Genomic DNA, 57,318 nt, shown 5'->3' with positions numbered 1-57,318 from the left:
TCGGCCCGGACACCGACCCCTCGGCCCGCAAGGTCGTCGAGGCCGCCCTGCGGGACGCCGGCGCCGACCGGATCGTGACGGTCGACAAGCCCCCCGCGTCGGCCGCCTTCACGGTCTATCTCGACGGCCCCGGCACCACCGAGACCCTGAGACGCCTGGGCGCCCGGTCCCCGGCCGGGCTCCCCTCCGGCGGCTACGCCCTGGCCTCCGGCCGCCGGGACGGCCGTACCCTCGTCGCCCTGTCCGGATCCGACGCGACCGGCACCTTCTACGCCGCCCAGACCCTGCGCCAACTCCTCGGCACCTCCGGCGAGTTGCCCGAGGCCAGGATCCGTGACTGGCCCACCGCCGCCCTGCGCGGAGTCATCGAGGGCTTCTACGGCACCCCCTGGACCCACGCCGAACGCCTCAGCCAGCTCGACTTCTACGGGCGCACCAAGCAGAACGTGTACGTCTACTCCCCCAAGGACGACCCCTATCTGCGCGCCCAGTGGCGGGACGAGTACCCGCCCGCGGAACTCGGGCAGTTGAAGCAACTGGTCGACCGCGCCGCCGCCAACCACGTCCGCTTCACCTACGCCCTCTCCCCCGGACTGTCGGTCTGCTACTCGTCCGACTCCGACATCGCGGCCCTCACCCGCAAGTTCGACTCGCTGTACGCCATCGGCGTGCGGTCGTTCGCGATCCCGCTGGACGACATCAGCTACACCAAGTGGAACTGCGCCGCCGACGAGGAGAAGTTCGGGACGGGCGGCGGGGCGGCGGGCACGGCTCAGGCCCATCTCCTCAACAGGGTCTGGGAGGACTTCTCGGCCACGCACTCGGGTCTCCGGCCGCTGGAGATGGTCCCCACCGAGTACTCCGACCTCGCCGACTCCCCCTACAAGACGGCCCTGCGCGAGAAGCTCGACCCGGCCGTGGTCGTCGAGTGGACCGGCGTCGGTGTGATCGCGCCGACCATCACCACCGCCCAAGTGACCCAGGCCCGCGAGGTGTTCGGCCACCCGATCCTGATCTGGGACAACTACCCGGTCAACGACTACGTCACCAGCCGCCTCCTCCTCGGCCCCTACACCGGCCGTGAACCCGGCGTGGCGAGCGCCGCGACCGGAGTGACCGCCAACCCGATGGTCCAGGGCGAGGCCAGCAAGCCGGCGCTGTTCACGTCGGCCGCGTATCTCTGGAACCCGAAGTCCTACGACCCCCGGGCGGCGTTCCTCGCCTCCGTCCGCGACCTGGCCGGCCCGTCCGCCGCCAAGTGGCTGCGGATCTTCGCCGAGAACAACTACTCCTCCCAGCTCGACGCGACCGAGTCCCCCACGCTGACCAACCTCATCGCCGCCTTCCGCACGGCGTACGAGCAGGACAGCGGGCTCGACCGGGCCGCCGCCGCACTCCGCTCGTACTTCTCCGACATGGCCGCCACGCCCGCCGAGTTGCGGACCCGGCTCGACAACCCCGGGTTCCTCGACGAGACCTCCGCCTGGCTGGACAAGCTCGGGCAGTACGGAAGCGCGGGGCGGACGGCCGTGGATCTGCTGCTCGCCGACAAGCGGGGCGACACGGACGCCGTGTCGGAGTACTGGACCCGACTAAGGGGTGAGCGCAAGGAGTTGGACGCCGTACCCGAGCAGGTGTCGCCGGGAGTGATGGACCAGTTCCTCTACACGACGATGCTGGAGACCGCACCCGACCCCGGCGTCGACGCCGCGTTCTCCCCCACCTCCGTCAGCCTGAAACCGGGCGCCTCGCAGACGGTGACTCTCAAGTTCTCGGACAGGGAAGCCCGTACGGTCTCCTGGAAGCTCGAGGTGCCGGACGGTGTCACCGCCTCGCCGACCGAGGGCACCGCGACGGTCCCGGCCGGAGGCAGTGCCTCGGCCACGGTCACGTTGACCGGGGTCGAGGAGGGCGTGCACTCGGTCGTGGTCTCGGGTACCGGGCTGCTCGACCGGGCGATCCCGGTCCAGGTCACCGACAGAACCGGTGCGTTGAGGGCGCTGACGGCCAACTTCAGTGGTGCGTCGGTGAGTTCGATCGACCTGGGTTCAGGAAAGACCACGGACATCGCCGTCGGGAACAACCCCGGCGAGGTCGTCGTGAGCGCCGACGGCCGTACCGCCTACGCCGCCAACCAGGGCTCCGACACCGTCAGTGTCATCGACGTGCCGAGCGACAAGGTCACCGCCACGGTCGGTGTGGGGCGTGTTCCGGCCGGGCTCGCGCTGACGCCCGACGGTGGGACGTTGTGGGTGGCCAACTACACGGACGGGACCGTACAGCCGGTGGACACCGGCACGTTTAAGGCGGGTACGGCCATCGCCGTGGGGTCCGGACCGGAGAACATGGCGATCACTCCGGACGGCGGGACGCTGTACGTGCCGAACATCCACGACAACACCGTCACTCCGGTCGACCTCACCACGAGGACGGCCGGCACCGCGATCCAGGTCGGCCCTCGCCCCTTCAACATCGTCGCCGCACCCGACGGCAGGACGGTGTACGTCTCCAACTCCGGCGGCTCGACGGTCACTCCGATCGACACGACCACGAACGACACCGAGCCGACCCTCCTGGTCACCGGCCAGGCATACGGCCTCGCCCTGTCCCCGGACGGCCGAACCCTGTGGGTCAGCCCCAGCACCGGGGACTACGTCACCCCGATCGACACGGTGACGGGCGCACCGGGCACGAAGGTCACGGTGGGAAGATCCGCCTTCGACGTGGGCCTGGACTGGAACGGCGACACGGCCTACGTCACGACGGCCGACGGCAACAAACTGGTCCCGGTCGACACAGCGACCGGGACCTCGGGGACACCGCTGACAACGGGCGCCTATCCATTGGCCGTAGCCCTGACGCCGGTACCTGTCGAGTAAAGGGCACACGCATAAGGGGCGCGGGGAACTGCGCGACCAGCCCCCACCGGCCAGCAGCTCCCCGCGATACCCCAGAACCCCCAACCCGCCCCTAACTGGCCGTACGCCGAATCCGCCCCGCGTACCGCTTCTCCAACTCCAGATTCCCCTCGAAGCCCCCGGGCACGTTCGCGGAGACATAAACCGGCGGCCGCTCCCCGGAGGCAAGCAGCACGGCCGACGCCTCGGCGACAGCCATCTGCACCAACATCACCCCGGTCAAAGTGGACAGCGCACACACCGCACCCCCACCCGGCAGCTCCAGCAACGCGTCCCCCCGAGGGGCCGCGTTGTCGAGCACCACATCGGCGAGGTCGACGAGCTTCTTGCCGCTGGAGTGACCGGCCGGGACCGCGTGGGTGTGGGTGAGGGACGTGATGGCCAGGAGCTTGTGCCCCTCTTCCTTCACGCGCAGCGCCATCTCCACGATGACGTTGTTCACCCCCGAGTTGGAGATGATCACGAAGAGGTCCTGGGGGCGCGGCGCCGCGAGGTCGTACAGGCGCGCGGCCACGCCAGGTTGCCGTTCGAGGAGCGGGTCGTCGAGGACGGACGGGGCGTCACCGCCGTAGAGGACGAGGTCGGCGATGCTCAGTCGATTCGTGGGCACCAACCCGCCCGCCCGGCCCGCGACTTCGAGGACCATGGCCTGCGAGTGGCCGGTGCCGAACGCCTGGATGACGCCGTCGGCGCGCACACAGTCGGCGATCAGTCCCGCGGCGCCCGCCACGTCGGCGCGGGCGGACTCGGTGACCTGCTGAAGGACGGCCAGGCTCTGCTGCGCGAAGCCCTGGGCGCTGACGGACTCGACGGACACGCGGCACTCACTCCCCACTGATGGATTGAATCACCCTATACATCTCCATCGGTGAATCAATAAACCACAGGATGCCCGATGCGTTCAATCGACCAGCACGGCACCCCTTCTGTCGGTCCTGGTCGGTCCTGGTATTCAAGGAGTCACCCGAGCGGTGGCTGATACCTTCTCCTCATGCCTCCGACGGACGTCACGACACTGATCCGCACCGAGCTGCCCCGGCTGGCCGGCTCCCTGCGCAAGGTCGGCGAGCTGATCCTGGAGGATCCGGCCGCCGTCACCCACTGCTCGGCCGCCGAACTGGGCCGCCGCACCGGCACCTCCCAGGCGACGGTGACCCGCTTCTGCCGGGCCATCGGCCTGGACTCCTACCAGCATCTGCTGATCGAGCTGGCCAAGGAGCACGGCCGCGGCGAGGTCTCCGACTGGGGCACCGCCGAGATCGGCCCGGACATCTCCCCGGACGACAGTCTGGAGCGGGTCGTGCAGGTCGTCGGCAGTGCCGATCTGCGCGCGGTCCAGCAGACCATCGACCGGATCGACCTCGACGCGATCGAGCGCGCGGCCCACGCCATGGCCCGGGCCCGCCGGATCGACCTCTACGGCGTCGGCGGCAGCGGGGCGGTCGCGCTGGAGACCGAGACCCGGCTGTTCCGCATCGGCTGCTCGGTGCGCGGCTGGACCGAGGTGCACGGCGGGGCGACCTCCGCCGCCCTGCTCACCCCGGCGGACGTGGCCGTGGGCATCTCGCACTCGGGGGCGACCCGGGAGACCATCGAGCCGTTCGAGCTGGCCAAGGAGCGCGGCGCCACCACCGTGGCGGTCACCTCCGACCCGCGTTCACCGCTCGCCAAGGCCGCCGACATCCGGCTTGTCTCGTCGGCCTCGGAGACCAACTTCCTCACCGGTATCGGCGGCCGGCACTCCGTCCTGGTGCTGCTCGACTGCCTCTACGTCCGGGTCGCGCAGCTCTCCTACCAGCGCGCGAGCGCCTCCCTCGCGCTGACCGACCACATCGTGCCGCAGCACTCGGCGAAGGGCCGCCGTACCCGCTGAGCAGCGCGATCAACGCTGCCGAGCGCAGTGATATTGCATAGATGATTCACCGAGTACACGCGTAGATGGTTGTTTGAACCATCCCTTCGGTGCAGGATGGGGCTCCGCCGAGCATCCTCGTAGGAGACCCATGCGCGTCACCTCTGTCGAGTCGACCGAGCTCTTCGCCGGAACCGTCGAGCAGCCGTACCAGCTGGTGGTCGCCGAGATCAGCCATGTTCCGGGCCGCACGGTCCGTCTGACGGCCGAGGGCCCGGGCTCTCTGCGCGGGGTCGGGGAGACCCTGGTGACGACGGCCGACGACGGCACCGCGCGCGCCGAGATACCCGTGACCGGCGAGGGCGACGAGATCACGGTCGTCGCCGTCGACGGGGAGCTGACCGCCCGGCACACTGCCCCGTTCACGGCCGCCGAGCCCGGCTGGACCATGTTCATGGTCAGCCACTTCCACTACGACCCCGTCTGGTGGAACACCCAGGCCGCCTACACCGAGACCTGGGACGTCGCCGACGACCCGGCCGGCACCGGACTGCCCGCCCGCACCTTCGACTCGCGCGGCCAGTCCGGGATGAGCCTGGTCCGCGCCCACTGCGACCTGGCCCGACGCGATCCGGCGTACACCTTCGTGCTCGCCGAGGTCGACTACCTCAAGCCGTACTGGGACTCCTTCCCGGAGGAGCGCGCCTTCCTGCGCCAGCTGATCCGCACCGGGCGCGTCGAGATCATGGGCGGCACCTACAACGAGCCGAACACCAACCTCACCGGCGCCGAGGCCACCGTACGCAATGCGCTCTACGGGGACGGATACCAGCGCGGGATCATGGGGGCCTCGCCCGAAACCGCGTGGCAGCTCGACGCGTTCGGGCACGATCCGCAGTTCCCCGGGCTGATGGCGGACGCCGGGGTCACCTCCAGCTCCTGGGCACGGGGGCCGTTCCACCAGTGGGGGCCGACGCTGTCGGTGTTCGGCGAGGAGCCGCGCGATCCCCAACGGATGCAGTTTCCGGCCGAGTTCGACTGGATCGCGCCCTCGGGGCGCGGCATCCTCACCGCGTACATGGTCAACCACTACGGCGCGGGCTGGGCGATCGACAACGCGCCGACCCTGCCGGCGGCCGAACAGGCCGCGTTCAAGCTGTTCAGGGGGCTGAAGAAGGTCGCGCTCACGCGCAACGTGATGCTCCCCGTCGGCGGGGACTACGCGCCGCCGTGCCGCTGGGTGATGGACATCCACCGCAGCTGGAACGCCCGTTACGTCTGGCCGCGCTTCGTCAGCGCGATCCCACGGGACTTCTTCGCCGCCGTGCGCGCGGAGCTCGACGCCGAGGGCCGCAAGGCCTCGCCGCAGACCCGGGACATGAACCCGGTCTACACCGGCAAGGACGTCTCCTACATCGACACCAAGCAGGCCCAGCGGTACGGCGAGACGCTGCTGGCCGACGCGGAGGCCTGGGCGACGCTCGCCTCCCTCACCGCCGGGCACCCCTATCCGGACGCGGCACTCGACAAGGCCTGGCGGCAGTTGGTGTACGGCGCCCACCACGACGCCATCACCGGCTCGGAGTCGGACCAGGTCTACATCGATCTCCTCACCGGCTGGCGGGAGTTGTACGACCTCGCCGAGACCGTGCACACCGACGCCACCCAGGCGCTCGCGGACCGGGTCGTCCCGCTGCCGGGCGGGGGCGCCGATCTGGTCGTCTTCAACTCCGCGACCTGGGCGCGCAAGGACGTACTGACCGTCGAGGACAAGGGCCTGCTCCCGGTCGACGAGAGCACCGGCCTCCCCCTCCCCGCGGTGCGCGAGGACGACGGCCGGCTGCGGGTCGTCGTACCGGATGTCCCGGGCCTGGGCCTGAAGGCCGTCCCGCTCACTGAGGGCGGCGCCGCCAAGTGGGCGCCCGCCGAAGGGACTTCGATCCGTAACGAGTTCTACGAGCTGACCGTCGACCCCGCGCGCGGCGGCGGGGTCAGCAGTCTGCGGGCGATTGGCGAGAACGCTCGCGAACTGCTGCGCCCCGGCGACATCGGCAACGAACTCGTCGTACAGGAGGAGTACCCGAGGCATCCGCGCTTCGGTGAAGGCCCCTGGCACCTCACCCCGACCGGTACGACCGCCGCCCGCAGCGGGGACGTCGACGCCGAGGTCACGGTCGAGCACTCCCCGGCCGGACAGCGCGTCACCGTCCGCGCCGACCTCGGGCTCTTCACCTACACACAGCGGCTGACGCTCTGGAAGGGCGTCGACCGTCTCGACGTCTCCACCACCGTCGACGGGTACGACGGCGCCGACCGGCTCATCCGGGTGCGCTGGCCGTCCGACGTGCGCGGCGGGCTGCCGGTGCACGAGGTGGCGGACGCGGTGATCGGGCGTGGGTTCGGGTTCGTGGAGGTGGACAGCGAACGGTTCCCGTGGACGCTGGACAACCCGGCCAACACCTGGTTCGGGCTCGGCTCCACCGCACGGGTCGCCGTCCGGGACGGCTCCGGGACGCTCCTCGGACACCGCTCGATCGGCGTCGCCGAGCTGATCTACGCCGACTGGAAGGTGGCCGGCGAGCTGGGCGCCGAGCTCGCCGCCGCCCTGGTCCGCGCCGGGGTCACCGCGACCTCGACCATCGCGGGCGGCCCCCGCTACGGCGACCTGGAGGTCGACTCCAACCTCCCCGACATCCGGATCGCCGTCGGCGGCCCCGACCGCAACTCCGTGGTCGCCGAGGCCCTCGGCTGGGACCCGGCCGCCGGGCGCGAACTGCGCCGGCAGCTCGCCGAGGGCGGTGTGGCGGCCGTGTGGGTCGCGCCGCGCGCCTCGCTGCGCGAGGAGTGGGTGCCGGGCGCCGATCTGCGGGACCTGGAGCGGCTGCCGCTGCTGGTGGTGGCGGGCGCCGATGCCGCGGGGGACGCCAAGGCTGTCGACGCGCTCATATCCGACCTGGACGACTTCACCGTGACGGCCACCGCGGCGGGCGGCGGCGAGGCGCTGCCGCCGGGCGACGCCTGGGACGGCCGGAGCTTCGCCGTCCTGAACCGGGGCACGCCGGGCTGCGTGGTCACCTCGTCCGGCGACCTCTACATGTCCCTCATGCGCTCCTGCACCGGCTGGCCCTCCGGCATCTGGGTCGACCCGCCCCGCCGCACGGCCCCCGACGGCTCCGCATTCCAGCTCCAACGCTGGTCCCACACCTTCGACTACGCGGTCGTCGCGAGCGAGGGCGACTGGCGGGACAGCCAACTCCCGAGGCGGGGCCACGACTTCAACCGCCCGCTCACCGCACGGCTGCGCACCGATTCCAAGGACCCGCTCCTGCCCCGCAACAGCACTCTGCTCCAACTGGAGCCCCCGGGCGAGGTGTTGCTCGACGCACTCAAGCCCACCGGCTCCCCGCTGGCCCGCGGCGGCACCGCGCAACCCGACCCGGCGAGCGGAGTCGTCGTCCGCGTGCACGAGGTCAACGGCCGTCCGGTACAGGCACGGATACACCGACCGCACGGCTGGACCCAGGGCGCCCGCGCGGACGTACTGGAGCGGCCCGGGGAGCCGTTGGCGCCGGGCCCGGACGGGGTGCTGGAGGTCGCTCTGGCGGGCTTCGAGGTGGCGACGGTACTGGCAGGACCCGCCGACGGCGCCGATCCCACGCCCGGCCCCGGAGTGGCCGCCGCCGAACCCGCCCAGCCCGTCCACACCCGTTACTGGCTCCACAACTCCGGCCCCGCCCCGCGCGGCAACATGCCGGTCGCCCTGTACGTCTCCCCCACCGCCCTCACGGTCTCCGGCCCGGTCACGGCCACCGTCCGGATCGGCTCGGAGCTCACCGACGCACCCGTGTCGGGAACCGTCACCTTCGAGGTGCCCCCCGGCTGGTCCACCGAGCCCACGGAACTGCCGTACGCCCTCGGCCCCGGCGGCTTCAGCCTCACCGAGGTCACGGTGACCCCACCGCCCGACCCCGAGCCCGGCCGCCACTGGCTCGCGGCCCGGCTGACGTACGGCGGACAGACGTACGAGGACGTGGTGGCACTGGACGTGCCACCGGACGGCCACCACGGACCAACGCTGCTGTGCGCTCTGGGAGTCGACCGAGTCACCGTACGACGCGGCGACCACGCCCGCGTCCCCGTGACCCTGCGCAACACCACCCGAGGCCCCGTCAACGGCACCCTCTGGGCCGTCTCCTCCTGGGGCACCTGGCCCGGCGTCGAGCCGGGCGTGCAGGGCTTCACCGTGGCGGGCGGGGAAGAGACCGAGGCCGTGATCGAGGTGGACGGTTCGAGGGTGCCGCCAGGTTCGTACTGGTTGATGGCGAAGGTGGGCTGGCACGGGTGCGTGGCGTACACGGAGGCAGTGGAACTGGAGGTGACGCCGTGAGGGAGGAAGACGCGGCGAAGGTACAAGGCAGGCCGGTCCCGAAGGGCCGCGTGGACGCCTTGCTGGAAGCCGTCCCGGCCCGAGACCGCGAGAGCCAACCAGAGGCCTTCGCACGGGCGGAACGCCAGCGACGCCGCTGGGCAACCCAGGTGGTGGTGATCGACGAGCTGGCCCGACAGGCCTGCGAGATACGTGAGCTGCTCAACTCCGCCCCGCCATCGGCTTTTAGGGGCGCGGGGAACTGCGCGACCAGCCCCCACGCCGCCGCACCCGACGAACAACCCACACCCCAAGCCGTCGCAGACCTCGGCAGCATCGTCGCCGTAGCCCTGGCCCACTCCCCAGCCGCCCGCACCCTCCTCGAACAACTGGAACAAGAGCAGCTGATCCCCGAGGAGGCGGTCTACGACTACTACGACCGCAACCGGGACCGCTTCCTCACCCCCGCCGCTCTGACCCGCGGAGCAGACCCCTTCCACGAGACGTCGGATCTCCTGCCGTACGAACAGGTCCGCGAGGCCATCATCGCCGAACTGCGTCGCGCGGCGGGCCGACGCGCATTCTTCGGTTGGTTGGACCAGGCACGGGCCGGCGTCGTGTACGCGCACGGGTACGAGCACCCCGGCGACCCCTCGCACCCGGACCACGAGCACCGGCACTGAATCTCCCACGGAACCTAAAAGCAACACGGCAAACCATTGACCTCCGATGAATTCTGGTCCACCTTTTCATCAATCGGAGTCGAAGTTGGTTGATTGAACCAGCCACATCCCTGACCCGCCCGGTCGCAGGAGGGCCCATCACATGCGTGCAAAGAGACTGACCCGCACCCTGACCTGTATCGCCGCTCTGTCGCTCGCCGCCACCGGCTGCGGCCTGTCGGGAGGTTCCGACAGCGGCGACTCCACGGCCGGCGGCTGCAAGGTCGACAAGGGCAACGTCGGGTCGGGGAAGCTCACCGGCGACGTCAAGGGCGACATCACCTTCCAGACGACCAACCTGAAGAAAGACTTCGGGAACTTCTTCAACGGGGTGATCGCCGCCTTCGAGAAGGCACACCCCGGCACCAAGGTCAAGTGGATCGACGATCCCGGCGACAACACCTTCACCAGCCGCACGGTCGCCGACGCCCAGGCCTGCACGCTGGCGGACGTCATCAACGTCAACGCGCCGACGGCGACGGCCCTCACCAAGGCCGGCTACCTGCTCGACGTCGGCACCAAGGACCCCGACGCGTCCAAGCCCTTCGTCCCGTCGTTCTGGAAGTCCGGCACCTTCAAGGACGCCTCGGGCAAGTCGATCCACACGGTGCTGCCCTGGTACACCGGTGGCGTCGTCCTGACGTACAACAAGGACCTGCTGGAGAAGGCCGGGGTCGACCCGGCGAAGCCGCCGACAACGTTGTTCGGGCTGTTCGCCGACTACGAGAAGGTCGCCAAGGCGGGCGACGGCAAGTTCTACGCGACGATGGCCAACCCGATCTGGCGCATCCCCGCCGACTTCGACCAGATGGGCATCAAGGTCCTCTCCTCCGACGGCAAGTCCGCCGTCTTCGCCGACGACCCGCGCACCACCCAGTGGGTGGCGTGGATGGCGAAGCTCTACAAGGCCGGCGCGATGCCGAAGGACTCGCTGTCCTCCAGCAACGACCCGTCCACGCTCTACAGCCAGGGCAAGGTGGCCTACGGTTCGACGAACCCGAGCTTCGTGCGGTTCGTGAAGCAGAACAGCCCGTCGATCTACGACAAGACGGCCGTCGGCCAGCAGCCCTACGACGCGCTCGGCCGCGCCTCCGCCGGTGCGCCGCAGTACATCTCGGTCGCCGCGACCAGCAAGAACGCCCCCACCGCACTGTCGTTCGCGGAGTTCCTCACCAACGCCGAGAACCAGACGGCCTGGTGCAAGGACCCGGCCGTGGTGATCTTCCCGACCACCACCGAGTCGCTGAGCGACCCGTTCTTCCAGAACGTCACCGGCAGCGACCCGTTCTCCCAGGCCCGCAAGCTCGTCGCCGACCAGCTGAAGACGGCCAGCACCAACCAGACGAACCTCTCCCCGGCCGTGCAGAACGCGATCGTCTCCCAGGTCCAGTTGGCCATGCAGGGCAAGAAGAGCGCGGCGGACGCCGTGAAGGACGCCCAGGAGAAGGCGAACGAGCTGCTGAAGCAGGCGGGCTGACGGTGACGGCTCAGATCACCAAGCCGGTGTCCGTGTCCGGCGCGGAGCGCACCGCCGCCGCGCCGGCCGGCAAGCCCTCCCGGCTCCGGGCCCTGCTTCCGGGCCCGGCGGCCGGGGCCAACGGGGCGGCCATGTATCGCCGTTGGTGGCTGCCCTGGCTCTGGACCGCTCCCGCGATCGTCTGCGCGGTGGTGTTCGGGGTGTTCCCGTTCCTCAACACGCTGCTGCTGTCGTTCACGAACGCCAAGCCGCTGGGCGGTGCCGCGAGCTATGTCGGGCTCGACAACTACACGCGGATGCTGGACGACTCGGACTTCTGGCTGGCGACCCGCAACAGCATCCTGTACGCCCTGATCGTCGTACCGCTGATGGTGCTGCTGCCGTTGCTGCTGGCGGTCCTGGTGGAGAAGAACCTCCCCGGCATCGGGTTCTTCCGCTCGGCCTTCTACACGCCGGTGCTGGCCTCCAGCGTCGTCGTCGGCCTGAGCTGGCAGTGGCTGCTCGCGGACGACGGGCTGGTCAACACCTGGCTGGAGAAAGGCCACTTGATCAAGTCGGCCATGCCCTTCCTGTCCGACCCGTGGCTGATCCTGCTGTCCGCGATGGGCCTGACGCTGTGGAAGGGCCTCGGCTGGTACATGGTCTTCTACCTGGCCGCGCTCGGGAACGTGCCGAAGGAACTCCACGAGGCCGCCGCCATGGACGGCGCCGGCGCGGTCCGCCGCTTCTGGCACATCACCGTGCCCGGTGTCCGCCAGGCCATGATGCTCGTCGGCACGCTCACCGGTATCGGCTCGCTGCGGGTGTTCACCGAGATCTACATGCTCGGAAGTTCCACCGGCGGCCCCGGCGGCGCCGACCGCACCCTGCCCTTCTACATCCGGGACGTCGGCCTGGACCCCATCACCGGCAACGCCGGCTACGGCTCGGCCGTCAGTGTTGCCCTGTTCGCGCTGACGCTGGGGCTGACCCTGCTGGCGCAGCGCCTGACGAAGGAGGACGAGTCGTGAGCACGGCTCTGGACAGGCGCCGGCGCCTGATGCCCCGCTGGCGGGACTACGGCCGCCCGCGTGAACTCCTCGTCCGCTACCTGCTGTTGTTCCTCGTGCTCGGTCTCACGGTTGGCCCCCTGCTCTGGCAGCTGCTGGCCTCCCTGAAGGGCACCGGCGAGGACGTCTTCGGCGCCGACGCCACGCTGCTGCCGCACGACCCGACCCTGCGCGCCTACCGGACCGTCTTCGACCAGGTCCCGGTGGCCACATACATCAAGAACAGCCTGATCGTGGTCGCCCTGTCGGTCACCAGCCAGCTGGTGTTCTCCACCACGGCCGGCTACATGCTCTCCAAGCCCGGCTGGAAGGGCCGCAAGGCGGTCTGGGTGGTGCTGGTCGCCTCGATGATGTTCCCCTTCGAGTCGATCATGGTGTCGCTGTTCCTGAGCATCCGCGACCTGGGCCTGGTCGACAGCCTGGCCGGGGTGTGGCTGCCGGGGTTCGTGGGCGCCATCAACGTCCTGCTGATGCGGGGCGCGTTCCTCGCCGTACCGCGCGAGATCGAGGACTCGGCGATGCTCGACGGCGCGAACGAGTGGCAGCGGTTCCGGTACCTGTACCTGCCGTCCGCGTGGGGCGCGATCCTGGTGGTGGTGATCAACACCTTCATCAGCGCCTGGGACGACTTCCTCTGGCCGCTGATCGTGCTGCGCTCGGAGAGCAACATGACGCTGACGCTGGGTCTTTCGCGGCTTCAGAGCTCGTCGTTCGGCTACGACCAGCGGATGGTCATGGCCGGTTCGGTCATCTCCGTGATCCCGGTGCTGGTGCTGTTCGTGATCACCCAGCGGTGGTTCTACAAGGGCGTCTCGGCCGGGGCCGTCAAGCTCTGAGGTCGATCACCAGCGGCACGGCGCGCAGAGCCGCCCGGGCCGACTCCGCGACACGGATCTCGGCGGAGTCGGTCCGGGCTTCCACGAACGCTTCCCCGAGCGGCAGGGCGACCGTACGGCACTCGCCCGGTTCCAGGCTGACGCCCTCGAACGCGCACAGTTCGAGGGTGCGCGGCCAGGAGTCCGTGACCAGGCGCCGCAGATAGACCTGAACGACCGTACGCCCGTACCGGGCACCAGTGTTGGTGACCTCGACGATGACGGTCCGGCCGGTGAGCCGGGGCGTGCCGTACGCGAAACTCGTGTACGACAGTCCGTGGCCGAACGAGTGGAGCGGCTCGGCGCTCTCGTCGACGTAGCCGCCGTACTCGGTGTCTTTGTGGTTGTAGTAGACGGGGAGTTGGGCGGCCGAGCGGGGGACGGAGACGGGAAGCCGGCCCGCGGGTTCCGTGAGTCCGAGCAGCACCTCTGCGATCGCCTCGCCGCCCCACGGGCCCGGGTACCAGGCGGTGAGCAGCGCGCCGCCCGTCTCGGGCACGATGTGCGGGCGCCCCTGGACCAGGACGACCGCGGTGGGCGTCCCCGTCGCGACGACCGCGTCCAGGAGCCGGTACTGGGCGGGGCCAAGGCGCAGGTCGGCCAGGTCGACGCCCTCGCCGCAGGTCATCTCCGAAACGGCCCTGAGCGCGGCCCCGTTGGCGTCGAATTCGGTGTCGGGGGTGCGGGCGCTGCTGCCGCCCAGCACCAGCACGGCCAGGTCGGACGCGGCGGCCGCGGCGACGGCCTCGGGGATGCCGGAGACGTCGTCGCCGGTGAGCGCGCAGCCACGGGCGTGGCGGAGGTCGACGCCGGGCGGGGCGAGGCGGCGGAGCGCGTCCAGGACGCTGCTGCCGGTGCCGGGGAGCTGGGGGGCGGTGTAGTCGCCCAACTGGTGGGCGGTGGTGGCGGATTGGGGGCCGAGGACGGCGATCCGGGAGGCGGTCGCGGCGACCGGCAGCACGCCTTCGTCGTTGTGCAGGAGGGTGACCGAGGCGCGGGCGAGGGCGGTGCTCATCTCCCTGCCGCCGCTCGGGAATTCGGGGGTGGTGGCCTGCCGGTCGAACAGGCCGGGATCGAACAGGCCGAGCCGGAACTTGAGCCGCAGGACGCGGGCGACGGCCGCGTCGAGGACCTTCTCGTCCACCAGCCCCCGTTCGACGGCCTCCTCCAGGTGTGTGAAGCCCTCGTCCCAAAGGCTCAGGTCGACACCGGAGTTGAGGGCGCGGGCGCCGGCGGAGACCTTGTCGCCGGTGATCCGGGCCAGTCGGTCCACGGCCAGCCCGTCCGCCATGACGAGCCCGTCGAACTCCCACTGCTCCCGGAGGAGTTCGGTGAGCAGGGCCCGGTTGCCGGAGCAGGGCATCCCGTCGACCTCGTTGTACGCGGCCATGACGGCGGCGGCGCCCGCGCGGACTCCGGCGCGGGCGGCGGGGAGGTGGATCTCGTGCAGTTCCCGCCGACCGAGTTCGGACTCGGCGGAGTTGCGGCCGCCGACGGTGGCGCCCTGTCCGGCGAAGTGCTTGAGGACGACGGGGGCCTTGTCGGGGGCGAACCGGGCGCCCGTGCCCTGCATGCCCCACACCAGGGCCTCGGTGAGCCGTGCCGCGAGGTAGGGGTCCTCGCCGAAGCACTCCTCGGTACGGCCCCAGCGGGGGTCGCGGGCGATGTCGAGGGCCGAGACCAGGGCGACATGCCCACCGCGGGCCCGCAGTTCGGCGGCGGCGTGGGCGGCGGCCCGCTCGTACAGCTCCGGGTCCCAGGTGGCACCGACAGCCAGGTTGACGGGGAGGACGGTGCCGTCGAGGGCCATGTGCCCGTGCGGCACCTCCTCCACGAACAAGGCCGGGATGCCGAGCCGGCTCCGCTCGACGACATGCCGCTGCACCAGCTCGGCCAGGGCCGCCCCGTCCTCGGCGCCGGGCCCGTCGCCGTGGTCGACGCCGGACCAGGCGTCGGCTCGCTGAAGGCCGTAGAGGGCGCCCAGTCCGGCGAACCGCTCGGTCTCCGCGTACAGGGCGTCGGTGAGTTCGTAGCCGCCGTCGGGGGTGCGGCGGTAGGCGTCCCAGCCGTACATCCGCTGGTTGAGCTGACCGACCTTCTCGCGCAGGGTCATCCGGGTGAGCAGGTCGTGGACGCGGGCGTCGAGGGGGGCGGCGGGATCGCGGTAGAGGGGCTCGTTCATCGTCCGGTACCTCCGTGGGCGAGCCGGGCCAGGGCGACGGCACCTCGGCAGCCGTCGGCGACCCAGTCGAGGGTCAGGCCGAGGGGGTGCAACCGGGTGGTCAGGGGTGCGGTGAGGGGGCCGCCGGGGCCGAGCAGACCGCCGGTGGCGACGAGCGGTTCGCCCGGGCGGGGCTTCAACGCCCGTACGGCATCGACGAGTTGGTCGGCGGCATCGTCCAGGACGGCCATCGCCACGGCGTCCTTCTCCCCGGCCGCCTCGACGACGAGCGGCGCCAGCCGGGCCAGCCGGATCGGAGGGTCGGCCATCACGGCGGGGAGCAGGTGCCTGCGGTAGTCCTCACGGTGGGCGGGGGACCAGCCCGGCCCGGCCTGGATGCCGTACGACGACACGCCGTCATCGGGCGCCTCCGGGTCGCCGGTGCCGTACGAGAGCAAGCCGGTCCGCGGCAGGACCGCCTCCGGCACCCCGAAGGCCCTCCCGACGGATTCCGCGAGCCGGGTCGCCGGTCCTCGCCCGTCCGCCATCCGCAACGCGGCCCGTACCGCGCTGCGGCCGATCCAGAAGCCGCTGCCGTCGTCGCCGAGCAGCCACCCGTCGCCGTCCACCGTGGTGGTGGCACGGCGTCCGGTGATGCGCATCGCGACCGCGCCGGTGCCGGCGACCAGGGCGAGGCCGTCGGCCGGGGCGCCGGGGGCGGCGGCGAAGGCGGCCTCGATGTCGCTGCACACGGCGACCGGCCCGGCCGGGATGCCGAGGCGCTCGAGGGCCGCGGTGAGTCCGGCGCGGGCACGGACGTACCCGGGGTCGTCCGGTGAGGCCCCCGTGGCGCCCGCGAACCCGCCGGCCACGGCGACGACCCGCCCCCGCGCCTCCGCGGGCACCGCCGCGCCGATCGCCTCGGTCAGATGCTCGACGAGCCGCGCCGCCGGGACGGTCAGCGCGTTGCCGGGGCCTCCCGCGCCCTCGCCCAGCGCCGGCCGGCCGTCCGCGGCGGACGCGCACAGCGCACGGGTGCGGGTGCCGCCCGCGTCGAGGCCGACGACCAGGTCGTCTCGCGAATTCTGGTTCAAATCATTGCCCATCACTGACTATGGTGGTTGATACATTCGCGCAGGACAAGAGCCGACGAGTTTTGAACCCGAGGAGGATCCCATCCGTACGCTCCGTTTCGGCGTCAACTACACGCCCCGCCGCGGCTGGTTCCACTCCTGGCAGGACTTCGACGCGGCGCACGCCCGCGAGGATCTGGAGCAGATAGCCGGCCTCGGGCTCGACCACGTCCGCGTCTTCCACCTGTGGCCGCTGCTCCAGCCCAACCGGAACCTGATCCGCCCCGCCGCCGTCGACCAGCTGGCGCACCTCGTCGACCTGGCCGGCGAGGCCGGGCTCGACGTCCTCGTGGACGGAGTGCAGGGCCATCTGTCGAGCTTCGACTTCTACCCGGAGTGGACCCGCAGCTGGCACCACCGCAACGTCTTCACCGACCCGGACGCCGTCGCGGCCCAGGCCGACCTGCTCCGCACCCTCGGCCGCGCGCTGGCGGGCCGCCCCCACCTCATCGGCCTCCAGCTGGGCAACGAGCTCAACAACCTGGTCGAGCACAACCCGGTGACCCCGGCCGAGGTGGACCACTACCTCGACACCCTGCTGGCCGCCGCCCGGGACGGACTCGGCGAGCGCGGCCTGGTCACGCACTCCGCCTACGACGCCGCCTGGTACGGCGACGACCACCCCTTCACCCCCGAGGCCTCGGCCCGCAAGGGCGACCTGACCACCGTCCACCCCTGGGTCTTCTCCGGCGGCTGCGCCCAGCGCTACGGCCCGCGCTCCCCGCAGGTGCGCCATCTCGCCGAGTACGGCACCGAGTTGGCGAAGGCGTACGCCGAGGACCCGGCGCGCGCGGTGTGGGTGCAGGAGACGGGCGCGCCGGAACCGCACATCCCGGCCGCCGACGCCCCGGAGTTCGCCCGCGCGACGGTCCGCAACGCCGCGGACTGCGAGGGACTGTGGGGCGTGACCTGGTGGTGCTCCCACGACGTGGACCGCTCGCTCGCCGACTTCCCCGAACTCGAGTACACCCTGGGCCTGTTCGACGCGGCGGGGCGTCCCAAGCCGATCGCCGAGGCGTTGTCGGAGGCGATCGCGGAGCCGCACTCCCCCCAACCCCGGGACACCGCCCTGGTGTTGGAGTGCACGCCGGGCACCCGGTCCGTGTCGGGCCCGGGCGGGGCGTACTTCGAGGAGTGGATGCGGCTGCGGACGGAAGGCGTGCGCCCGGCGGTGGTACTCGCCGAACGGGCCGAGGACGAGGGGTACTTGGCGGCACGCCGGATCAAGGACGTCGTACGACTGCCCTCCTGATCACACGCCGACGAGCACCTCGGCGACGGCCCGCAGGTTCACCCGCCCGCGCCCGTATGAGCACAGCGCACCGCCCTCCGGCAGCCCGGTGTCGACGCGTACCGCGCCGGGCCGCCGGGCCAGGAGGGCGTCGCGCAGCCGTATCTGCCAGGGGTGGAGTCCGGCGTCGCAGGTGGCGAGGACGAGGGGCCGGTCCCGCGCCAGGATCCCGTCCGCGAGGGCGACCGCGTCCTCGGGTTCACCGGCGACCGCCGTGCCCACGGCCGTGGGGTCGAGGGCGCGGACCTCGGTGAGCAGGTCCTCGCCGCCCCAGTTGAGGGCGGGGTGCGGGTGCGGGAACAGGTCGACGACATGGGCCCCGCGGACCGCGGCCGGTGCCCCCTGGCCGCGTACGGCCCGGCGCGCGGCCTCCAGACCCGCGTCCGCGTCCCACGCGGCGACCGCGCCGGCCGGGGTCGCGTACCGCTCGGCGAGCCGCCGTACCCGCTCCGCCGCCTCCCGTACCCGCTCCTCCGGCAGTACGCCGGACCGCAGCGCGTCGAGCACGGCGTCCCGGCAGCCGAGGGTGACCTCCAGGTCGGGTACGGCGACGATGACCTGGTCGGCGCCGGCCGCGAGGGCGATACGGGCGCCGGCCGCCTCCCCGTACTCGTCGGCGATCGCCTTCATCTCCAGGGCGTCGCTGACCAGCACCCCGTCGAAGCCGAGGTCGTGCCGGAGGAGGTCGCCGAGGATACGGCGGCTGAGCGTGGCGGGGCGGTTGGCGTCCAGGGCCGGGTAGACGACGTGCGCGCTCATCAGCATCGGCACCCCCGCGGCGACGGCGGCGCGGAACGGTTCCAGGTCGGCGCGGAGCGCGTCGGAGGACCGGGGGTCGACGGCGATGCCGTGGTGGCTGTCGGTGACGGTGCCGCCGTGGCCGGGGAAGTGCTTGGCGCAGGAGGCGATGCCCCGGGCCTCGGTGGCGGTGATCCAGGCCCGCAGATGCCTGGCGGCGGCCTGCGGATCGGCGCCGAAGGAGCGGGTGCGCACGATCGGGTTGCTCGGCAGGTGCTGGAGGTCGGCGACGGGGGCGTACGAGACGCTGATGCCGAGCGTCGCCAGGTGCCCGGCGAGCGCGTCGGCGCAGCGTGCGGTGAGGTTGGGGTCGTCGGCGACGCCGAGGGCGTAGGAGCCGGGACTCTCCGGCGCCCCCGCCGCCACCAGGTGCCCGATACCGCCGCCCTCGTTGTCGATGGCCACCAGCAGATCCGGCCGGATCGCCCGCAGCGCGTCTCCGAGCTCCCGTACCTGCTCCGCGTCCCGCACGTTCCGGGTGAAGAGGATGACCCCGCCGAGCCCCCGGTCGACCAGCCGTTTCAGCGTGTCGGGAAAGGTCGTGGTGCCATCGAACCCGGCGACGAGACAGCGGTGCGCCGCCTCGTCCAGGTCGGACGGGAGGACGGGGCGGGCGGTCGGGTGCACTGAAGGGGTCACGTCGGGATTCTTCTGGCTGATTCAGCCAGAAGTCAACATTGCGCCGGATAGTTTGATTCACCACACGTCGCTGTCTCGCCCTGTACCCGCAGGTCGGACCCGTCGCCAGGCCCCCTGCCCGTGTCGCCGGTCCGGTCAGCCCGGGATCCGTTCCTTCCGGGCGGGTGTCGCCGCCGGTGCCTGGTCGCGGCCCGCCTCGCGCATCCGGCCGTAGGCGTAGACGCAGCCGGCCAGGGCGAGGTCGGACAGGAGCATGAAGCCGATCGAGTAGGAGTCCTTGGCGCTGTAGACCGCGCCCATGACCAGCGGCGGGACGAAGCCGCCGAGGCCGCCCACCGCGCCGACGATGCCCGTCACACTGCCGACCTGCGGCTGCGGGGTGACCCGGGCGACCAGGGCGAAGACGGCGCCGCTGGTGGCGCCGAGGGCGGCCGCCATCACCAGGAGGCAGACCGTGGCACCCGGCACCAGGGACGGGTCGAAGGCCTGGACGACACCGAGGACCGCCACCGCGCCGAGCGCCCACGCGGTGACCACGGCCGGGTGGATCCGGTCCGACAGCCACCCGCCGATCGGCCGGAACACCACCGCGACCAGGGCGAACCCGGCGGCCCTGGTACCCGCGTCGGTGGCGTCGAGCTCGTACCAGGTCTTCAGATACGTGGGCAGGTAGACGCCGAACGCGACGATGCCGCCGAACCCGATCGCGTACAGCGCGGACAGCTCCCAGGTCACCCGCAGCCGCCCGGCCTGGCCGAGCCGGGTGGTGAGGGGGGTGGACGGGACGGGGCGGTCCGGGCGGTCGTTGATCAGGAAGTACGCCAGCACCGCGTAGGCGGCGAGTGCGACGGCCAGGACGACGAAGGGGAGGTTCTCGCTGTGCCGGTACATGCGGGGCGTGAAGTAGCCGGACAGGGCGACGCCGCCCATGCCCATGCCGAAGACGCCGAGCGCCGCGCCCCGGTGCCTGGGCGGGAACCACGAATTGACGAGCGGGACGCCGATGGCGAACGTCGTACCGCCGAGGCCGAGCACGAATCCGACGGCGATCAGCGCCAGGTAGGAGTCATGGGCCGGGACCAGCAGCAGCACCGGCACGATGGTCAGGGCGCTGGTCAGCGGGAACATCAGCCGCGCCCCGTAACGGTCGGTGAGCGCGCCGACCGGCACCCGTCCGAGGGAACCGACCAGCACCGGCACGGCGACCAGCACGGACTGCGCGAACGACGTCATGTGCAGCTTCTCGTCGAACTCCGCGGCCAGCGGGGCGATGAGATTCCACGCCCAGAAGGTCAGCGTGAACCCGACGGTGGCCACCACGAGGTTGCGCCAGGCGGCGCCGGAAGGACGCTCGTCGCCGGCCGTCGACACGTCGCTCATGCGTACTCCCAGACTCCGTGATCCCCCGTCCATGACGGCACGGGTCGGGACGCCGGGCAACTTTTCAGGCGGGGTCTTTACCCCGTCCGATCTTGAGAACGGCACCGGAGTCCGGGTCGAATGGAGCGATGGACACCGCATTCGAGGACGTTCCCCCCACCACCCTCGCCGACCTGCTGGGCCGCGCCCAGGTCATGGACATCGGCATCCGCCCGCTGTGGGACGCGCCGCGCGTCGCGGGCCCCGCCTGCACGGTGCGCTGCGAACCCGGCGACAACCTGATGCTGCACGCGGCGATCCACCGCGCCGAACCGGGCTCGGTCGTCGTGGTCGAGTCCGGTGACCTGGACTACGCGCTGGCGGGCGGCAACGTGTGTGCCGTGGCTCAGCGCCGGGGCATCGCCGCCTTCGTCGTCGACGGGCTCATCCGCGACCTCGGCGAGGTCCGCGAGGCCGGCTTCCCGGTCTTCGCCCGCGGCGTCATCCCGATCCCCGGCACCAAGCGGAAACTCGGCACCCTCGGCGAACCGGTCCGCGTGGGCGGCGTCCTGATCCACCCCGGCGACATCGTGGTCGCCGACGAGGAGGGCGTCGTCGTCACCCCGGCCGCCCGCCGCGAGGAGATCCTCACGGCGGCACGGGCGAGGCTCGCCAAGGAGGCGGAGGAGTCCCTGGACACCTGGGAGGCCAACCATCGGGCACGCATCGACGGGGCGCTGCGCGAACTGGGGCACACCGACTGACGTCGCGCCGGGGTGGCGAAGCGGGCCGTTCGTTCAGGGCCGACAGCCGGACGCCCATCTCGTCGGCGCGGACTCGCGCCCGGTGCCGCCACGTGTCGGCCCGTGGCCCCTCGGCCGCAGCCCCCCTTGCCCCCTAGCCCCCTAGCCCCGGCGGAGCGGAGTCACGACGCGTCTCCCGCTGCCGACGCCACCCGAACCTCCTCCGTGAACGTCACGGCCAGGGTGGCCTCGAAGCCGGTGCCTCTGATGGGGAACCGCCACTCGTCGTCCTTGCCCGGCCCTTCGGCGCGCTCGACGCCCGAGGAGCCGTCGCGGGTGGCCTCCTCCAACTCCTGCCGGGTGTCGCCGAGATGGCCCTCCCCCGTGTGCAGATACAGCGCGGGAGCGGCGCCGTCGTCCGGGAGCAGCTGGAGGTAGTACTGCTTGCGGAAGACGACGTTGTCCGAGAACCCGACGCCGAACGAGTCCCGTTCACCGAGGTACACGTCGAGACGGAACACCAGTCCCGACGCCGGGTTCTGGGTCGCGGGCCGTACGGTGCGGTCCACCCAGCCCTCCCAGATCAGCCGGCCGGGGCCGGCCCAGCCGGTCGTCCGGTCGCCCTCGGCCGCCAGCGGCTTGTCCAACTCGTCGGCCAGCGCGGGAGGTCCGTCGGTGAGACGGTCCGAGTGGAAGGGCCCGTAACAGTTCTCCGCTTCGGGGCTCTGGTGGAAGAGGTCGAAGTCGACTCCCCGCGGCTTCACCGAGACGCCGAGGAAGAACTCGCTGCGGCCGAAGAAGTCCTTGCCGCGCCGCACTTCGGCGTCTTCGAGGCACAGTCGCACATGGTGGGTGCCGTGGAAGAACCGCATCGCGATCTCGAACGCCTCGCGCGAGGTGACGAGGGAGTCCGGGCCGCCGTGGCACTTGTGCACGAACGTCCTTGGCGCGCCCGGTAGTTGGGCCGCGGCCTGTTTCACCAGTCCGTCGCTGCGGTTGTAGGCCAGGCCGCCCTCGTCGGTCAGACTCACGAGCCGGTTGGCCAGCGAGGCGACCGCCACACCGAAGCCGCGGTAGTCCGTCCCCACGACCGTCAGGACCCGCCGGACGGGGAACCATTCGCCCCACCGCGTGAACTCCGTGCTCTTCGGGTCGAACGCCGCGAGTTCGTCCGCGGTCGAGCCGAGCCCCGGCAGGAGTTCCACGAGTCCGCGGGGCAGCACCTGGAAGGCGATGCCCCGGTGCGGGGTCCCCAGCGTCACGATCCGGTGCACCAGCTCCCTGGGGCCCGGCACCCCGTCCGCCGCCCTCGCCGCGTCGCTCATCTGCCGCAGCGCCGCACGGACGACGAGCCCTCCCATGCTGTGCGCCACGATGTCGACACCCGAGAACGGCTGCGCCCCGTCCGAGCCGTTCCGGGCGGCGGCGGCACGGTGGATGATGTCGATCAGGCGCACCAGGCCCGCCCCGTACCCGTCGATCGTCCGCGGTTCGAGGTCGTAGTAGCGGTAGATCCACAGCGTCCCGCCCACCCCGCCGGCCAGCACCCGGTCCGCGGTGCCCGGATCGAGGACCACGTTCCCGGACAGCAGATCGGCGTCCCAGTCCCACACGCCCGGCGGTACGGGCTGCGGCCGGGCGTAGTACCCGACGACGTTCGTGGCGTCCCGGTAGGGGTGCTCGGCGTACTTCAACGCCCGCAGCACGAACCCCTCGTAGATGAAGTTCTCCCCGCGCCGGCCGGGATACACGGTCCCCTCGTTGAAGCCCTGGTAGGCGTTGCGCCGAACGCCTCCGAGCTCCGGTCCGCCGAACCCCCGCACCAGAATCAGTGGCCGTACGTAAGCGGTCATCACGCCCTCCCCCGTCCGCGGACGTGGGCCCATCCGCAGTCCCGCCCTACCAGAGCCCGGCGCCCGTGAACACACCGGCATCCGGCAACTACGGCGGAACCTGGGCCCGTTCAGGGGAGCATGCGCAGAGACCGTGCGCATGGCGACGTACCCCCGGCATCCGGCCCGAGGGCGACCGGCGGAGGCATCCGCCCCGGCCGGCCCCCGCCGTACGCGGTCAGCCCTCGTCCGGCGTCAACCGCAGCGAGATGCTGTTGATGCAGTACCGCTGGTCGGTCGGGGTCGCGTAGCCCTCACCCTCGAAGACATGCCCGAGATGCGACCCGCACCGAGCACACCGCACCTCGGTCCGCACCATCCCGTGCGACCGGTCCGAGACCAGCTCCACGGCGTCGGTGTCCTTGGGGTCGTAGAAGGACGGCCAGCCGCAGTGGGACTCGAACTTCGTGGTGGAGGTGAAGAGTTCGGCGCCGCAGGCGCGGCAGGAGTAGACGCCCGTGGTCTTGGTGTCGGTGTACTCACCGGTGAAGGCGGGCTCGGTGGCGGCCTGGCGCAGCACGGCGTACTCGGCCGGGTTCAGCTCCGCACGCCACTGCTCGTCCGGCTTCTCGACGTCGTACGACATGTTGCTCAGCCCCTATCCACTGCTCTACTGCGCGAGACGGTCCAGGATGCGCGGTCCGAGGTCGGTGACATCGCCCGCGCCCATGGTGAGAACGAGATCGCCCGGCTTCGCCATTCCCGCGACCACCGCCGGGACGTCCGCCTTGTCGTGCACCGGTGTCACGTCCGCGCCCGCCACCCGGGCCGCCTCGATGATCAGCTCGCTCGTGACGCCGGGGATCGGGTCCTCGCGGGCCGGGTAGATGTCCAGGACCAGCGAGGCGTCGGCCAGGGCCAGCGACTGGCCCATCTCCTTGCCCAGCTCCTGGGTGCGGGAGAAGAGGTGGGGCTGGAAGACCACCAGGATGCGCGCGTCGCCGGCGGCCGCGCGCATCGCCTCGAGGTCGGCCGTCATCTCGGTCGGGTGGTGGGCGTAGGAGTCGATGACCTGGACCCCGGCCACCTCGCCCTTAAGCTGGAGGCGCCGCTTCACGCCCGTGTACGCCGCCAGGGCGGGGGCGAGGTCCTCGGCCGGTACGCCCAGCGCGACGCCCGCCGCGAGGGCGGCGACCGCGTTGTGGGCGTAGTGGCGGCCGGGGACGGAGACCGTGAAGGTGTGCGTAACGCCGTCCAGCTCGACCGTGACCTCGCTCTTCAGGCCCTGGGCCACGACCGAGAGCACCCGTACGTCGGCGTCCTGCGCCTCTCCGTACGTCACCGTCCGCACCGAACCGGCGACCCGGCGGGTCAGCTCCCGCGCGCCCTCGTGGTCGGAGGAGATCACCAGGGTGCCGCCGGGGACGATCTTCGAGGTGAACGTCTCGAAGGACTCGTAGATCTCGTCCATGGACGCGTAGTTCGCGTGGTGGTCGAGCTCGACGTTGAGGACGATCGCGACCTCGGGCGCGTACTTGTGGAAGCTGCGGTCCGATTCGTCCGCCTCGGCGACGAAGATCTCGCCGTCGCCGTGCAGCGCGTTGGAGCCGGGGGCGTCCAGGTCGCCGCCGATGGCGTACGACGGCTTCAGGGCCAGCTCGGACAGGGAGACCGCCAGCATCGACGTGGTGGTCGTCTTGCCGTGGGTGCCCGCGACCGCGATCGGACGCAGGCCCTCCATCAGGGCCGCGAGGGCGTCGGAGCGGTGCACCACCGGGATGCCCAGCTCGGCCGCGCGGGCCAGCTCCGGGTTGTCCCGGCGGATCGCGGACGACACGACGACACAGCTCGCGTCGTCCGCGAGGTGCTCCGCCGCGTGCCCGATGTGCACGGTGGCACCCAGCGCGCGCAGCGCCTCGGCGGTCGCCGACTCCTTGGCGTCACTGCCCGCCACCTTCGCCCCGCGCTGCGCGAGGATCTTCGCGATACCCGACATCCCGGCGCCGCCGATGCCGATGAAGTGCGGTCGGTCCATGGCGGTGGGAAGGGTGCCGGGTGCCACGTGATGTCTCCCTGTGCATACAGATACGGCGGACGTTCAGCGCCCCAGCCTATTCGTTGCGATGACGGAGCAGGACCGAGGGACGCCGGGCCCTGCACCAACCCAGGGGCGCGGGGAACTGCGCGACCAGCCCCCACCGGCCCGCACCCGGAGAACGACTAGACCTTGCTGTGCGAGAACAATTTCAGCACCGGCACCCCCACCTTGTGCCGGGCCCGCGAGGCCCAGTCCCGGTGGAAGAACTCCTCCACGTAGTGCGGATCGGTCAGCACGATCACCTCGTCCGCGCCGACCTCCTCCACCAGCCCCTTCAGCGAGTCCAGCGGGTGATCCTCGATCAACCGGCCCTCCGCCGCGTTGCCGGAGCCCCGCAGCGCCTGCAGGGACACCTCCAGCGCCCGCTCCCCGAAGGGCCTCGCGGCGTCGCCCTCGGGCACCTCCCGCTCCTTCGCCGCCTCGTCCAGTTCGCCCAGCGCGACGTCGTCGATGGCCCGCAGCAGGCGGTCCGCCTGGTCGCCGCGCGGCTGGAGCAGCACATGGAAGGAGACCTGCTCGTCGCCGTGCAAGGTCGTGACGAACTCCACGTCGGCGGACGTCAGGGCCTTCTCGATCATCAGTACGCTTGTGAACACCGCGCGCCCCTTCTGCGGAAACCATCCTGCCCCGTGATCTCACGGGGCTCCGAGATTCAGTGTGCCCGTCGGAAGCTAAACGGAACGGTTTATTCCGCCGATTTCGGGACGGGCGGTACCACTGAACGAATTTCAAGTGCGCTGGTAGCGGCCGAAGAGAAACCCCTCCTCCTCCAGCAGGGACACCAGTGCGAACCGTTGCGGAACCGCTACGGACGGGCCCCCTGCGATGCGTTGCGCGGTCCCCACGGTGAGCATCGGGGCGACGGTGAGACAGAGCTCGTCGAGCACCCCGGCGGCCACGAACTGACCGAGCAGCCGCGGACCGCCCTCGGTCAGCAGCCGGGTGAACCCGAGCTCCGCGAGGGCCCGTACGGCGCGGGCGGGCTCCACGCCCATGCCGTCACCGGCGATCACCACTCGGGCGCCCGCCTTCTCCGCCGCGGCGACCCGGTCGGGGGCCGCCGCCGCGCCGGTCAGGATCAGGGTGGGGACGAGCGGGGAGGTGAACAGCGGCAGGGTGAAGTCCAGCTCCAGGCCGGCGCTGACCACCGCGATCGCCGGTGCGGGCCCCTGCCCGGCCGCCTCCCTGCGCTCGGCGAACTCCGCACGCGCGCGTGCCGGCCGGTAACCCTCCTGCCGTACCGTTTCGGCGCCTACGACGACGACGTCCGCGAGCCCGCGCAACGTGCCGAAGATCCGCATGTCGGCCGCGGTGGAGATGGGCTGGGACTTCCCGTCGTGCTGGGCGGCCCCGTCGAGCGTGGACACCATGTTGCCCCGCAGCCAGGGCACCCGCGCCCCACCGTCGGCGGGCTCGGGATAGGCGTACGCCGCGGCCAGCTCGTCGAGGCTCCACTCACGGTCGACGAGGTCCGCACCGGGCAGACCCCCCGCACCGAACCCGACGGACGGGGAAGGACCCACACCGCCCCCCTCACCGACAGCACCCGATCCGGCCACTCCAGGTACCCCGAGGGAACCGTCCGACACCGCACCGCCCCCAGCGAAACCATCAGCCCCACCGGCACCCCCGGCCCCGAGGCTCTCGACCGCACCCCCCGCCCCCACACTCCCGGCCCCACCGCCGGAGGCCGTCGTCGCTGTCTGGTCGGTCACAGGGAACAGGCGTCGCATGTCGTGCAGTGTGGCACGGCGCTTAGCATGGGGAACCGTGTCGTCCTCCACCGCCGCCTCCGGGATCAGCCCGATAGCAGACGCGGCCCCGCTGTCCCTGTGCGCCCGCGAGCCGCACGTCCCCGCGGACCGGCTGGTCGCCGAGATGGTGCCGCCGCCGCGGTTCGACTCGGTGCGCTTCAGCACGTACCTGCCGGACCCGAACCAGCCCAGCCAGATCGAGGCCGTCAAGGTGCTCGAAGGCTTCGCGGCCGGTCTCGGCGGGGCGCACGCCGTCGGCGGCGGCAAGCGCGGCTTCCTCGGCTTCGGCAGGGCCAAGGCACCCAAGACCCCGGCCGGGCCCCGCGGTGTCTACCTCGACGGCGGCTACGGCGTCGGCAAGACCCACCTGCTCGCCTCCCTGTGGCACGCCACCCCGGCGGAGCCCGCGCTCAAGGGCTTCGGCACGTTCGTCGAGCTGACCAACCTGGTGGGCGCCCTGGGCTTCCAGAAGACGGTCCAAACGCTCTCCGGCCACCGTCTGCTGTGCATCGACGAGTTCGAACTCGACGACCCCGGCGACACCGTGCTGGTCTCCACCCTGCTCGGCAAGCTCGTCGACGCCGGTGTCGCCCTCGCCGCCACCTCCAACACCCTGCCGGGCAAGCTCGGCGAGGGCCGCTTCGCGGCGGCCGACTTCCTGCGCGAGATCCAGGGCCTCGCCGCCCACTTCCGGCCGCTGCGCATCGACGGCGAGGACTACCGCCACCGCGGCCTGCCCGCGGCACCGGCCCCCTACTCCGAGGAACAGGTCACCAAGGCGGCGTACGCCACCGAGGGCGCCTCGCTCGACGACTTCCCGCAGCTGCTCGACCACCTCGCCCGCGTCCACCCCAGCCGGTACGGCGCACTGACCGATGGCTTGAAGGCGGTGTGTCTCACCGACGTACAGCCCGTCCCGGACCAGTCCACCGCGCTGCGGCTGGTCGTGCTCGCGGACCGGCTGTACGACCGTGAGGTTCCGGTGCTGGCATCCGGACTGCCGTTCGATCAGCTGTTCAGCGAGGAGATGCTGAACGGCGGCTACCGCAAGAAGTACTTCCGGGCCATCTCCCGGCTCACCGCGCTGGCCCGCGACGGCAAAGGACTCGCCGAGTCCGCCTAACCCACGAACTTCCCCAGGTCAAGAGCCGGTTCAGGTCAGCCGACCTACGCTTTTCAGGCTCTCTTCAGCTGGAAACGTTAAGTTAACCCTGCAAACAACTTTGCAGGGTTAACGTGTTTCTTGACCAGGCATTGACCATGTCTTGGCAAGCGCGTGAGCCGTGAACTGTGGGGAGGGGGACGCATGTTGAGAGACAAACCGACCGAGATCGGACTTTCGACCTCTGCCGTGGATCCACTCCCCCTCACCTTCTTCGCTATCACGGCATCGTTCGCAACCGCGCACACAGCCAGTGAGGCTTCGGCCAGAGCCCTGCCTCACAGATAACGGCAGTACCCCCCACCTGTCATGTACGTCCGACGCGCCGCTGCAGGCGCGCCAGGAGGAGTCACCACATGCAGCCCCTCATCGACAACGCCCGTCTGTTCGGACAGCGCCCTGAGGAGTTCGCCAAGCTCGCAGAAGGCCAGTCCCCACAAGTCCTGTTCATCACCTGCTCCGACTCCAGGGTCGTCCCGGCCCTGATCACGGGCGCCGGCCCCGGCGAGCTCTTCGAGCTGCGCACCGCCGGCAACATCGTCCCCCCGTACGCCTCCGAACACCCCACCAGCGAGGCGGCCACCATCGAGTACGCCGTGGAAGTGCTCGGCGTCAGCGACATCGTGGTCTGCGGGCACTCGCACTGCGGCGCCGTCGGCGCCCTGGTACGCGGCGACGACCTGACCGCCGTACCGGCCGTGCGCGACTGGCTCACGCAGGCCGCGCCACGTCCGGAAGGAGCGGTCGAGGACCCGACCGTCGCCGACGGCGTGCAGAGCCATGTCCTGACGCAGCTGCTGCGGCTGCGCTCCTATCCGTTCATCGAGAAGAAGGTGACAGACCGTCAACTGACCTTGCGTGCCTGGTACTACGAGGTGCACACCGGTGCCGTGCAGGAACACCGCGCGGCCACCGACACGTTCGAGGCGCTGTGATCGCGATGATGACCAAATACCCTCATCTGCGGCAGGACTTCGCCGCCTCCCTGGTCGTCTTCCTGGTCGCGCTCCCGCTCTGCGTGGGCGTGGCCGTCGCCTCCGGTGTCCCGGCCGAGCTCGGGCTCGTCACCGGCATCGTGGGCGGCATCGTCACGGGCCTGATGCGTGGCAGCAGCCTTCAGGTCTCCGGGCCGGCCGCCGGAATGACCGTGCTGGTCTTCGAAGCGGTGCGGGAGTTCGGGCTGCCCGTCCTCGGTGTGATCGTGCTGGCCACCGGTGCGCTTCAGATCCTCATGGGCACCCTGAAACTGGGCCGCTGGTTCCGGGCCATCTCGGTCTCCGTCGTCGAGGGCATGCTCGCCGGCATCGGCCTGGTGCTGATCGCCGGCCAGCTGTACGCGATGGCCGACGCCAAGGCCCCCGCCTCGGGCCTGGGCAAGATAGCCGGGCTGCCCGGCGCGCTCGCGGACGCCGTCGGGAACACCGGCGCCCTCGCCTCGCTGGGGCTCGGTGCCGGCACCATCGCGATCATGGTGCTGTGGAAGCGCATGCCGGCGGCGGTGCGCACGGTGCCCGGTCCGCTCGCCGCGGTCGGCCTCGCCACCCTCGCCGCCCTGGCGTTCTCGATGCCGGTGGCGACCGTCGAGGTGCAGGGGCTGCTGGGTTCCATCCAGCCGCCGCCCCTCACCGCCTTCGGTGAGCTGGCGAGCGTCGGCGTGCTCGCCACGATCGTCGCGTTCACCCTGATCGCGTCCGCCGAGTCGCTGTTCAGCGCGGCGGCCGTGGACCGGCTGCACGACGGTCCGCGCACCGAGTACGACAAGGAACTCGTCGCCCAGGGCGCGGGCAACGCGCTCTGCGGTCTGCTCGGCGCGCTGCCGATGACCGCGGTGATCGTGCGCAGCGCGGCCAACGTCCAGGCGGGCGCGCGGACCAAGGCGTCCCGGGTCATGCACGGCGTATGGCTGCTGCTGTTCGCGGCGCTGCTGCCGGGCGTCCTCGCCTACATCCCCATCCCGGCGCTGGCGGGCATCCTGGTCTACTCGGGCGCCAAGCTCATCCCGGTGCGGCAGATCGTGTCGCTGTGGCGCGAGCACCGGGGAGAGGCGCTGATCCTCGTGGTCACGGCCGTGTCGATCGTCGCGGTCAGCATGTTCGAGGGCGTCCTCATCGGTCTCGCGCTGGCCGTGGCGAAGACCGCCTGGGAGGCCTCGCACCTGAAGCTCGAGGTCATCGACAAGGGCGCCGGACCCGTCCAGGCGTATCTGTCGGGCAACGCGACCTTCCTCAGGCTGCCGAAGATCCTGGACAGTCTGGAGTCGCTGCCGCAGGACCGCCCGGTGGAGCTGGACCTCTCCGGTCTGCACCACCTCGACCACGCCTGCCGTACGGCCCTGGAGAACTGGGCCGAGCGGCACAGCGCGGTCGGTACGGAGCCGGTGCGGGTGACCACGCCGTAGCACGCGGCCCGGTGCCGTAGTGCGCGGCCCGGTGCCGTAGTGCGCGACCCGGTGTCTGGCCCCGTGCCAGGCACCGGGCATATCGTTACAGGAGCAGGTAAAACCCTCCGGAAAGCCCTCCGAGAGGCCTCCGAGAGCCCTCCGAAAGAGGGGGTCGTCATGCTCCAGGAGCTTCTGGCCGCGGCCGCGGCGACCGGTTCCGCCGGCGTGCTGTACGTCGCCGCCGGAGCGCGGATCGTCAAGCAGTACGAGCGCGGGGTGATCTTCCGGCTCGGGCGGCTGATGGACGACGTGCGGGCGCCCGGGTTCACGATGGTGGTCCCGTTCGTGGACCGGATGCACAAGGTCAACATGCAGATCGTCACCCTGCCGATCCCGGCCCAGGAAGGCATCACCCGGGACAACGTGACGGTGCGCGTGGACGCGGTCGTCTACTTCCGGGTGGTCGACGCGGCGAGCGCGCTGGTGAAGGTCGAGGACTACAGGTTCGCGGTCTCCCAGATGGCGCAGACGTCCCTGCGGTCGATCATCGGCAAGAGCGAGCTGGACGACCTGCTCTCCAACCGCGAGAAGCTCAACGAGGGCCTGGAGCTGATGATCGACAGCCCGGCCATCGGCTGGGGCGTGCAGGTCGACCGCGTCGAGATCAAGGACGTGTCGCTGCCGGACGCGATGAAGCGCTCCATGGCCCGGCAGGCGGAGGCCGACCGTGAGCGCCGCGCCCGGATCATCAACGCGGACGCCGAACTCCAGGCGTCGAAGAAGCTCGCCGAGGCCGCCAAGGAGATGTCCGAGCAGCCGGCCGCGCTCCAGCTGCGGTTGCTCCAGACGGTGGTAGCGGTGGCCGCCGAGAAGAACTCCACCCTGGTCCTCCCCTTCCCGGTGGAGCTGCTGCGCTTCCTGGAGAGGGCCCAGGAGCACCCCACCGACAGGTGACACCTCTACGCGCGTGGTTCCCGGAGCCCGCGCCAGGTGATAGACACAGCGGCGTCACATCCTGTCCGCCAGCAGGAAGGTTGCTGCTCCATGTCCGCAACACGACGTCAGGTCCTCGCCCGCTCCGGCGCGCTGGGGGCGGGTATCGCCTTCACCGGCGCCCTGTCCGAGCTCTTCACGGGCACCGCCGCCGCACAGAGCCTCGGTCACACCGGCTACGGCCCGCTCGTCCCCGACCCGAACGGTCTGCTCGACCTGCCAAAAGGTTTCCGCTACAAGGTCCTCTCCCGCGAGGGCGATCAGCTCCGCTCCGGCGAGGGCCCCGTCCCCTCCAACCACGACGGCATGGCCGCCTTCGCCGGCAGACACGGCCGCGTCCACCTGGTCCGCAACCACGAGAACCGCAACACCGGCAAGGTCCCCGTCCCGACGATCGACGGCCTGACCTACGACCCCATGGGCAAGGGCGGCTGTACGGCCCTGACGCTCGACGGCCGCAACAAGGTGCTGTCCGAGCGGGTCGCCATCGCCGGTACGGCCGTCAACTGCGCGGGCGGGCCCACCCCTTGGGGCACCTGGCTGACCTGTGAGGAGACCGAGGACAAGGCCGGCACCAACGGCTACACCAAGGATCACGGCTTCATCTTCGAGGTCGACGGGGCCGACCCGCGCCGCTCCGGAGCGGTCCCGCTGACCGCGATGGGCCGCTTCCAGCACGAGGCGATCGCGGTCGACCCGAAGCGCGGCATCGTCTACGAGACCGAGGACGCGTTCCTCAAGCCGTTCGGCCTCTTCTACCGCTTCCTGCCGAACAAGCCGCTGGGCGGCCTTGGTTCACTGCGCGCGGGCGGCAGGCTCCAGGCGATGCGGGTGCCCGGCGTACCCGACCTGTCCTCCATCCAGGAGACGGGCGCCTGCTTCGAGGGCGTCGAGTGGGTGGACGTACCGGACCCGCTGGCCGCCCAGACCCCCATCCGCCTCCAGGACTTCGGCCCGAAGGGCATCACGCACGCGCAGAAGCTGGAGGGCTGCTACTGGGGCGGCCGGTGCGTGTACTTCGTGTCCTCCTTCGCCCACAGCGCGGAGGGCTCGGCCGCGGACCACTTCGGCCAGATCTGGCGCTACGACCCGTCCTCGCGCCGGCTGACCCTGGTGATCGTCTTCGGCCCGGACACCGACATCCAGCTGCCCGGCGAGTCCCCGGACAACATCTGCCTCGCCCCCAGCGGCGGCCTGATGGTCTGCGAGGACGGCAACGGCGCCCAGCACGTCTACGGCGTCACCCGCCGCGGCGAGGTCTACGCGATGGCCCGCAACGCCCAGAACATCGGCACGCCCGAGGCGCCGGAGTGGGGCGAGTTCGCGGGGGTCACGTTCTCGCCGGACGGCGAGACGATGTACGTCAACTGCTACACACCGGGGACCACGTTCGCGGTGACGGGACCGTGGCGTAGGTAGGGCCGGTCCGCCGGGAGGCGAGCCCCCGCCTCCCGGCGCATGATCGAGGCACGACCGGAGCGGAAGGGGTTGCGCCTGTGGCCAAGAAGAGGAAACCCGGCCTGAGCGACCTCCTCCGCGTCCCCGACGACCGGCCGGTCGATCTCTCCGCGTACGACGCCAGGGCCACGACCGGCGGCCCGAGGGACAAGAGGGCGGCTCTGGCGGACATCGCCCGGACGGGCGAGCGCCTCGCCGACCTCCAGGAACGCCTCTGGGCGGCGAGCACCGCCGGTGACCGCCGCCGCGTCCTGCTGGTGCTCCAGGGCATGGACACCAGCGGCAAGGGCGGCACCGTCAAGCACGTCATCGGCCAGTTCAATCCCTCGGGCTGCCGCATCAAGGCGTTCAAGGCCCCGACCCCGAGGGAACGGAAACACTCCTTCCTCTGGCGCATCCGCCGGGAACTCCCCCACCCCGGCGAACTCGGCATCTTCGACCGCTCCCACTACGAGGACGTCCTGATCGCCCGCGTCCGCGAACTGGCCCCACCCGCCGAACTCGGCCGCCGCTACGACCAGATCAACGACTTCGAGGAGTCCCTCGCCGACGACGGCGTGACGCTGATCAAGTGCTTCCTGCACATCTCCTACGAGGAGCAGCGCCGACGCCTCCTCGAACGCCTCGACCGCCCCGACAAGCACTGGAAGTTCAACGTCGGAGACATCGACGAACGCGAGCTGTGGCCCGCCTACCAGGAGGCCTACGAGCTGGCCCTGCATCGCTGCTCGAGCCCACAGGCCCCCTGGTACCTGATCCCGGCCGACCGCAAGTGGTACCGCAACTGGGCGGTCGGCCGCCTCCTCCTGGAGCACCTCCAGGCCCTGGACCCGCGGTATCCGAAGGCGGACTTCGATGTGGCGGAAGCCCGGGAGCGGCTGCTGAAGGGGGCATAGGGGGCATGACCGGCGCGTGAGCGACCGCAATCCGGTTCGCGCCCGATTCATCCCGTTATGTTCATGCGGTGATCATTCGAGTACGACAAGTGGCGACCGCCTGCGTCCTCGGCGCCGCCCTCACCGCATGCACCACCACCGCCGCCCCCGAGACACCCCGGGCCGCCCACCCGGCCCCCTCCGCCGCCCCCTCACTGCCGCCGACGCTCGCCCCCGGCCCCGCCGGTCTCACCCCCGTCTTCAAGAACGGCCCCCGTACGCACAGCAAAACCGTCGCGCTCACCTTCGACGCCGACATGACCGCTGACCAGGGGGCGAGGGCGGCGGCCGGGGAGCACTTCGACAATCCGCGGCTCATCGCGACGCTGCGCGCGCTGAAGGTGCCGGCCACCGTGTTCATGACGGGCCGGTGGGCCGAGGAGTACCCGGCGCAGGCCCGCTCGATCGGCGGGGACCCGCTCTTCGAGGTCGCGAACCACTCGTACAGCCACTACGCCTTCACCGGCGACTGCTACGGCCTGCCGACGGTGTCCGAGGACCGGATGCGGGCCGACGTGGAGCGCGCGTACACCGCGTTCCGGGAGGCGGGGGTACCGGACGCGCGGCCGTACTTCCGGTTTCCCGGCGGCTGCTACGACCGCCGGGCCCTCAAGGCGCTCACCCCGGCCGGTGTGACCGCCGTGCAGTGGGACGTGGTCGGCGGCGACGCCTTCGCGACCGACGCGGACGCGGTGGCCCGGCAGGTCCTCGACGGGGTGCGGCCCGGTTCCGTGGTCGTGATGCACTGCACCCGCAGCGCCGCCCCGGCGACCGAGCGGGCGGTGCGCAGGATCGTGCCGGAGCTGCGGGCCGAGGGGTACCGGTTCGTGAAGGTGTCCGAGCTGATCGGGGCCGCGAGCCGGCAGCGGTGACGGTTCTACGCTGGAGGCATGAGCGAGGACTACTGCACGATCCGGCAGGTGCCGAAGCCCCCGGTCGCCGACGGGCCGCCGTACGCGGAGTGTGTGCTGTGCCGCAAGCCCACGGAGTACCCGGAGTCGTACAAGGGGATCACGATGTGCCCGGTGTGCGAGTGGCAGGAGGCCCAGCGGACGGCCTGCTCAGGGTGATCTGTGGGAGGTCGACGCGCAGGCCGCGGCGGTCGCCCCGGCGGTGAGCAGGGCGGCGGCCGCCAGGGGCAGCAGCGGCAGCGGGACCGTGCCCTCACGGGAGCCGGTGACCAGGCCGCTGACCGCCGCCTGGGCCGGGGAGCCGGTCGTCACCACGGCCATCAGCGCGGCGAGCAGCATCGTGGGCACCGCCCGGCCCGGTGAGCGCAGCAGCGGCCAGGCGGTGAGCGCGCCGACGGCCGTGCCGAGCAGGGCGCAGGCGAGGACGGCGAGCAGCCCGGCGGCACCGGCGGGGAGCCGTGGCACCCGCGTCTGGTGGTCGGCGCTCACGGGGTCGCTGATGAGCGTCACGACGAGGGTCGCCAGCGTGCCGAGCGCCGCCGCGGCGCCCAGCGCCACCAGCAGACAGGCCAGGTGCGCCCGGGCCGGACCGGCCGCCGCGGACACGCAGGAGCGGGCCGCGGGCGGCTCGTTGGAGACGCAGATCCGCACCAGCCAGGCGGCGACGGGCAGCAGCGCGGCGGCGGCGTAGCCGAGCGAGTCGAGGATCGGCTGCCCGCTCTGCACACCGACGCCCAGGAAGACGACGTACAGGATGAAGGGCGGCAGCCAGCGCTGCGAGCGGGCGAGCAGGGCGGTCTGGTAGCGGAGCAGGGCGGTCATCGGCCGCCTTCCTGGGTCTCGTGGCGCACGCTCACCACGTGCCACGGCGGGCGGGCGGTGAGCAGGGTGCGGAGCAGGACGTCCGAGTGGGACGCGGGGACGGTGAGCCGGTAGCCGCCGGGCGCGGTCTCGTCGGCGGTGGTGGCGACGCGTCGCGCGTCCGCGGGCAGCCGCCCACCGGCCGGCCCCTGCGCCACGACGGTCACGTGCGGCCCGGAAGGGGCGACGCTGTCCGTCGTACGGCGGTGGAGGCCGCCCTCGTGCACGGCGTACGTCGCGTCGGGCACCCCCGCCAGCCGGCCCGGGTCGTGGTCGACGAAGACCACCGCGCCGCCCGCCTCGGTGCGCTCGGCGACCGCCCGTTCCAGCTCGGCCCGGGCGTCGGTGTCGAGGCCGGTCCACGCCTCGTCCAGGACGAGCAGTTCCGGCTCGGCGAGCAGGGCCTGGGCGACGGCGACCTTCTGGCTGCTGCCCTTGGAGAGCTGGGCCATGGGGGTGCGGGCGTAGGCGGCGGCGCCGAACCGTTCCAGGGTGTCGCTCGCGGCGCGCTGGGCCGAGGGGCGGGACAGGCCGTGGACGGTGCCGAGGTGGGTGAGGTAGCCGAGGGCGGTGAAGGGGAGGGCGGAGGGGAAGCGTTCAGGGACGTAGGCGGTTCGGGGGCGGCCTTTGACGCGGCCCTCCGAGGGGGCGTCGAGGCGGGCGAGAACGCGCAGGAGCGTGGATTTGCCGGTGCCGTTCGGGCCCTCTATGCGGGTGAGGGTGCCGGGGGCGAGGGTGAGGTCGACGCCTCGTAAGACCCAGGGGCCGCGCAGGCCGTAGCGGCGGCCCACGTTGTCCAGCTGTAGATCGCGTTCCATGTGGGACATGATGTCGGCTCCCGGCCCGCAGTTGCCCGGGGCGGCCGACCGGTTCGCCGGCCCCCGTAGGGTTGGCGACGTGAGCGACAGTCCATTCCAGCACGAAGTCATCGCCCGGGATCACGCACCGCAGTTCGTCCTGCCTCTGGTCGTACGGCTCGAACGCGCCGCTCCCCCGGCCCGTACCGACGCCCTCGAGACCGCCGCCCGGGCCGTCCTCGTCCTGCTCGACGACGAACGGTCCCGCGGCGAGGGCGAGTGGGCGCGGGCCGTGCGGGACTGGCAGGACGCCCGGATCCGGAAGGTCGTGCGGCGGGCTCGCGGTGCCGAGTGGCGCAAGGCCGAGGCGCTGCCGGGGATCACGGTCACCGGGAAGTCGGCGGAGGTGCGGGTGTTCCCGCCGGTGCCGCTGGACGGCTGGCCGAAGGAGCTGGCCAAGCTCCAGGTGTCGGGGACCGAGCTGGACGACCCGGAGCCGCCGTCGGCCCCCGACCCCGGCGTGCCCGTGCTGTGGATGAGTCCGGACGTCGAGATGTCGGCGGGCAAGGCGATGGCCCAGGCCGGACACGGCGCCCAACTCGCCTGGTGGGAACTGTCGGACGAGGAGCGGGCCGCCTGGCGGGATGCCGGGTTCGCGGTCGCGGTGCGGACCCCCGACCGGGACCGGTGGCGTGAACTCGTGGGCAGCGGACTGCCGTTGGTGCGGGACGCCGGGTTCACCGAGATCGCCCCAGGCTCCTGCACGGTCGTCGCCGACCATCCGGCGCTCAGGTGACACGGCTCGACGGCCGGGTCGAACGGGGCAACCGCACCCGGCAGTTGATCCTGCGCCGCACGGTCGAGATCGCCTCCGTGGAAGGCCTGGAGGCGCTGTCGGTGGGGCGGCTCGCCACCGATCTGCGGCTCAGCAAGAGCGGAGTGTTCGCGCTGTTCGGCTCCAAGCAGGAACTCCAGCTGGCCACCGTGCGAGAGGCCTCGCGGGTGTTCGTCGCGGAGGTCGTGGCCCCCGCCGCGAAGGTCCCGGCGGGCATCGGCCGCGTCCGGCGGCTGTGCGAGGCGTGGCTGGCGTACTCGGAGGGCCGGGTCTTCCCCGGCGGCTGCTTCTTCTACGGCGTGCTGGCCGAGTTCGACGCGCGGGAGGGGGCCGTGCACGATGCCCTGGTCAGGGCCCAGCGGGACTGGAACGGGCAGGTGGAGGGCTGTGTCGAGGAGGCGAAGGCCGCTGGCGAACTGCGCGCCGACACCGATGCCGGACAGCTGGCCTTCGAGCTGATCGCCCTCATGGAGTCCGCGAACGCGCTGTCGGTGCTGCACGGGGAGCCGGTCGCCTATCGCCGGGCGCGGGTGGGGATCGCGGCGCGGTTGCGCGCGGTGGCGGTGGACGGCTCGCTGGTGCCTGAAGTGGGCTGAGGGACAAGGGTATTTGAACGGTCACCGGTGACGGAAAACAAGTAGCACGACCGTTCGCTTACTTTTATCCTCGGGTCATGCGAACCTCACGACGTGCCGTCCTGCGTGCCCCCTGGCAGCCCGGACCCGAGCCCCCGTCCGATGCACCGGTACTGGTCGGCGTCACCGACTTCAGGGCCCTCGGCCTCGGACAGTCCGCCGCGGTCGCCCTGGCCGGACTGCGGTTGCGCCACACCTGGCCGCGGACGCCCGGCGCGCTCGGCATGTGGCTGTGGGCCGACCCGGTCCACTTGCGTTCCGGGGCGGTGTCCGTGTGGGCCGACGAACGGGCGCTGAAGGAGTTCGTCGGCCGTCCCGACCATCTGCGGATCGTCCGGGCGCATCGAGGGCGCGGTGAACTCCGCTCGTCGACAAGGGAGTTCGCGGCGTTCGACCCGTCGGCCGTGTGGGATCACGCCCTGGACCTGATCACCGAGGAGCACTGATGGACGTCGTGGAGTTCGACCGGATCGCCGTGCACGAGGCCGTGCGCGTCGTGGAGCTCGCGCAGGACGGGGACTGGGAGCGGGACAGTCCCTGCGCCGGGTGGACGCTGCGGCGGCTGGTGGCGCACATGACCGCCCAGCACCACGGGTTCGCCGCCGCGGCACGGGGCGCGGGCGGCGAACCGGCGTACTGGACCGAACCGGAGGACATGGGCGAGCCCGCCAAGGCGCATCGGGTGGCCGCCACGGCCGTCCTCGCCGCGTTCGCCGAACCGGGGGCGACCGAGCGGGAGTTCACCCTTCCCGAGGTGGGCGGGCGGTTTCCCGGGCGGGTGGCGATCGCCTTCCATCTCGTCGACTACGTGGTGCACGCCTGGGACGTGGCCACCACGCTGGGCGTCGGCCTCGACCTGCCCGACGACGTGCTGACAGCGGCCCTGGCGGTGGCCCGACGCGTGCCGGCCGACCCGGCGGGCCGGGGCCCGGGGTTCGCCTTCGACCCGGCGCTGGAGGTGCCGCCGGGCTCCGGGCCGCTGGAGGAGACGCTGCGGCTGCTGGGGCGGTCGCCGGAGCGGGGATGAGCGAACGGTTTGAACGCCCGGGCGGGCTGTCCCGTACCTCCTGTCACTGGTGCCCGGAACCTCAAATGTTCCTCTGAACGACCGGGCGGAGGGATTCGAGGCCGGGCACCGGGGCCATACCCCCGTCACGCCGGAAACAGCGAGCGGTCGAAGGAGACGCAGCGGATCCAGGTGGAGCGGAGAGTCGGCTGGAGGAAGGACGGGGACGATGGAGCGACTGGGGACCGGAATCGGGTGGCGGCCGGAGATCGCGGACGCCGTGGAGCGCATGCCGGGCATCGACTGGGTCGAGGCCGTGGCCGAGAACGTCTGCCCCGGGCATCTTCCCGAGTCGCTGCGGCGCCTGCGCGAGCGCGGCGTGACCGTCGTTCCGCACGGCGTCTCCCTCGGCCTCGGCGGCGCCGACCGCCCCGACGAGGCACGCCTGACGGCCCTCGCCGAGCGGGCCGAGGCTCTGGGCTCGCCGCTGGTCACCGAGCACATCGCGTTCGTCCGGGCGGGCGGCCCCCTGACGGCCTCGCCGCGCCTGGAGGCGGGTCATCTGCTGCCGGTGCCGCGCACCCGCGACGCCCTCGACGTGCTGTGCGAGAACATCCGCATCGCGCAGGCGGCCCTTCCGGTCCCGCTGGCCGTCGAGAACATCGCCGCGCTGATCTCCTGGCCGGGCGAGGAGATGACGGAGGGGCAGTTCCTGTACGAGCTGGCCGACCGCACCGGCGTCCGGCTCCTCATCGACGTCGCGAACCTCCACACCAACCACGTCAACCGCGGCGAGGACCCGGCCGACGCCCTCGCCGAGCTCCCCCTGGAGGCCATCGCCTACGTCCATGTCGCGGGCGGCTTCGAGCGCGACGGCGTCTGGCACGACAGCCACGCCCACCCCGTCCCCCGCCCGGTCCTCGACATCCTGACCGACCTCGTCTCCCGCGTCTCCCCGCCCGGAGTCCTGCTGGAGCGGGACGAGAACTTCCCCGAGCCGCACGAGCTGGAGGGCGAGCTGACCGCGATCAGGGGCGCGCTGGAGAAGGGCCGCGAGCAGGCGGGAGGAGGCACCGCGGAAGGCCTGAAGAGCTCGGCGGAAGGTCTGAAGGGCACCGCGGAAGACCCGGAGAAGGCGCCCGCACTCACCGACGCCCCCGCAGGCACCACACCCGACAGCACCCCGTCCGACACCGCAACACCCGACGACACCGCCCCCGCCCGTCAGCGCCTCGCCCTCGCCCAGACCGCGCTGCTCTCGGCGCTCGTCGCCGGGACGCCGGTGCCCGAGGGGTTCGATCGGGTGCGGCTCGGGGTGCAGGCGCGGGCGCTCGCCGGGAAGCGGGCGGACGTGGTGGCGAAGGTCGCGCCGGAACTGCCGGAGATCCTCGGGACGCGGTACCGGTCGGCCTTCCTCGGATACGCCCACGGGCACCCGATGACCGACGGCTACCGGCGGGACGCGCTGGACTTCGCCGGGTACCTGCTGCACGACGGCCGGCTCCCGGACGAGCGGGGCCGGGACGAGCTGCGGGAGTGGTGGCTGGAGCGGTCGGGATCCCGGCCGCGCTCGCACCGGCCGGGGGTACGGCTGGCCCGGGCGACCCGGCGGGTGCTGCTGCGCCGGTGACGGCCCCGACGGCCGGACGCCCGTCGACGCCCCGTCCACGCCGAGTGTGCCCGGATTAACACCGCCGTCACGGACCGCGGCCGGCGCACCCGGTTAGGCCCCCTTTGTCGCCGTATGCCACCAACCGGCCCTCCACCATTCGCCCTTGGTGTCCCGGATACAACCATTCGCTCCTGTACGGCAGTTGGCGTAGACCGCGCAGTAACATGCCAATCCCGCACTCGAAGCTCACTAGCGTGCGGTGCCGTAACAGGAGGCACCATGCGACCGCGACCGCCCATCAACGGCCGAGGCATTTTCAGCGGCACGGGGATCATCATCACCGGCCTGACCGCGACCCTGCTCGCCCTGGTCTTCCCGATCTGGTCGTACGCCGACCGGTCGGGGACCGGAGTCGACGTGCTCAACGCCACGACCATGTCGACGAAGTACGGGCCGCTGTCCGCCCTGGACCGGGAGTTCCTCACCAAGGTCCGGCTTGCCGGACTGTGGGAGCTGCCCGCCGGCCAGCAGGCCCAGCAGAAGGGCACGACGCAGGCCGTACGGACCGCGGGGCAGCACCTCGTCGAGGGGCACACCTTCCTGGACGAGCGGGTCCGTGACGTCGCCTCCAAGCTCGGCATGGAGCTCCCCAACGAGCCGAACGACCAGCAGAAACAGTGGCTGGCGACCCTGGACGCGGCCCAGGGCGTGGAGTACGACCGCCAGTTCGCCAACATCCTGCGCCTCGCGCACGGCAAGGTCTTCTCGGTCGTCGCCCAGGTCCGCGCGAGCACCCGCAACTCCCTGGTCCGCACTCTCGCCGACGACGCCAACACCACCGTCCTGGACCACATCAAGGTCCTGGAGGCCACCGGTTACGTCGACTTCGACGCGCTGGCCCAGGACATGGCCGCCGGCAGCACTCCCCCGCTGACCAACTCCCCCGCCCCACCCCCCTTCACCGCCACCCCGACCCCGGCCGTCCCGGTGACCCCGAGCTACGCACTGCCCCCACCGGCCAGCAGCCCGCCGCCCGACCGGAACTGAGGCGGAACGTCACATACCGGCAACGCTGCGTCCGGATTGTGAACAAGGCATGGCGCCGGTCAGACCATTTCGCATAGAACAGCGTCATGTTCTGGGTCCTTCTCCTGCTGCTGGCCTGGGCCGCCGCCGGAACCGCGTGTACGCGACTGTGCCTGGCCGCCGTACGCGCCGCGGCCGACGATGTGGACGCGGGCCACGGACACGACCTCACGCTGTACGAGGCCGCCTTCCTGTCCGGCGGCCCACGCCGGGTCGCCGACCTCACCCTCGTCTCCATGGCCCGCCAGCGCCGGCTGCTGCTCGCGCACACCGGCTGGGCGACCGTCGTCGACCCGCGTGGCCGGGACGAGATCGAGCGCTCGGTGATAGGGGCGATCGGTCCGGAGGGGCAGTCCCGTATCGCCCCGGTGCGGGACGCCGCGGCCACCGCGCCCCCGGTGCGCGGCCTCGCCGACCGGCTGGTCCGCGACGGCCTCGCCGTGCCCGACGGCGCGCGTACGACGGTCGCGGCGGCGGTCCGCCAGGTGCAGTTCGCCGCGCTCGCCGTCCTCGTCCTGGGCGCGACCGCGCTGCTGACACCGGCCCCGTCGGAGATGCCGCGCCATCTGGTCGCCGTCTGGTTCGCGCTGCCCCTGGCCCTCACCCTGAGCTGTCTGGCCATCGCCCGTATCGAGGTCCACCCGTACTCCCGCTGGGCCTCCCCGGCCGGCCAGCGGCTGCTCGGTGCCCTGGCCCGGCGCAGCAACGGCGACGACCGTACGTACCTCACCACCGTGGCCGTGCGGGGCGTGCGGGCCGTCGACGAACCGGATCTGCGCGCGGCCTTCGCCGACCGTGAGCAGCACTGGCGCGTCGGGCACACCAGGGGCGCATAGGGGGCATTGGCGCCGACACCGGCCGGGCGGTGCTTGCCTTCCCCCACAACCGAACGAAACATCCCTTTTGTTGCTGCCGTGCACTGAAGGGATACGCGATGAGAGCCCCCGCCCCCGCGCTCTACTCGGCTGCCGGGTCCTTGCTCCTGACAGCCCTCGTCGCCGCCCCGGCAGGCGGCGCCCCGGCCGCTCCCGGCGCGGCCGAGCTGCGGGGCACCGCCACGGCCGCCGCGCGCGCCCAGGCCGAGGGCATCGCCTTCGGCAGGTGCGCCGCGGTGGAGGACCTGCCGGCCGATGTCCAGTGCGGCACGGTGTCCGTCCCGCTCGACTACGCGCACCCCGACGGCAAGCTGATCAAGCTGACCGTCAGCCGGGTGCGGGCCACCCACAAGGACCCGAACAACAGCAAGCGCAGGGTGCCCCGGCAGGGTGCCCTGGTCTACAACCCGGGCGGCCCGGGCGGCTCCGGCATGTACTTCCCGCTGATCGGTGTGGTGCCGGAGTGGAAGCGGCTGGCGGCGGCGTACGACCTCGTCGGTTACGCCCCGCGCGGCGTCGGCCGCTCCGCTCCGCTGTCCTGCCAGGACCCCAAGCACTTCTACAAGGCACCCTCACAGGCGCCCACGCACCCCTCGGAGTCGTACAAGCGGGAGCGCATCGCGGAGGCGAAGGCGTACGCGCGCGGCTGCGCCAAGCGGGCGGGGAGCGCGCTGCGGCACTACACCTCGCTCAACAACGCCCGTGACCTCGACGTCCTGCGCGCCGCGCTGGGCGAGGAGAGGCTGACGTTCATGGGGGCGTCGTACGGCACCTACTTCGGGGCGCTGTACGCGACGCTGTTCCCCTCGCATGTGCGGCGGATGGTGTTCGACTCGGCGGTGAACCCGGACCCGGCGCAGATCTGGTACCGCAACAACCTCGACCAGTCGGCCGCGTTCGAGGGCCGCTGGGCGGACTTCCGGGACTGGATCGCCCGCCACGACGACGTGTACGGGCTCGGCGACACGGCGGAGCGGGTGCAGCGCAGCTACGACAGGGCGGCGGCCCGGCTGGCGGAGGAGCCGGCGGGCGGGAAGGTGGGTCCCGGGCAGTTGCAGGGGGCGTTCCTGACGGCCGGGTACTACGACGACTACTGGCCGCACCGCGCGGAGGCGCTGTCGAAGTACCTGAAGGGCGACCCGAAGCCGCTCATCCAGCAGGCGGGGCCGCATCCGGAGGCGGCGAAGGAGGCCGAGAACGGCAACGCGGTCTACACGGCCGTCGAGTGCAACGACGCGTCCTGGCCGACGGACTTCGAGGTGTGGGACCGGGACAACACCCGGCTCGCGCGGGTGGCGCCGTTCGAGACCTGGGACAACGTCTGGATGAACCTGCCGTGCGCGTACTGGCCCGCGCCGCGTCAGGAGCCGCTGGACGTGCGGACCGGGCCGGGTGAGCTGCCGCCGACCCTGATCCTGGCCGCCGAGCGGGACGCGGCGACTCCGTACGACGGTGCTCTGAAGCTGCACCGGCGGCTGTGGGGTTCGGTCCTGGTGACCGAGCGGGACGCGGGCACGCACGGCATCGCGGGCGGCCCGAACCCCTGCGTCAACGGGCACGTGGACGCGTATCTGCTGGAGGGCACCCTCCCGGTGCGGCGCGCGGCCTGCGCACCGCACCCGGAGCCCGAGCCGCGCGAGCACACGCGGAAGAAGTCGGCCGTCCCGCCGACGGTCTGATCAGGCGAGGCCCGCGACCAGTTCCGCGACGTCCTTGCGGCGGCCCGTGTAGAACGGGACCTCCTCGCGGACGTGCATCCGGGCCTCGGAGGCACGCAGGTGGCGCATGAGGTCGACGATGCGGTACAGCTCGTCGGCCTCGAAGGCCAGCAGCCACTCGTAGTCGCCGAGGGAGAACGAGGCGACCGTGTTGGCGCGGACGTCGGGGTAGCCGCGGGCCATCTTGCCGTGGTCGGCGAGCATGCGGCGGCGGTCCTCGTCGGGCAGCAGGTACCAGTCGTAGGACCGCACGAAGGGGTAGACGCTGACGTAGTTGCGCGGCGTCTCGTCGGCGAGGAACGCCGGGATGTGCGAGCGGTTGAACTCGGCGGGGCGGTGCAGCGCCATGTTCGACCACACCGGCTCCAGCGCGCGGCCCAGCTTGGTGCGGCGGAAGAGGTTGTACGCCTCCTGGAGCTGGTCGCTGGTCTCCGCGTGCCACCAGATCATGAGGTCGGCGTCGGCGCGCAGCCCGGACACGTCGTAGGTGCCGCGGACGGTGACGTCCTTGGCGGCGAGCTGGTCGAACAGCTCCTGGACCTCGTCGGCGTAGCCCGTGCGGTCCTCGGGGAGCACGTCCTTCAGCTTGAAGACGGACCAGAGCGTGTAGCGGATGACCTCGTTGAGGTCCTTGGCCAGCTTGCCCTTGTTCGGGATCCGGCCGGCCTCGTGGGTGGGGGCTTCGTTGCTCATGGTCCTTATTCTCCTGCTCCGCCGTGCAGACTCTGCACCGGGTGGGCGGTGAGCTCCTGCACACCGCGATCGTCTCCGTAGACCTGGTCCACGGCCGCGTACGCGCTCGCGATGCAGGCCGGGATGCCGACGCCGTCGTACTGCGCGCCGCACACCGCGAGCCCGGGGAGCTTGCCGATGTGTTCGCGGATCCGGGCCACGCGCGCGTGGTGGCCGACGGGGTACTGGGGCAGGCCGTCGGTCCAGCGGGTGACGCGGGTTTCGAGGGGGCGCGCGTCGAGGCCGGTGGCCTCCTCGAGGTCGTGCCGGGAGACGTCGACGAGCTCGGCGTCCTCGCGCTCCAGGATCGCCGTCTCGGCGTACCGGCCCACCGAGGTGCGCAGGACGACGACGTCAGGGTTCTCGTCGGCGATCCAGCCCCACTTCTGGGAGGCGAAGGTGGACGCCTTGATGGTGCGGCCGTCGACGGGCGGGACGAGGAAGCCGCTGCCCGCCGGGAGGGCGGTGTCGGCGCGGCGGTAGGCGAGGGTGACGAGGGCCATGGAGGCGTACTCCACCGTGGCCAGTTCGGTGGCGGCCTCAGGGACTTCGGCGCGCAGGAGGTCCGCGGCGGCGGGCGCGGGGACGGCGACGACGACGGAATCGACGTGCAGGACGCGGTCGCCTGCGACGACCCGCCAGCGCTCGGCTTCTTCGCGGCGCAGCTCGGTCACGGGTGTGCCGGTGAGGATCTCGCCGCCACGCGCGCGTACGGACTCCGCGACCGCGAGCGGCAGACTGCCCACGCCGCCCTCGATGCCCATGAACACGGGCCCGGTCTGCTGGTCGGCGGCGGCCTTGGCCTGGATCTCGCGGACCGCCTCGGTCAGCGAGGTGTGGGTCCTGGCGGCCTGGTAGAGCTGCGGGACGGCCGAGCGCATCGAGATGCGGTAGGCGTCGCCCGCGTACACCCCGCCGAGCAGGGGCTCGATGAGCCGGTCGACGACCTCGCGGCCGAGGCGCTCCGCCACGTACGCACCGACCGCCACGTCGTCGCCGACCTCGGTGCGCGGAAGGTCGGCGTCGCGCTCGATGCGGGCGAGGCCCTCGTCGGACAGGACGCCGGTCAGGGCGGAGGCGGTGCCGGGGACGCCCATCACATGCCCCTTGGGCATGGGGCGCAGGGCGCCGCGGGTCCAGATCGAGGCGGTCGCGGTGGCCGGGGCCTGGAGGCGGTCGTCGAGACCCACCTCGCGGGCCAGCGCGACGGCCTCCGGTCTGCGGGCCAGCATCGACTCGGCGCCGAGGTCCACGCGCGCGCCGGCGATCTCGCCGGGCAGCAGCTTGCCGCCGACACGGTCGGACGCTTCCAGGACCGTCACGCGTGCCCCACGCTGCAACAGCCGGTGCGCGGCGGCCAGCCCCGCGATCCCGGCCCCGATGACGACGACGTGCTCCGCCGTACCTGATCCGCTCATGGCTCCACCCTCTCAGACGCCACCGACAGTCCGGCCAGGGCCCAATGGCCCGTCCGAGTCCCGACCGTGACCGCATCGGAACCGTCGTGCTCCAACGTTCCGGCCCGGACCCGCGTCGAAGAAACATCAGCCGGTCACGACCCTCGGGGGTACACGAGATGCGCGCACGACGTTCCGTACGACCTGTCCAGGCCCTGGCCGGACTTCTGCTGGCCGCCGCCCTCGCCCTGTCCGGCTGCTCCGGCTCGGGCGACGACTCCGGCGGCAGCGCCTTGAGCGACTCGGACGCGGCCCAGTCCCGGGCCAAGGAGGCCGCCCCGGGCGCCGCCGCGGACGACGCGGGCGGCGGCGGCAGGCAGGCCACCACCGCGCCCAAGCTGCCGACGAGCCACATCATCCGCACCGCCGAACTGACCGTGCAGGTCAAGAACGTGCCGAAGGCTCTGGAGGCGGCCCGCACCACCACCGAGAACGCGGGCGGCTACGTCGGCAAGGAGTCGACGTTCCGCGACGAGGAGGGCGCCGAGGAGACGCAGGTGGTGCTGCGGGTGCCCGTCGACAAGTACGCGGACGTGCTCGCCGAACTGGAGGGCTCGGGCAAGCTGCTGGAGCGCAACGCGAAGGCACAGGACGTCACGGACCAGGTCGTCGACGTGGAGAGCCGCATCAAGACGCAGCGGGCGAGCGTGGCCCGGATCCGGGAACTGATGGACCAGGCCACCAAGCTGAGCGACGTGGTGACCCTGGAGGGCGAACTGAGCACCCGCCAGGCCGACCTGGAGGCACTGCTCGCCCGCCAGGCGTCCCTGAAGGACCGCGCGAGCCTGGCCACCATCACCCTGTCCCTGTCGGAGAAGCCGGTCGTGAAGGCCGCCGAGGACGACGATCCCGGGGTCCTCGACGCCCTCGCGGGCGGCTGGGACGCGTTCGTGTCGATGCTGCGCTGGATCGTGGTCGCCCTGGCCGCGGTACTGCCCTTCGCCGCGGTACTGGCCCTTCTCCTGCTGGCCTGGCTCCGCTGGCTCCGCCCCCGCCAGGCCCGCCGCCCCGCGCCGCAGCCGGGACGCACCGAGCAGGAAGGCGAACAGGACTGAAATGCCCAGCGGTTCGGCAGCGCCCCGAAGGGGCGCGGGGCTGTGTCGATGTGCGGCTGCCGCCGCGTGGGCGCGACCCGCCACGACGGCACCGCAGACGAACAACAACCCGTCCCCCGCACCCAGCGGAGCGCTTAGCGTGTTCGCATGAACATGAGCGCTGCGAGGGAACGGCTGGTCGTGATCGGTGGGGACGCCGCGGGGATGTCCGCGGCGTCGCAGGCGCGCCGGCTGAAGGGGCCCGGTGAACTGGAGATCGTGGCGTTCGAGCGGGGCCACTTCACCTCGTACTCGGCCTGCGGCATCCCGTACTGGGTCGGCGGCGACGTCGAGGAGCGGGACCAGCTGATCGCCCGCACGCCCGAGGAGCACCGGGCCCGGGACATCCAGCTGCGCATGCGCACCGAGGTCACGGAGATCGACGTGGCCGGGCGGCGGGTACGCGCGCGTGCCCTGGACTCCGGGGAGGAGTCCTGGACGTCGTACGACAAGCTCGTGATCGCGACCGGTGCCCGGCCGATCCGGCCGGAGATGCCGGGGGCCGACGCTCCGGGTGTGCACGGGGTGCAGACCCTCGACGACGGCCAGGCCCTCATCGACACGCTGGCACGCACGCGTGGCCGCACGGCGGTGGTGGTCGGCGCCGGTTACATCGGTGTCGAGATGGCCGAGGCGCTGATCAACCGCGGCTACCAGGTGACCGTCGTCAATCGGGGCAGCGAGCCGATGTCCACCCTCGACCCGGACATGGGCCGACTGGTGCACGAGGCGATGGAGGGCCTGGGCATCACCATGGTCAACGACGCCGCCGTCACCAAGATCCTCACCGGCGACGACGGCCGGGTGCGGGCGGTGGCCACGGAGGACGCCGAGTACCCGGCGGACGTGGTGGTGCTGGGGATCGGGGTACGCCCCGAGACGGCTCTCGCGAAGGCGGCGGGGCTTCCCGTGGGCGACCATGGCGGCCTGCTGACGGACCTCGCCATGCGGGTCCGCGGTCACGAGGACATCTGGGCGGGCGGCGACTGCGTGGAGGTCCTCGACCTGGTCTCCGGTCAGGAACGGCACATCGCGCTCGGCACCCACGCCAACAAGCACGGCCAGGTCATCGGCGCCAACGTGGGCGGCGGCTACGCGACCTTCCCGGGCGTGGTCGGCACCGCGGTCAGCAAGGTCTGCGACCTGGAGATCGCCCGCACGGGCCTGCGGGAGAAGGACGCGCGCAGGGCCGGGCTGCGGTTCGAGACGGTCACCATCGAGTCCACGTCTCGCGCCGGCTACTACCCCGGCGCCTCCCCCATGACGGTGAAGATGCTTGCCGAGCGCCGCACGGGGCGGCTGCTGGGCGTGCAGATCGTCGGGAGGGAGGGCGCGGGCAAGCGGGTCGACATCGCCGCGGTGGCGTTGACGGCCGGGATGACGGTGGAGCAGATGACAGCCCTGGACCTGGGCTACGCCCCACCGTTCAGCCCGGTCTGGGACCCGGTACTGGTGGCGGCCCGCAAGGCCGCGCTGAAAGTGCGGGCCTCCTGAGGGCGGTGCCGGGGGCTACGCCGATCCGTTGATCCGTTCGATGGCCTGGCGCGCCTGGTCGGCGGCCGGGCGGGGCGGCAGGGACGACACGGACGCGCTCGGGGCCATCGCCGGCGGCTGCTCCCCCGCCGGCTTGGCGTGCGTGGCGGTCCGCGTGGACCTCAGCCGGTGGCTCACCGCCTCGTCGAGGGTCACCGGACGCTGCATCTGCGCGGCGAGCCGCCCCGCGTCCTGACCCAGCCGGGCCACGTCCTCCCAGGGCAGCCGCAGCACCACGGCCACTTCGGCCTCGCCGTCCGGCAGTGCGTGGATCGGAGGGGTAACTCGGTCGTTCATCGCCTGTTCCTCACGTCTACTCAGGATTGCCGCGCAATGTCCGCGCCGGTCATCTGCACTGACCTGCTTTTCTGCTGGGGGTCCGGGGGTTATCCCCCGGGGAATGCAGCACCCCGCGACCCGCCTTCCCCGTGCCGCGGACGGTTGAGGAGTCATACGCACGCGCGCGTGGCGGCGTTCACCGATTCGCGGACCGCATCGCGGGCACTACTTCCTTGTGGTCATCCCCGTCCATGACGTGAATCCGGTGCGCCGCACCCCTGTGGTGACGTACGCGCTGATCGCCGCGAACGTGCTGGTCTTCCTGTACACGCCCGGCCTCGCCGGTTCCGTGGCGGGCGACAGCAACCTGTCCCAGCTCTGCCATCTGCACGCCTTCCTGGACCACTACGCGGCGGTACCGCAGGAGCTGATCCACCATCAGCTGCCCCGCCTGGTCCCCACGGGCGACGTGGCCATGGGCCAGAACGGCCCGGGCTGCGCGGTCGGCCCGCCGGGCTACGACAAGTCGCCCGTGCTGTCGGTGTTCACCGCGATGTTCCTGCACGGCGGCTGGCTGCACCTGCTGGGCAACATGCTCTTCCTGCTGATCTTCGGCAACAACGTCGAGGACCGCATGGGCCATGTGCGGTTCGCCCTCTTCTACGTCGTCTGCGGCTACGCGGCGTCGTACGGCTTCGCGCTCCTCAACGACGACTCGGGCGACCCCCTGATCGGCGCCTCGGGAGCCATCGCCGGGGTGCTCGGCGCCTATCTGGTGCTGTATCCGAAGGCCAGGGTGTGGGTGCTGGTGCCGTTCCTGGTGTTCCTGCCGCTCAGGCTGCCGGCCTGGCTGGTGCTGGGCTTCTGGTTCGTGCTCCAGGCGGTGTACTCGTCCGGCGAGGGCGTCTCGGACGCCGGCACCGTGGCGTACGCGGCGCACGTCGTGGGCTTCCTCGCGGGCATGGTGCTCGCCTGGCCGCTCAAGGCGGGCACGCCACCACCGCCGGAACCGCGCGGCCTGCTGTTCGGCAGGAAGGCGCGGCCCCGGCACACCTGGTAGGTCAGCGGGCGGTCTGCGTGTGGACGTACTCCACGAGCCGGGTCAGCGCGTCCGGGTCGGTGGACGGCATGACGCCGTGGCCGAGGTTGAAGACATGGCCCTCGAGGTCCTTCGCCGTCTCCAGCACCTCGCGCGTCTTGGCCTCCACGGCCTCGGTGCCGGCGAACAGGACGGTCGGGTCGAGGTTGCCCTGGAGCGCCTTGCCGGGGCCGATCCGGCGGACCGCCTCGTCGAGCGGGACGCGCCAGTCGACGCCGACGACGTCCGCGCCGGCCTCGCCCATCAGGCCCAGCAGCTCACCGGTGCCGACACCGAAGTGGATGCGCGGGACGCCGTAGCCGGCGACCGCGTCGAAGACCTTGGCGGAGTGCGGCATCACCGAATGGGTGTAGTCGGCCGGGGAGAGCGCGCCGGCCCACGAGTCGAACAGCTGGACGGCGCTCGCGCCCGCCTCGATCTGCACCTTCAGGAACGCGGCCGTGATGTCCGCGAGGCGGTCGAGCAGGTCGGCCCAGAGCTCGGGGTCGCCGTACATCATCGCCTTGGCGTTCTCGTACGTCCGCGACGGGCCGCCCTCGACGAGGTAACTCGCGAGGGTGAAAGGCGCTCCCGCGAAACCGATCAGCGGGGTCGGGCCGAGCTCGCGGGTCAGCAGGCCGATCGCCTCGGTGACGTAGGAGACGTCCTCGGGGGTCAGGTCGCGCAGCTGGGCGAGGTCGGCGCGGGTGCGGATCGGCTTCTCGACGACCGGGCCGACGCCGGGCTTGATGTCGAGGTCGATGCCGATGGCCTTGAGCGGGACGACGATGTCGCTGAAGTAGATCGCCGCGTCCACGTTGTGCCGGCGTACCGGCTGGAGGGTGATCTCGGTGACCAGTTCGGGCCGCATGCAGGACTCGAGCATCCCGACGCCCGCGCGGACCTTGCGGTACTCCGGCAGTGAGCGCCCGGCCTGCCGCATGAACCACACCGGGGTGTGGGGCACGGGCTCACGGCGGCAGGCCCTGAGGAAGGCTGAGTCTGCGACTGCGTCGGGCATGGCTGACGGCGGCGTCTGGTTTGCACTCACGGGGGAAAGTCTCGCACGGCGCCGGAGACGCTTTTCCCTGCCGGTGGGGCAATCCGGGCAACGGTCGGGGCACGGGGTGTCAGGGCCCCACCACGCCCCGCTTCCCCTTAACCTTCCGCCATGGCTGCGGCTCAGGGACGACTGTCGGACGGCACTGGCGGGATGGACGACGAGAAGGAGGGGGACCGGCATGGAAGCGTTACGGCGGCTCCGGCGGCTTTCCAGGCCGCGGTCCAGGCCCTGCGCGGCAGCCGGCTGCGGCCGCAGATCGAGATCGAGTCCACGCGGGCCCCACAGAAGCTCGCCCCCTTCGCCTACGCGCTGGAGGCCGCGGTCGTCGACGGCGACCAGGACCTGGCCGACGGCCGGCTGGTGCTGCTGCACGACCCGGACGGGCACGACGCCTGGCGGGGGACGTTCCGGCTGGTGACGCTGGTGCGCGCGGAGCTGGAGCCGGAGATGGCGGCGGACCCGCTGCTGCCCGACGTGTGCTGGTCGTGGCTGACCGGCGCGCTCCAGGCGCGTGGCCTGGCGTGCGGCGAGCCGAGCGGCACGGTCACCCGGGCGAGCTCCCACTACTTCGGGGGTCTGTCGGAGCGCCCCGCCGCCTCGCAGATCGAGATCCGGGCGTCCTGGACGCCTCGTGAGGGTCTGGGCGGGGTGCCGGACACGGCGGGTCATCTGGCGGCCTGGTGCGATCTGCTCGCCCAGGTCGCGGGTCTGCCGCCGGCCGGTCCGGGCGACGCGTCGGTGGTGACGCTGCCGCAGCGCCGCGGGCCCCAGTCGCGCTGACGCTTGACCATCACTTTGTCGATACGGCCACTTTCAGTCATGTGCGACCACTCGAACGAACCGATTCGCTCACCGAACGATCGACCGTACGTCCGAATTGCACTAATTGTTACTCACTAGATCGTGATCTTTCTCTAAAGGCCTACGGGTTTGGTGCCGAAGACGACTGTGACCTCACAGCCGTCCCCCACCCCAGGAGGCCTGGTGTCCGTTCTTCTCGAGCAGCCCGCAAGCCTGGTCGCCTACCGTCCGAACAAGCCGACCGCGATGGTGGTCGTGGCCGACCCCCGCGTCCGCTCCACCGTCACCCGCCACCTCTGGGCGCTCGGTGTACGCGACGTCATCGAGGCCTCGTCCGTCGCCGAGGCCCGGCCCCGGATCGGCAACCCCCGTGACATCTGCGTCGCCGACGTCCACCTGCCCGATGGCTCCGGCCTGACCCTCCTGTCGGAGACCCGTGCGGCGGGCTGGCCCAACGGCCTCGCCCTCTCCGCAGCCGACGACATCGGCGCCGTCCGCAACGCCCTCGCGGGCGGTGTGAAGGGCTACGTCGTCACCGGCACCCGCACCAACGTCGGGCTCCCCACCCGACCGGGCGCCGCCCCCATCGGTTCCCGCGCCGCCGGAATGCACCGCCGCCCCCCGGGTGCCCCGAGTCACCCGGGCGGCTACCGCGAGCTCTCCGGCCGCGAGGTCGAGGTGCTCAGGCTGGTCGCGGAGGGCCAGTCCAACAAGGCCATCGGCGTCTCGATGGGCCTGTCCGCGCTGACCGTCAAGAGCCACCTCGCCCGGATCGCCCGCAAGCTGGGCACCGGCGACCGCGCCGGCATGGTCGCGGTGGCCCTGCGGACCGGCATCATCCACTGACCGCTTCCCCCACTCAGCCGAACGTTCCACCATTCACGGACGTGAACTGGATCAGTCCTGGATCCGGGTGCACGCCCCCGACCGGTCGTGAACCCGAGGATTCACCGAGCTGACTGGTTTACGACCCTCAGGCGCCCGTCGACGGAACGTTCCGTCGGCGGGCGCTGTCCATACACAGATACCCTTGACATGTGACCGACGCCCAAGAGACCGCAGCAGACAGCTCACTGCGAACCACCGGAGGCGCCCCTCCGGACGACGGCGGATCTTCTGTTACGGGGGCGCCCGATCCCGAACCGGGTCCCGAGCCGACTCCTTTGCTCGAACCGCGCGAGGGCATCCCGCCCGTCGTCACCGACGACGACACGCTCGCCCGGGTGATCGCCGCGTTCGCGGCCGGCTCCGGCCCCGTCGCCGTGGACGCCGAGCGCGCCTCCGGCTACCGCTACGGACAGCGCGCCTACCTGGTCCAGCTGCGCCGCGAGGGCGCCGGGACCGCGCTGATCGACCCCGTGGCCTGCCCCGACCTGTCCGGGCTCGGCGAGGCGCTGTCCGGCGTGGAGTGGGTGCTGCACGCCGCCACTCAGGACCTTCCCTGTCTCCGCGAGATAGGTATGGTGCCCACCTCCCTCTTCGACACCGAGCTCGCCGGACGGCTCGCCGGGTTCCCCCGGGTCGGCCTCGGCGCGATGGTCGAGGGCGTCCTGGGCTTCGTACTCGAGAAGGGGCACTCCGCCGTCGACTGGTCGACCCGGCCGCTGCCCGAGCCGTGGCTGCGCTACGCCGCGCTGGACGTGGAGCTTCTCGTCGACCTCAGGGACGCGCTGGAGAAGGAGCTGGACCGGCAGGGGAAGCTGGAGTGGGCCCGGCAGGAGTTCGACGCGATCGCCTCGGCTCCCCCGGCCGAGCCGCGCAAGGATCCCTGGCGTCGCACGTCCGGGATGCACAAGGTGCGGCGGCGCCGGCAGCTGGCCGTGGTGCGGGAGCTGTGGCAGACCCGGGACCGGATCGCCCAGCGGCGGGACGTGTCGCCGGGCAAGGTGCTCTCCGACGCGGCCATCGTGGAGGCGGCGCTGTCGCTCCCGGCGGACGCGCAGGCGCTGGCCGCGCTGAACGGGTACGGGCAGCGGATGGGCCGGCGCCAGCTGGAGCAGTGGCAGGCGGCCGTGGACCGGGCCAAGGCACTGGCCGAGACGCAGTTGCCCGCGCCCGGACAGCCGGTCACCGGGCCGCCGCCGCCCCGCGCCTGGGCCGACAAGGATCCGGCGGCGGCCGCACGGCTGTCGGCGGCCCGCGCCGGTGTCTCCTCGCTCGCCGAACGGCTCAACATGCCGCAGGAGAACCTCATGACGCCGGACACGGTCCGACGGGTCTGCTGGGAGCCGCCCCGCACCGTCGACGCCGACTCGGTGGGCGCCGCGCTCGCGGCCTACGGAGCCCGACCCTGGCAGGTCGAGCTCGTCACCCCGGTCCTGGTGAGCGCCCTGTCCGCCTAAAAGCTGTCCGGCGGATCAGGTCGCAGTACATCGGCAGTGCGCCCTCGACGCAGGTGAGCGGGGTCTGGTGCGTCGAGATGCAAGGCGGAGGAGGGCGGCGACGCGGTGGGGGTCCCCCCGCTCGAGCGAAGTCGAGAGTGGGGGAGTCGGCAACCGCGACAACGCGGCAGATCGGCGTGCCAGACCCCGCGTCTGCGACATGGTCCGCCGGACAGCCCCTAGGGGGCTGTCACTTCGTCGCTCCTCTCATGAAGCCGTTGTAGATGAAGCGCTGGAGGGACAGGAAGACGACGAGCGTCGGGAGGATCACCAGGACCGCTCCGGCCGAGATGACCTCCCAGTGGGCGGCGTAGGGGCCCCGGAAGCGGAACAGGGACGTCGAGATCACGCCAAGATCTTCCGACGGCATGTAGAGGAAGGGGATGTAGAAGTCGTTGTAGACGGTGATCCCCTTCACGATCACGACCGTCGCGATCGCGGGCTTCAGCAGCGGAAAGATGATCTTCCGGTAGATCGTGAACGTGTTGGCCCCGTCGAGGCGGGCCGATTCGTCCAGGGAGATCGGGATGGACCGGATGAACTGCAGGAAGATGTAGATCGAGACGATGTCCGTGCCCATGTAGAGCGCGATCGGCGCCCAGAGGGTGTCGAACATGCCGAAGCTGTTCACGATCTGGAAGGTCGCCACCTGGGTCGTCACGCCGGGGACCAGCGCGGCGATCAGGAACAGCGCCACCACCAGCCCGCGGAAGCGGAAGGTGAAGCGGTCGATGGCGTACGCCGTCATCGAGCCGATGAGGACCGTGCCGCCGATCGACACCCCCAGGATGATCGCCGTGTTGGCGAAGGCCGAGAGCATCTCGCCGTCCCGGAACGCCGACGCGTAGTTGCCGAAGTTCAGCAGGTTGCCGGGGAGGTCCAGGGCACCGCTCGCGTTCGCCATCTCCGTCTCCGTCTTGAGGGAGGTCAGGAGGACGACGACCAGCGGCAGCAGGACCACCACGGTCGCGGCGATGAGGGACAGATAGACCAGGGTGCGGGACACCGCGTGGCGTCTCATACGAGGTCCACCTTGTCGTCGGGGACCAGGCGCCGCTGGATCCAGGTCACCAGCAGGATGATCAGCAGCAGGACCACCGCGGCCGCCGAGGCGAGGCCCGTCTTGTTGAACCGGAAGGCCAGGTTGACCGTCTGGATCACGAAGGTCTCGGTGCCGGTCGCGCCGCCGGTCATGATGTACGGGATCTCGAAGGCCGACAGCGAGCCGGAGATCGAGAGGATGACCGTCAGGGTCAGCACCGGTTTGATGCCGGGCGCGATGATGTACCGGAACTGGTGCCAGCGGTTCGCGCCGTCCAGTTCGGAGGCCTCGTAGAGCTCCCCCGGGATCGACTGGATCGCGCCCAGGAACAGGACGAAGTTCAGGCCCAGATAGCGCCAGACGGAGACTCCGGCGAGCGAGGTGTTGGCGGAGACCGGGGTGCCGAGCCAGGCGTGGTCGGTGTGATAGCCGACGAGGCTCAGGACCGAGTCGAGGGTGCCGCCGTCCTGGAAGAAGTAGAGGAAGACGAAGCCGATCGCCACCCCGTTGATCAGGTACGGGAAGAAGAGCACGCCCTTGAAGAAGTTCCGGAAGCGGACGTTGAAGCTCAGGATCGTCGCGAAGTAGAGCGCGAGGACGATCTGGAGGGCGGAGGCGGCCAGGTAGTAGCCGCTGACCCAGAACACCTCGAAGAGTTCGGGGCGGGTGAAGATCTCCTCGTAGTTCCCGGCCCCCGTGTAGTGCAGTTCGGGGCTGACGCCGTCCCAGTCGGTGAGGCTGTACGCCAGCATGTTGGCGATCGGCGCGTAGGTGAAGGTGATCAGCAGGGCGAGCGGGGCGAGCAGGAAGAGCCAGGGGGTCACACCTCGCCACACCCGGGTCCGGCGGGCGGCGGGGGCCGGGACGGGGGCGGCCGCGGTCACCTCCACGGCCGCCTTCTCGGTCGTGTGCGTCATCAGGACCCCAGGTTCTTCTGGGCGTCCGTCCAGCGCTCGCTGAGGTCGGCGAAGAAGTCGTCGAGGCTGCCCTTGCGGGCGCCGCGGGCGAGGTCGACGAGGTTCTGGCGGTACTCGGGGGCGTAGATGCCGACCTCCGAGTCACTGTCGAGCTGCTTGACCTGGGCGCCCTTGGCGTCGTCCACCTCGATGAACTTCACGCCCTGCTCCTCGTAGGGCTTCATCACGTCGGGCAGCGGGGCGTCCTTGAGCGGGGAGATGGCCAGGTTGTCCTGTCCGTAGGTGGACTTGTCGGTGAACCAGTCGACCCAGGCGCGGGCCGCGTCCTTGTGCTGGGAGTGGACGTTGATGCCCTGGTTGTAGTCGGGGCCGATCACCGCGCAGAACTTGCCGTCGACCTGGGCCGGGAAGGGCATGAAGCCGATGTCGTCGGGGTTGACGCCGGCCTTCTTCGCGGCGTCCTGGAACTGGACGATCGCCCAGGTGCCGAGCCACTGGGTGGCGATCTCGCCCTTGGCCGTCCTGGCCTTGGACTCCTCCCAGTTGCTGGTCGTCGGGTCCTTCTCGACGAGCCCCTGCTTCACCATGTCGTAGAGCAGGGTGTCACCGA

Annotated in this window: 49 protein-coding genes and 1 pseudogene (2 of these 50 cut by a window edge); 31 read left to right on the top strand and 19 right to left on the bottom strand. The window is 71.5% G+C overall.

Features of this window, described 5'->3' with window-relative positions:
• Positions 1-2,879 carry the 3' portion of a beta-N-acetylglucosaminidase domain-containing protein gene (locus ABKA17_RS11705; RefSeq protein ID WP_353692325.1) on the top strand. 139 nt of this gene lie to the left of the window's left edge, so only the last 2,879 of its 3,018 coding nucleotides appear in the window; its start codon lies off the left edge, out of view; its stop codon occupies positions 2,877-2,879.
• A 91-nt stretch (positions 2,880-2,970) separates the two neighbouring features.
• Here ABKA17_RS11705 and ABKA17_RS11700 read toward each other — a convergent pair whose 3' ends face one another.
• Positions 2,971-3,735, bottom strand: a complete 765-nt coding sequence (locus ABKA17_RS11700; RefSeq protein WP_353691898.1) for a sugar isomerase domain-containing protein — start codon at positions 3,733-3,735, stop codon at positions 2,971-2,973.
• Positions 3,736-3,909: 174 nt separating this feature from the next.
• Between ABKA17_RS11700 and ABKA17_RS11695 the strand changes: the two genes are divergently transcribed.
• From ABKA17_RS11695 to ABKA17_RS11670, 6 genes are all read left to right on the top strand, one after another.
• Entirely contained in the window at positions 3,910-4,791 is an 882-nt protein-coding gene (locus ABKA17_RS11695; protein ID WP_353691897.1) for a MurR/RpiR family transcriptional regulator, read from the top strand.
• Between the two features lie 130 nt (positions 4,792-4,921).
• Positions 4,922-9,157, top strand: coding sequence for a glycoside hydrolase family 38 N-terminal domain-containing protein (locus ABKA17_RS11690; RefSeq protein ID WP_353691896.1), 4,236 nt, complete (start codon positions 4,922-4,924; stop codon positions 9,155-9,157).
• Entirely contained in the window at positions 9,154-9,819 is a 666-nt protein-coding gene (locus ABKA17_RS11685) for a peptidyl-prolyl cis-trans isomerase (RefSeq protein WP_353691895.1), read from the top strand. Before ABKA17_RS11690 ends, ABKA17_RS11685 begins: the two co-directional genes overlap by 4 nt.
• A gap of 142 nt (positions 9,820-9,961) precedes the next feature.
• On the top strand, positions 9,962-11,335 hold the full coding sequence (locus ABKA17_RS11680; RefSeq protein ID WP_353691894.1) for an extracellular solute-binding protein: 1,374 nt from the start codon (positions 9,962-9,964) through the stop codon (positions 11,333-11,335).
• A 2-nt stretch (positions 11,336-11,337) separates the two neighbouring features.
• Positions 11,338-12,345: a carbohydrate ABC transporter permease gene (locus tag ABKA17_RS11675; RefSeq protein WP_353691893.1), complete on the top strand. Its 1,008-nt coding sequence runs from the start codon at positions 11,338-11,340 to the stop codon at positions 12,343-12,345.
• Positions 12,346-12,374: 29 nt separating this feature from the next.
• Complete coding sequence (locus ABKA17_RS11670; protein WP_353692324.1) at positions 12,375-13,220, top strand: carbohydrate ABC transporter permease; 846 nt, start codon at positions 12,375-12,377, stop codon at positions 13,218-13,220.
• Here ABKA17_RS11670 and ABKA17_RS11665 read toward each other — a convergent pair.
• Both ABKA17_RS11665 and ABKA17_RS11660 read right to left on the bottom strand, forming a co-directional pair.
• Positions 13,210-15,441 carry a glycoside hydrolase family 3 N-terminal domain-containing protein gene (locus tag ABKA17_RS11665; protein ID WP_353691892.1) on the bottom strand — a complete coding sequence of 744 codons (2,232 nt, stop codon included), beginning with the start codon at positions 15,439-15,441 and terminating at the stop codon, positions 13,210-13,212. The two genes, ABKA17_RS11670 and ABKA17_RS11665, sit on opposite strands and share 11 nt — an antisense overlap.
• On the bottom strand, positions 15,438-16,526 hold the full coding sequence (locus ABKA17_RS11660) for an N-acetylglucosamine kinase (RefSeq protein ID WP_353691891.1): 1,089 nt from the start codon (positions 16,524-16,526) through the stop codon (positions 15,438-15,440). The genes ABKA17_RS11665 and ABKA17_RS11660 overlap by 4 nt, the downstream gene beginning before the upstream one ends.
• A gap of 8 nt (positions 16,527-16,534) precedes the next feature.
• On the opposite strand from ABKA17_RS11660, the pseudogene ABKA17_RS11655 reads away from it, so the two are divergent.
• A pseudogene (locus ABKA17_RS11655) lies at positions 16,535-17,805 on the top strand (glycoside hydrolase 5 family protein).
• Here ABKA17_RS11655 and ABKA17_RS11650 read toward each other — a convergent pair.
• Positions 17,806-19,281, bottom strand: coding sequence for a glycoside hydrolase family 3 N-terminal domain-containing protein (locus ABKA17_RS11650; protein ID WP_353691890.1), 1,476 nt, complete (start codon positions 19,279-19,281; stop codon positions 17,806-17,808). It lies immediately after the preceding pseudogene.
• A 135-nt stretch (positions 19,282-19,416) separates the two neighbouring features.
• On the bottom strand, positions 19,417-20,661 hold the full coding sequence (locus ABKA17_RS11645) for an MFS transporter (RefSeq protein WP_353691889.1): 1,245 nt from the start codon (positions 20,659-20,661) through the stop codon (positions 19,417-19,419).
• A gap of 128 nt (positions 20,662-20,789) precedes the next feature.
• Here ABKA17_RS11645 and ABKA17_RS11640 point away from each other — a divergent pair, with 128 nt between their 5' ends.
• Positions 20,790-21,404, top strand: coding sequence for an RraA family protein (locus ABKA17_RS11640; protein ID WP_353691888.1), 615 nt, complete (start codon positions 20,790-20,792; stop codon positions 21,402-21,404).
• 161 nt (positions 21,405-21,565) lie between these two features.
• On the opposite strand, the gene ABKA17_RS11635 is transcribed toward ABKA17_RS11640, so the two are convergent.
• The 5 genes from ABKA17_RS11635 to ABKA17_RS11615 form a co-directional block, all read right to left on the bottom strand.
• Entirely contained in the window at positions 21,566-23,236 is a 1,671-nt protein-coding gene (locus ABKA17_RS11635; RefSeq protein ID WP_353691887.1) for an esterase/lipase family protein, read from the bottom strand.
• A 217-nt stretch (positions 23,237-23,453) separates the two neighbouring features.
• Positions 23,454-23,861, bottom strand: coding sequence for a peptide-methionine (R)-S-oxide reductase MsrB (gene msrB, locus ABKA17_RS11630; protein ID WP_307024659.1), 408 nt, complete (start codon positions 23,859-23,861; stop codon positions 23,454-23,456).
• Positions 23,862-23,885: 24 nt separating this feature from the next.
• On the bottom strand, positions 23,886-25,277 hold the full coding sequence (gene murC / locus ABKA17_RS11625; protein WP_353691886.1) for a UDP-N-acetylmuramate--L-alanine ligase: 1,392 nt from the start codon (positions 25,275-25,277) through the stop codon (positions 23,886-23,888).
• A gap of 158 nt (positions 25,278-25,435) precedes the next feature.
• Positions 25,436-25,909 carry an indole-3-glycerol phosphate synthase gene (locus tag ABKA17_RS11620; RefSeq protein ID WP_353691885.1) on the bottom strand — a complete coding sequence of 158 codons (474 nt, stop codon included), beginning with the start codon at positions 25,907-25,909 and terminating at the stop codon, positions 25,436-25,438.
• Positions 25,910-26,041: 132 nt separating this feature from the next.
• Positions 26,042-26,797 (bottom strand): pyrimidine reductase family protein, encoded by a 756-nt coding sequence (locus ABKA17_RS11615; protein WP_353692323.1) that lies wholly within the window; start codon positions 26,795-26,797, stop codon positions 26,042-26,044.
• Between the two features lie 286 nt (positions 26,798-27,083).
• On the opposite strand from ABKA17_RS11615, the gene zapE reads away from it, so the two are divergent.
• From zapE to ABKA17_RS11575, 8 genes are all read left to right on the top strand, one after another.
• Positions 27,084-28,190: a cell division protein ZapE gene (zapE, locus tag ABKA17_RS11610; protein ID WP_353691884.1), complete on the top strand. Its 1,107-nt coding sequence runs from the start codon at positions 27,084-27,086 to the stop codon at positions 28,188-28,190.
• Between the two features lie 395 nt (positions 28,191-28,585).
• Complete coding sequence (locus ABKA17_RS11605) at positions 28,586-29,164, top strand: carbonic anhydrase (protein WP_353691883.1); 579 nt, start codon at positions 28,586-28,588, stop codon at positions 29,162-29,164.
• A 5-nt stretch (positions 29,165-29,169) separates the two neighbouring features.
• Positions 29,170-30,627: a SulP family inorganic anion transporter gene (locus ABKA17_RS11600; protein WP_353691882.1), complete on the top strand. Its 1,458-nt coding sequence runs from the start codon at positions 29,170-29,172 to the stop codon at positions 30,625-30,627.
• A gap of 159 nt (positions 30,628-30,786) precedes the next feature.
• On the top strand, positions 30,787-31,563 hold the full coding sequence (locus ABKA17_RS11595; protein WP_353691881.1) for a slipin family protein: 777 nt from the start codon (positions 30,787-30,789) through the stop codon (positions 31,561-31,563).
• Positions 31,564-31,653: 90 nt separating this feature from the next.
• A complete protein-coding gene (locus tag ABKA17_RS11590; RefSeq protein ID WP_353691880.1) occupies positions 31,654-33,021 on the top strand; it encodes a PhoX family protein in 1,368 nt (455 codons plus the stop codon).
• A 77-nt stretch (positions 33,022-33,098) separates the two neighbouring features.
• Positions 33,099-33,956, top strand: coding sequence for a PPK2 family polyphosphate kinase (locus tag ABKA17_RS11585; RefSeq protein ID WP_353691879.1), 858 nt, complete (start codon positions 33,099-33,101; stop codon positions 33,954-33,956).
• A gap of 68 nt (positions 33,957-34,024) precedes the next feature.
• Complete coding sequence (locus ABKA17_RS11580; RefSeq protein WP_353691878.1) at positions 34,025-34,867, top strand: polysaccharide deacetylase family protein; 843 nt, start codon at positions 34,025-34,027, stop codon at positions 34,865-34,867.
• Positions 34,868-34,885: 18 nt separating this feature from the next.
• Positions 34,886-35,065 (top strand): hypothetical protein, encoded by a 180-nt coding sequence (locus ABKA17_RS11575; RefSeq protein WP_353691877.1) that lies wholly within the window; start codon positions 34,886-34,888, stop codon positions 35,063-35,065.
• On the opposite strand, the gene ABKA17_RS11570 is transcribed toward ABKA17_RS11575, so the two are convergent.
• Both ABKA17_RS11570 and ABKA17_RS11565 read right to left on the bottom strand, forming a co-directional pair.
• The gene (locus ABKA17_RS11570; protein WP_353691876.1) at positions 35,057-35,728 is read right to left on the bottom strand and encodes an ABC transporter; all 672 of its coding nucleotides are present in this window, start codon (positions 35,726-35,728) and stop codon (positions 35,057-35,059) included. The two genes, ABKA17_RS11575 and ABKA17_RS11570, sit on opposite strands and share 9 nt — an antisense overlap.
• On the bottom strand, positions 35,725-36,585 hold the full coding sequence (locus ABKA17_RS11565; RefSeq protein WP_353691875.1) for an ABC transporter ATP-binding protein: 861 nt from the start codon (positions 36,583-36,585) through the stop codon (positions 35,725-35,727). The genes ABKA17_RS11570 and ABKA17_RS11565 overlap by 4 nt, the downstream gene beginning before the upstream one ends.
• 7 nt (positions 36,586-36,592) lie before the next feature.
• On the opposite strand from ABKA17_RS11565, the gene ABKA17_RS11560 reads away from it, so the two are divergent.
• The 8 genes from ABKA17_RS11560 to ABKA17_RS11525 all read left to right on the top strand — a co-directional run bounded on the left by ABKA17_RS11560 (position 36,593) and on the right by ABKA17_RS11525 (position 44,292).
• Positions 36,593-37,360 carry an aminoacyl-tRNA hydrolase gene (locus ABKA17_RS11560; RefSeq protein ID WP_502994201.1) on the top strand — a complete coding sequence of 256 codons (768 nt, stop codon included), beginning with the start codon at positions 36,593-36,595 and terminating at the stop codon, positions 37,358-37,360.
• Positions 37,357-37,995 carry a TetR/AcrR family transcriptional regulator gene (locus ABKA17_RS11555; protein WP_353691873.1) on the top strand — a complete coding sequence of 213 codons (639 nt, stop codon included), beginning with the start codon at positions 37,357-37,359 and terminating at the stop codon, positions 37,993-37,995. The genes ABKA17_RS11560 and ABKA17_RS11555 overlap by 4 nt, the downstream gene beginning before the upstream one ends.
• A 77-nt stretch (positions 37,996-38,072) precedes the next feature.
• Entirely contained in the window at positions 38,073-38,480 is a 408-nt protein-coding gene (locus ABKA17_RS11550) for a hypothetical protein (protein ID WP_353691872.1), read from the top strand.
• Entirely contained in the window at positions 38,480-39,061 is a 582-nt protein-coding gene (locus tag ABKA17_RS11545) for a TIGR03086 family metal-binding protein (RefSeq protein ID WP_353691871.1), read from the top strand. Before ABKA17_RS11550 ends, ABKA17_RS11545 begins: the two co-directional genes overlap by 1 nt.
• A gap of 208 nt (positions 39,062-39,269) precedes the next feature.
• Entirely contained in the window at positions 39,270-40,670 is a 1,401-nt protein-coding gene (locus ABKA17_RS11540) for an MbnB/TglH/ChrH family RiPP precursor modification enzyme (protein WP_353691870.1), read from the top strand.
• A 261-nt stretch (positions 40,671-40,931) separates the two neighbouring features.
• Positions 40,932-41,699, top strand: a complete 768-nt coding sequence (locus ABKA17_RS11535) for a DUF4142 domain-containing protein (RefSeq protein WP_353691869.1) — start codon at positions 40,932-40,934, stop codon at positions 41,697-41,699.
• An 86-nt stretch (positions 41,700-41,785) separates the two neighbouring features.
• Positions 41,786-42,574 (top strand): TIGR04222 domain-containing membrane protein, encoded by a 789-nt coding sequence (locus ABKA17_RS11530; protein WP_353691868.1) that lies wholly within the window; start codon positions 41,786-41,788, stop codon positions 42,572-42,574.
• Between the two features lie 98 nt (positions 42,575-42,672).
• Positions 42,673-44,292 (top strand): alpha/beta hydrolase, encoded by a 1,620-nt coding sequence (locus ABKA17_RS11525; RefSeq protein ID WP_353691867.1) that lies wholly within the window; start codon positions 42,673-42,675, stop codon positions 44,290-44,292.
• On the opposite strand, the gene hemQ is transcribed toward ABKA17_RS11525, so the two are convergent.
• Both hemQ and hemG read right to left on the bottom strand, forming a co-directional pair.
• Positions 44,293-45,024 carry a hydrogen peroxide-dependent heme synthase gene (gene hemQ / locus ABKA17_RS11520; protein WP_353691866.1) on the bottom strand — a complete coding sequence of 244 codons (732 nt, stop codon included), beginning with the start codon at positions 45,022-45,024 and terminating at the stop codon, positions 44,293-44,295.
• Between the two features lie 5 nt (positions 45,025-45,029).
• Complete coding sequence (hemG, locus tag ABKA17_RS11515) at positions 45,030-46,481, bottom strand: protoporphyrinogen oxidase (protein ID WP_353691865.1); 1,452 nt, start codon at positions 46,479-46,481, stop codon at positions 45,030-45,032.
• Positions 46,482-46,639: 158 nt separating this feature from the next.
• Here hemG and ABKA17_RS11510 point away from each other — a divergent pair, with 158 nt between their 5' ends.
• Positions 46,640-47,575 (top strand): DUF4349 domain-containing protein, encoded by a 936-nt coding sequence (locus tag ABKA17_RS11510; protein WP_353691864.1) that lies wholly within the window; start codon positions 46,640-46,642, stop codon positions 47,573-47,575.
• Positions 47,576-47,722: 147 nt separating this feature from the next.
• The gene (locus ABKA17_RS11505) at positions 47,723-49,108 is read left to right on the top strand and encodes an FAD-dependent oxidoreductase (protein ID WP_353691863.1); all 1,386 of its coding nucleotides are present in this window, start codon (positions 47,723-47,725) and stop codon (positions 49,106-49,108) included.
• A 15-nt stretch (positions 49,109-49,123) separates the two neighbouring features.
• Here ABKA17_RS11505 and ABKA17_RS11500 read toward each other — a convergent pair whose 3' ends face one another.
• Positions 49,124-49,444: a hypothetical protein gene (locus tag ABKA17_RS11500; RefSeq protein ID WP_353691862.1), complete on the bottom strand. Its 321-nt coding sequence runs from the start codon at positions 49,442-49,444 to the stop codon at positions 49,124-49,126.
• A 217-nt stretch (positions 49,445-49,661) separates the two neighbouring features.
• On the opposite strand from ABKA17_RS11500, the gene ABKA17_RS11495 reads away from it, so the two are divergent.
• Positions 49,662-50,486: a rhomboid family intramembrane serine protease gene (locus ABKA17_RS11495; RefSeq protein ID WP_353691861.1), complete on the top strand. Its 825-nt coding sequence runs from the start codon at positions 49,662-49,664 to the stop codon at positions 50,484-50,486.
• A 1-nt stretch (position 50,487) separates the two neighbouring features.
• On the opposite strand, the gene hemE is transcribed toward ABKA17_RS11495, so the two are convergent.
• Positions 50,488-51,555, bottom strand: a complete 1,068-nt coding sequence (gene hemE / locus ABKA17_RS11490) for a uroporphyrinogen decarboxylase (protein ID WP_353691860.1) — start codon at positions 51,553-51,555, stop codon at positions 50,488-50,490.
• Positions 51,556-51,675: 120 nt separating this feature from the next.
• Between hemE and ABKA17_RS11485 the strand changes: the two genes are divergently transcribed.
• The 3 genes from ABKA17_RS11485 to ABKA17_RS11475 all read left to right on the top strand — a co-directional run bounded on the left by ABKA17_RS11485 (position 51,676) and on the right by ABKA17_RS11475 (position 54,710).
• The gene (locus ABKA17_RS11485) at positions 51,676-52,347 is read left to right on the top strand and encodes a DUF3000 domain-containing protein (RefSeq protein WP_353691859.1); all 672 of its coding nucleotides are present in this window, start codon (positions 51,676-51,678) and stop codon (positions 52,345-52,347) included.
• Positions 52,348-52,551: 204 nt separating this feature from the next.
• Positions 52,552-53,214, top strand: coding sequence for a response regulator transcription factor (locus ABKA17_RS11480; RefSeq protein WP_059195623.1), 663 nt, complete (start codon positions 52,552-52,554; stop codon positions 53,212-53,214).
• A 191-nt stretch (positions 53,215-53,405) separates the two neighbouring features.
• Positions 53,406-54,710, top strand: coding sequence for a ribonuclease D (locus ABKA17_RS11475; RefSeq protein ID WP_353691858.1), 1,305 nt, complete (start codon positions 53,406-53,408; stop codon positions 54,708-54,710).
• A gap of 229 nt (positions 54,711-54,939) precedes the next feature.
• Here ABKA17_RS11475 and ABKA17_RS11470 read toward each other — a convergent pair whose 3' ends face one another.
• The 3 genes in view from ABKA17_RS11470 to ABKA17_RS11460 are tightly spaced (each overlapping or abutting the next) and all read right to left on the bottom strand, a layout consistent with a single transcriptional unit that may run on beyond the window.
• Positions 54,940-55,770, bottom strand: a complete 831-nt coding sequence (locus tag ABKA17_RS11470) for a carbohydrate ABC transporter permease (RefSeq protein WP_353691857.1) — start codon at positions 55,768-55,770, stop codon at positions 54,940-54,942.
• Positions 55,767-56,708, bottom strand: a complete 942-nt coding sequence (locus tag ABKA17_RS11465) for a carbohydrate ABC transporter permease (protein ID WP_353691856.1) — start codon at positions 56,706-56,708, stop codon at positions 55,767-55,769. Before ABKA17_RS11465 ends, ABKA17_RS11470 begins: the two co-directional genes overlap by 4 nt.
• Positions 56,708-57,318, bottom strand: partial view of an ABC transporter substrate-binding protein gene (locus ABKA17_RS11460; RefSeq protein ID WP_502994199.1) — the end only. Its footprint extends 703 nt past the window's final position; 611 of the gene's 1,314 nt are visible here — the last part of the coding sequence; its start codon lies off the right edge, out of view; its stop codon occupies positions 56,708-56,710. The genes ABKA17_RS11465 and ABKA17_RS11460 overlap by 1 nt, the downstream gene beginning before the upstream one ends.

Origin of the sequence: Streptomyces sp. RG80 (assembly GCF_040446465.1) — a bacterium.
In the GTDB taxonomy this organism is placed as follows: domain Bacteria; phylum Actinomycetota; class Actinomycetes; order Streptomycetales; family Streptomycetaceae; genus Streptomyces.
The sequence above is the reverse complement of the archived record's forward strand: the minus strand, read 5'-3'. Positions and strand labels throughout refer to the sequence as shown.

Coding starts and splice junctions, on each gene's coding strand:
- ABKA17_RS11695 (WP_353691897.1), top strand. CDS start 3,910: ATGCCTCCGACGGACGTCACGACACTGATCCGCACCGAGCTGCCCCGG.
- ABKA17_RS11690 (WP_353691896.1), top strand. CDS start 4,922: ATGCGCGTCACCTCTGTCGAGTCGACCGAGCTCTTCGCCGGAACCGTC.
- ABKA17_RS11680 (WP_353691894.1), top strand. CDS start 9,962: ATGCGTGCAAAGAGACTGACCCGCACCCTGACCTGTATCGCCGCTCTG.
- ABKA17_RS11670 (WP_353692324.1), top strand. CDS start 12,375: ATGCCCCGCTGGCGGGACTACGGCCGCCCGCGTGAACTCCTCGTCCGC.
- ABKA17_RS11665 (WP_353691892.1), bottom strand. CDS start 15,441: ATGAACGAGCCCCTCTACCGCGATCCCGCCGCCCCCCTCGACGCCCGC.
- ABKA17_RS11660 (WP_353691891.1), bottom strand. CDS start 16,526: ATGGGCAATGATTTGAACCAGAATTCGCGAGACGACCTGGTCGTCGGC.
- ABKA17_RS11645 (WP_353691889.1), bottom strand. CDS start 20,661: ATGAGCGACGTGTCGACGGCCGGCGACGAGCGTCCTTCCGGCGCCGCC.
- ABKA17_RS11640 (WP_353691888.1), top strand. CDS start 20,790: ATGGACACCGCATTCGAGGACGTTCCCCCCACCACCCTCGCCGACCTG.
- ABKA17_RS11635 (WP_353691887.1), bottom strand. CDS start 23,236: ATGACCGCTTACGTACGGCCACTGATTCTGGTGCGGGGGTTCGGCGGA.
- msrB (WP_307024659.1), bottom strand. CDS start 23,861: ATGTCGTACGACGTCGAGAAGCCGGACGAGCAGTGGCGTGCGGAGCTG.
- ABKA17_RS11605 (WP_353691883.1), top strand. CDS start 28,586: ATGCAGCCCCTCATCGACAACGCCCGTCTGTTCGGACAGCGCCCTGAG.
- ABKA17_RS11600 (WP_353691882.1), top strand. CDS start 29,170: ATGATGACCAAATACCCTCATCTGCGGCAGGACTTCGCCGCCTCCCTG.
- ABKA17_RS11595 (WP_353691881.1), top strand. CDS start 30,787: ATGCTCCAGGAGCTTCTGGCCGCGGCCGCGGCGACCGGTTCCGCCGGC.
- ABKA17_RS11590 (WP_353691880.1), top strand. CDS start 31,654: ATGTCCGCAACACGACGTCAGGTCCTCGCCCGCTCCGGCGCGCTGGGG.
- ABKA17_RS11575 (WP_353691877.1), top strand. CDS start 34,886: ATGAGCGAGGACTACTGCACGATCCGGCAGGTGCCGAAGCCCCCGGTC.
- ABKA17_RS11570 (WP_353691876.1), bottom strand. CDS start 35,728: ATGACCGCCCTGCTCCGCTACCAGACCGCCCTGCTCGCCCGCTCGCAG.
- ABKA17_RS11565 (WP_353691875.1), bottom strand. CDS start 36,585: ATGGAACGCGATCTACAGCTGGACAACGTGGGCCGCCGCTACGGCCTG.
- ABKA17_RS11560 (WP_502994201.1), top strand. CDS start 36,593: ATGATGTCGGCTCCCGGCCCGCAGTTGCCCGGGGCGGCCGACCGGTTC.
- ABKA17_RS11550 (WP_353691872.1), top strand. CDS start 38,073: ATGCGAACCTCACGACGTGCCGTCCTGCGTGCCCCCTGGCAGCCCGGA.
- ABKA17_RS11545 (WP_353691871.1), top strand. CDS start 38,480: ATGGACGTCGTGGAGTTCGACCGGATCGCCGTGCACGAGGCCGTGCGC.
- ABKA17_RS11540 (WP_353691870.1), top strand. CDS start 39,270: ATGGAGCGACTGGGGACCGGAATCGGGTGGCGGCCGGAGATCGCGGAC.
- ABKA17_RS11535 (WP_353691869.1), top strand. CDS start 40,932: ATGCGACCGCGACCGCCCATCAACGGCCGAGGCATTTTCAGCGGCACG.
- ABKA17_RS11530 (WP_353691868.1), top strand. CDS start 41,786: ATGTTCTGGGTCCTTCTCCTGCTGCTGGCCTGGGCCGCCGCCGGAACC.
- ABKA17_RS11525 (WP_353691867.1), top strand. CDS start 42,673: ATGAGAGCCCCCGCCCCCGCGCTCTACTCGGCTGCCGGGTCCTTGCTC.
- hemQ (WP_353691866.1), bottom strand. CDS start 45,024: ATGAGCAACGAAGCCCCCACCCACGAGGCCGGCCGGATCCCGAACAAG.
- hemG (WP_353691865.1), bottom strand. CDS start 46,481: ATGAGCGGATCAGGTACGGCGGAGCACGTCGTCGTCATCGGGGCCGGG.
- ABKA17_RS11510 (WP_353691864.1), top strand. CDS start 46,640: ATGCGCGCACGACGTTCCGTACGACCTGTCCAGGCCCTGGCCGGACTT.
- ABKA17_RS11505 (WP_353691863.1), top strand. CDS start 47,723: ATGAACATGAGCGCTGCGAGGGAACGGCTGGTCGTGATCGGTGGGGAC.
- ABKA17_RS11500 (WP_353691862.1), bottom strand. CDS start 49,444: ATGAACGACCGAGTTACCCCTCCGATCCACGCACTGCCGGACGGCGAG.
- ABKA17_RS11485 (WP_353691859.1), top strand. CDS start 51,676: ATGGCTGCGGCTCAGGGACGACTGTCGGACGGCACTGGCGGGATGGAC.
- ABKA17_RS11470 (WP_353691857.1), bottom strand. CDS start 55,770: ATGAGACGCCACGCGGTGTCCCGCACCCTGGTCTATCTGTCCCTCATC.
- ABKA17_RS11465 (WP_353691856.1), bottom strand. CDS start 56,708: ATGACGCACACGACCGAGAAGGCGGCCGTGGAGGTGACCGCGGCCGCC.